The sequence below is a fragment of the Leucobacter rhizosphaerae genome (genome assembly GCF_022919175.1).
Classification (GTDB): domain Bacteria; phylum Actinomycetota; class Actinomycetes; order Actinomycetales; family Microbacteriaceae; genus Leucobacter; species Leucobacter rhizosphaerae.
Genome location: NZ_CP095043.1, coordinates 1,369,217 through 1,426,887, shown reverse-complemented (window position 1 = coordinate 1,426,887; position 57,671 = coordinate 1,369,217). Strand labels below are relative to the sequence as shown.

Genomic DNA, 57,671 nt, shown 5'->3' with positions numbered 1-57,671 from the left:
CGGCGCGATGAGATGAGCCGAGCCCGCGACATCATCGGGTTCGAGCACCGCTGGCTGGGCTACCAGGACTCGGGGCTGCCCGACGAGGGCGATCCGGTGCCGGAGGGATCCTTCGCCGCGATCCCGGCCGAGGTCTCCGCGGAGCCGCTCGTGCGGCTCATCCGCGAGTTCCGCCCGCACGTCATGATCACCTACAACGAGCAGGGCGGCTACCCGCACCCCGATCACATCCGCTGCCACGAGATCAGCCGCATCGCGTGGGAGCGCTCGGGCGATGCCGAGAGCTATCCCGATGCGGGGCAGCCGTGGGCCATGAAGAAGATGTACTACGAGGAGATCTTCAACGCCGAGCGCGTGGGCACGGTCTACCAGTGGCTGCTCGACCACGAGCCGAACTCGCCGCTGATCGAGCAGTTCGCCGAGATGCGCGAGTGGATGTCGCGGCGGGCGTACCGGGGCACGGCGAAGATCGACGTCGGCCGGTTCTTCGACCAGCGCGACGAGGCGCTGCGGGCGCACGCGAGCCAGGTGCCGCCCGACAGCCCGTTCTTCTTCTGGCCGAACGAGCTGCAGCGCGAGGCGTGGCCGTTCGAGGACTACCGGCTCGCGGCGTCGCGGGTGGCGACGAGCGAGTTCGAGGCCGACCTGTTCCAGGGCATCACTGAGGAGGAAACCGCGTGAATCTGTTGGGTGTTGTGGGTCGGTTCGCCGAGGAGCAGGCGGAGTTCGACCCGAATCAGGTCACACCGGGCTGGGAGGGCTTCGTCTTCACCGGTCTGATCGCGGTCGCGATCATCGTGCTGGGCTTCAACCTCGTCTCGCGCCTTCGCCGCAACGCGTACCGCGCGGAGGTGCAGGAGGAGATCGCGCGCGAACTCTCCGAGGGCGATGCGACCGGTGCGGCGGGCGATCCGGGGTCCGATCCCGAACCGCGCAACTGAGCCGCATGACCGGTCGCGCGTGGGACGAGGATCCGGGCTTCGACGGCCCCGACGACGCTGAGCGCTGGCCGGGCGAGGCCTGGGGCGCGCCGCCGCCGGAGAGGTTCGGCGGGGCTGGTGGCGACGCCAATGGCGGCGCTGGAGGTGCCTGGGCTGGCGGTGCCGGTGCGGGATCTGCGGCCGGTCCGGTGCCGCTGCCTACGGACGCGGGATCGGCGCCCAGCGCGTCCGCGCACGCCGGTCGCGATCCGCTCGAGGTGCTCGCGGAGGTCTTCGGCTACGACGCGTTCCGCGGGGAGCAGGAGGCCGCGATCCGGCACGTCATCGACGGCGGCGACGCGGTGGTGCTCATGCCGACCGGCGGCGGGAAGTCGATGTGCTTCCAGATCCCGTCGCTCGTGCGCGAGGGCACGGGAATCGTCTTGTCTCCGCTCGTCGCGCTCATGCACGACCAGGTCGCTGCGCTGCGCCTCGCCGGGGTGAGCGCGGCGGCGCTGAACTCGTCGATGAGCATCGACGATCGCCGCGAGGTCGAGCGGGCGTACCGCGCGGGAGAGCTGGAGATGCTCTACCTCGCTCCGGAGCGGCTCTCGGCCCCCGGCACCGTGGAGTTGCTGAATCAGGGGCGCATCGCCCTGTTCGCGATCGACGAGGCCCACTGCGTGTCGCAGTGGGGGCACGACTTCCGCCCCGACTACCTCCGGCTCGGTGCCCTCGCGGAGCACTGGCCCGACGTGCCGCGCGTCGCCCTGACCGCGACCGCGACTCCCGAGACCCACCGCGAGATCACCGAGCGGCTGCACCTCGAGCGCGCCCGGCACTTCGTGGCGAGCTTCGACCGGCCGAACATCCGCTACCGCATCGAACCGAAGCAGAACGCGCGGGCGCAGCTCATCGACTTCATCCGGAACGAGCACGCGGGAGACGCCGGGATCGTGTACGCCCTGAGCCGCAAGCGGGTCGAGCAGACGGCGGCCGCGCTGCGCGACGCCGGCGTCGACGCCGTGGCCTACCACGCGGGTCTGCCGCCCGAGGTGCGGCTCGATGCGCAGACGCGTTTCCTCCGCGAGGACGGCGTCGTCGTCGTGGCGACGATCGCGTTCGGCATGGGCATCGACAAGCCCGACGTGCGGTTCGTGGGGCACATCGATCTGCCGAAGTCGGTCGAGGGGTACTACCAGGAGACCGGCCGCGCGGGCCGGGACGGGCTGCCGTCGCAGGTGTGGCTCGCGTACGGCCTCGCCGACGTGGTGCAGCAGCGCCAGCTCATCGAGTCGGGCGACGGCGACGCGGCGACGCGGGCCAACCAGACCCGGCACCTGAACCAGATGCTCGCGCTCTGCGAGGGCGTCGAGTGCCGACGCGTCTTTCTTCTGCGCTACTTCGGTGAGGAGGGGGCTCAGCCGTGCGGCAACTGCGACGTCTGCCTCAACCCGCCGAAGCTCTGGGACGCGACGATCCCGACCCAGATGCTGCTCTCGACCGTGATCCGCACCCAGCGCGAGCGCGGGCGCAGCTACGCGGCCGGGCAGCACATCGACGTGCTGCGCGGGGTCGGTTCTGAGCGCGTCACGCAGATGCGCCTCGACGAGCTCTCGACCTGGGGCATCGGCACCGAGTGGTCGGTCGCCCAGTGGCGCGGGATCGTGCGGCACCTCCTCGCGGTGGGCCTGCTCGAGGCGCAGGGGGAGTGGGGCACGCTCGCGCCCACCGAGGCGGCGAAGCCCGTGCTCCGCGGCGAGGCCGAGGTGCACATGCGCGAGGAGGTCTTCGTGCGCGCGAGCCGGAGCGGGCGCGCGGTGCGGGGCGCGAGCGGCGGAACGAAACGGTCAGCGGCCGCCGCCGAGCTGGACGCGGAGCAGGGCGAGGTGTTCGAGCGGTTGCGCGCCTGGCGTGCGGAGGAGGCGAAGCGGCAGGGTGTGCCCGGGTACGTCGTCTTCGGCGACGCGACCCTCGCGGCGCTGGCGGTCCACCGGCCGACCTCTGATGAGGATCTCCTGAAGATCTCGGGGATCGGCGAGGTGAAACTCGAGCGCTACGGTGCGGCGGTGCTCGCCGCGCTGGCGGGCTGATCCTGCCCGAGAGATGGGATGGGGCGTGCGCGGCGCGGGCCTCAGCGTGCAGAACGGTACGCGAATGGATGATCTTGCGTGCGGAACTGCACTCTGAGCACCCCGAGTATCCTGAGCACCCCGAGTACCCTGAGCACTCCGAGGTCTACCGCAGGTAGACCGGATCCAGCGCGACGAGCAGCGCCGCCGTCCAGTGGCACAGGAACGCGAGCACCGTGAGCGCGTGGAAGATCTCGTGGAACCCGAACACGCCGGGCACCGGGTTCGGCCGCTTCAACGCGTAGACCACCGAGCCCACCGTGTAGAGCAGCCCGCCCACGACCACAAGCACCATCGTCGCGGGGTTCGCGCGGTACATCTCGCCGAGGTACATGACCGCGGCCCACCCGAGCAGCAGGTACAGCGGCACGTAGAGCCAGCGCGGCGCCCCGATCCAGAACACCCGGAACCCGATCCCGAGCAGCGCTCCCGCCCACACGACGATGAGCAGCGGGATCCCGGCGGAGAGCGGCAGCGCGAGGAGAGCCAGCGGCGTGTACGTGCCCGCGATCAGCAGGAAGATGTTGGCGTGGTCGAGCCGTCGGAACACCTGCTTGACCTGCGGGCGCCAGTTGAAACGGTGGTAGAGCGCTGAGACGCCGAAGAGCAGCATGCTCGAGAGGGTGTAGACGACCGCGGCCCACTTCGCGACCGGCCCGTCGCCCAGCGCGATGAGCACGATCCCGGCAGCGGTCGCGAGCGGGAAGGTGCCCGCGTGGATCCAGCCGCGCCACCGGGGTTTGGGATCGACGGCCGGGGCCGCGTCGGCGGCGCCGCCTGAGACGCCGCCGCCGACCGTGCCCGTGCCCGTGCCCGCCGTGCCGGCCGTTCCTTCGGCGGCGCGCCCGTGCGGGTGGTCGAGCGCGTCCTCGAGGAGCGGCAGGGAGAGGCTGTCGGGCTCCGGGAACGAGCGTTCGGTGGACTCGGGGTCACCGTGCGGGGTCATGCCTCGAGTGTACGGTCCCCACAGTTCTGGCACCGCATATGTGTAGCTCCCGCCCAGTCCGCGCGGCCAGCTTCGCCGCGAGCCCGGGCGCTAGACTTTCAGCGTGAGTCACCCGACGTCGACGCCGAAAACCGGTCTGCTGTACCGGCTCTACCAGCGTCGCCTGCGGCGGGAGATCGACCTCGATCGGGTCCCGCACCACATCGCGGTGATCGTCGACGGCAACCGTCGCTGGGCCAAGCAGCGCCTGCAGGAGCGCGCCGCGTTCGGCCATCGCGCGGGTGCGCGCAAGATCCCCGAGTTCCTCGGCTGGTGCGAGGAGGCGGGCGTCGAGGTCGTCACGCTCTATTTGCTCTCGGCCGACAACCTGAACGCCCGGGATCGGGTGGAGCTCGACGACCTCTTCGGGATCATCGCCGAGCTCGCTACCCTGCTGTCGCAGAACCCGCGCTGGCGCGTGAAGCACGTGGGCGCCTGCGAGGGACTGTCGCCCGAGCTCACCGAGGCGCTGCAGACGGCGGAGGCCGAGACCGCGGACCACACCGGGCTGCATATCAACCTCGCGGTCGGATACGGCGGGCGCAGCGAGATCACCGCCGCCGTGCGCAGTGTCATCGCCGAGCACCAGGCCGCCGGCGGCACCATCGACACCCTCGCGGACAAGCTGACCCCCGAGACCATCGGCGAGAACCTGTGGACCCGCGGGCAGGCCGATCCCGACCTCATGATCCGCACCTCCGGAGAGCAGCGGCTGTCCGACTTCATGATCTGGCAGTCCGCGCACTCCGAGTTCTACTTCGTCGAGGCGCTGTACCCGGATCTGCGCGAGGTCGACTTCCTGCGCGCACTCCGCGACTACTCCACCCGACAGCGCCGGCTGGGAGGCTGACCATGACCCGACGTGACCACAGCCTTCCGGATCTCGCCGGGCAGCGCGTCCTCGTGACCGGTGCCTCCGGCGGCATCGGGGGCGGGATCGCGCGGCGCTTCGCCGCCGCCGGCGCCCGACTGGCCCTGCACTACCGGGGCGCCAGCACGAGCTCGACCGACGCCGCGTTCGCGCTCGTCGAGGAGCTGCGCGAGCTCGGTGCCGAGGCGGTCGCGGTGCGCGCGGATCTGGCCGATGCGGGGTCGGCCGAGCGGCTCGTGGACGACGCGGTGCGCGCGCTCGGCGGGCTCGACGGGGTCGTGAACAACGCCGGGATCCAGCCGCTCCAGATGCTCGCGGAGACGTCCCGTGAGGCCTGGGACGAGGTGCTCGCGACGAACCTGGGCGCGGTGTTTGAGGTGTCGCGCGCCGCGGCGGCCGCGATGGGCGTCGATGCGGAGTCGGGGCACGCCGGCCCCGACGTCGGTCCCCGCGGGAGCGCGCCGCGAAATCGCTGGATCACGCACATCGCCTCGATCGAGGCGAGTCGCCCGGCCCCGGCCCACGCGCACTACGCGGTCGCGAAGGCGGGCCTCGTGATGCACGCCCGCGCCGCGGCACTCGAACTCGGCCCGCTCGGGATCCGCGTCAACACCGTGTCGCCGGGTCTCGTCGCGCGCCCGGGCCTCGCCGAGGCCTGGCCCGAGGGGGTCGCGAGCTGGGAGTCGACGGCGCCACTCGGCCGCCTCGCGACGACCAGCGACATCGGCAACGCGTGCGTGCTGCTGGCGTCGGACGCGGCCGCCTTCATCACCGGCCAGGATCTGGCCGTCGACGGCGGCATGCTCGCGACCCCGGGCTGGTGAGCACGATGCGCGTGTCTGTGGTTTCCTGTGCCGTTGCCGTTGCCGTTGCCGTTGCGGTTGCGGGGTCAGTTTGGGGGAGTGTTCGGGCCGCCACACCCCGCACAAGTGACCCCGGAACCGGTGAAGCACGAGCTTGGCGCCCGAGACCGATCAAGAACCTGAGCAGAAGAGGGACCGCATGACTGAACAGGACCAGCGCACCGAAACCGCGCCGAGCTCCGAAACCGCGCCGAACGCCGAGACGGTGCTCCGCGCCGAAGCGATGCTGACGCCGGACGGGGTCGTGACCGACGCCGAGCTGGCCTTCGACGCCGACGGCCGCATCACCTACGCCGGTCCCGCGCGGCCCGCATCGGTCGTCACCCACGAACTCGCCGGTCGCGTGCTCATGCCGGGCCTCGTGAACGGCCACACGCACTCCGCCATGACCCTCCTCCGCGGCGTCTCCGACGACGAGGGGTTCATGCCCTGGCTCGCGGCGGTCCAGTCGCTCGAGCAGCACCTGACCCACGAGGACGTGGCCGTCGGACTCCAGCTCGCGATGGTCGAGATGATCGAGACCGGCACGACCGCCTTCGCCGACATGTACCACTGGGACGCGGAGCTCATCGAGCTCGTGCGCTCCGCGGGCATGCGGGTGCTCGCGGCGCCCGCCTCCTTCTCTCCGGAGATCGTCGGGTTCCCGAGCGTCTCGCCCTGGAACGGGGCCGACGCGACCGACGAGACCGAGGCGCTCGCGGAGCGCTACGCGAACGACCCGCAGATCCGGATCGCCTACGGCCCCCACGCGCCCTACACCTGCCCGCCCGAGTTCCTGAGCGACATCGCGCGGCGCGCGGTCGAGCGCGGGATCCCGATCCACACCCACATCTCGGAGTCCGCCGCGGAGGTCGAACAGATCCTCGAGCGCTACGGCGCCACACCCGGCGACCACCTCGAGTCGGTCGGCCTGTTCGAGGCGAGTGTGCTCGCGGCCCACTGCGTCCACATCACGGATCGTGAGATCGAGCTCTTCGCGCGCACCGGCACCGCCGTGAGCCACAACCCCGTCTCGAACCTGAAGCTCGGCAACGGCATCGCGCGGCTGCCCGAGCTCATGGACGCCGGGATCCGACTCACCCTCGGCACGGACTCCGTCGCGAGCAACAACAGCCTCGACCTCTTCGAGGAGATCAAGACCGGCACGATCCTGCACCGCGGAGCGCGGCAGGACGCGGCCATCGTGCGCGCCGCCGACGTCATCGACATCGCCACCAGCCGAGGCGCCGAGGCGATCGGTTTCCCCGAGACCGGCGCCCTCGAGCCCGGCCGCCTCGCCGACGTCATCGCGCTCGACGTCACCGGATCGGCCGCCACCCCGTTCGATCCGGCCTCGCTCGTCTCGCACCTCGGCTTCGGCGCGACCGGCGCCGATGTGCGCGAGGTCTTCATCGGCGGGCGCCACGTCTACGCCGATGGGGCGCACACCACCCTCGACGCCGCGGCGATCCGGGATCGCGCGACGGCCGCCCGGCACCGGCTGAGTGAAGCCGCGGCTGCCGCCACCGACTGACCGATCCACCGAGTCACCCGATCACCGACTGACCGGCCGGCTCACCCGCCCGCCCACTCCCCACCCACGACCGAAAGGTGCCGCACATGGCCCCCGTCCGACTCCCCGCCGACGCCGAACTCCCGCTGCTGCGCGCCCGCGTCTCCGACCTCACGGAGCGTGCGCTCGTGGTCGGGGATCCCGGCCGCGCCGCCCGCGTCGCCGAACTGCTCGACGACGTGACGCAGCTCACCGCGAACCGGGAGTACCACGTCTACCGCGGCACCTACCGGGGCGTCCCGGTGACGGTCGCCTCGCACGGCGTCGGCGCCGCGGGTGCGGCGGTGTGCTTCGAGGAGCTCGCGCGCGGCGGGGTGAGCCGCATCATCCGATCGGGAACGGCGGGCGGGATCCAGCCCGAGGTCGTCGACGGCGCCATCGTGGTCGCGACGGGCGCCGTGCGCGCCGAGGGCGTGAGCCACCAGCTGGTGCCGACCGAGTTCCCTGCGATCGCCACCCCCGAACTCACCATCGCGCTCACCGCCGCGGCGGCCGAGACCGGGCTGCGCGTGCACCGCGGCATCGTGCTCACGGGCGACATGTTCTACCCGAGCGAGGTCATCACCGGCATCGACCACCGGCTGTGGCAGCGCGCCGGCATCGTGGCGGTCGAGATGGAGGCCGCCGCGCTCTTCGTGATCGCGTCGCTGCACGGGATCGAGTCCGGTGCCGTCTTCGCGATCGATGGCAACCCGCTCGCCGCGAAGGACGACGCGATGGACGGATACGATCCGTACCGCGAGATCGTGACGCAGGCGGTCGATGGCGCGCTCACCGCCGCACTCGACGTGCTGGTGGCGTAGCGGAGCGCCGCGGGCGCTCGCCGGCCTGGCGCCCGCCGGAGGGGCGCCCAGCCCGCGAGGCGCTACGCGATCCGGGAGCGGTCGAACGCGTCGAGGCTGATGCCCTGCTCGAGCACCTGCTTCGACCACTCCTTCGCGGAGTGCAGGCTGTGGTCGCGGTAGTTGCCGCAGCTGAAGGCGTCCGTGCCGGGCACATCGTCCCAGGTGATCCGCTCGACCAGATCCTCGAGCGAGCTCTTGATCGCCGAGGCGACCTCCTCGGGGGAGGGCTCGCCCCACGCGATGAGGTGGAACCCGGTGCGGCAGCCGAACGGGGAGATGTCGATCAGCCCGTCGAAGCGCGTGCGGATGAGGCCGGCGATCGTGTGCTCGATCGTGTGCAGACCCGCGGTCGGGATCTCACCGGCGTTCGGCTGCACGAGACGGATGTCGTAGTTCGAGATCGCGTCGCCCCTCGGGCCGCGCTCGACGCCGATACGGCGCACGTACGGGGCCAGTACACGGGTGTGATCGAGGGCGAAACTCTCGACCTCTGCCAGTTCTACTTCGCTCATGCGGCCAGTGTATCGAGGTGATCTCGGCCGCGCTCCCGAGTGAAGCCGGGTTACGCGGGGTGGTGTCGCGGGGATACGCCAAACGGGCACCGAGCCTCCGGAGGGAAGCTCGACGCCCGTCAGGGGTGGTCGACTACGCGGCGCGCGCGAGGTCCTTGCGCGTCAGCGCGATGCGCGAGAGGGATCCCTCGGGATCCTCCTCCACGTGCACGCTCCAGCCGGCGCGACCCAGTCGCTTCAGATCGAGCTGAGCGTCCGAGAGACGGTCGGTCTCGACGAGGTACAGCGTGCGACCCGACGAGCGGTACACCGAGCGGTGCTGAGCCCAGTCGGGGATGTGCATGCCGGCGCCGTCGCCGAGCGAGTGGTAGGGCGTGCGCAGCGGCTGCGGCGCGACGTGGGTGATGTTCGTGATGGTCATTCTGGTCCTTCCTGGTGCACGCGTGTGCACGTGGCGGCCTCCGTATTCCGTACGGAGCACTGCCGTGTGCCCGAGTTCGGGCGTCATGATGCGGGTGCACGCGGATTGCGCGCACCGAATTGCCTGCCGGGCGACTGTCGGATGAACAGACCGTGGAATCAAGCCCGTGGCGCTGAGTTTCTGTTGCGATCGTGCGGAGTAAGAGTGGTCCGGCCCATCCATGGGCGGAGTCACGCACCTCACCAGTGAACTCAACTGATCAGCATACGTGAGATTCCGTCGGAGCGCTAGGCTTGAATCGAATTTCTTTTCCCGCCCTCCGAACATTGGAGCTGCCGCATGCCGTCGAACCCGACCGCGTTCGTCCCGAATCTGCCGGCCCCGACCCTCCTGGTGTTCGCGCACCGCGACGAGGCCACGGCGTTCGCCGATGTGCCGCACCTCGTGACCGGGGTCGGCAAGGTGAATGCGGCGTCGTCGCTCGCCGGTGCGCTCGCCGCCGGGGACGTGGCGCGGGTCGTGGTGCTCGGGACCGCCGGGGTGGTCGGCGACGGCGAGGATCGGCTCGATCTCGACACGGTGTACCAGGTCACGGGAGTGGTGCAGCACGACTTCTCACTGCCCTCACCCGAGCTGCGCCCCGCGGGTGACGTGGTGCTGCCGGATCGCACCGCCACCCTCGCCACCGGCGACGTGTTCGTGAAGGACGACGCGCAGCGTACCCACATCCAGGGCCTCGGAGCCGGGCTCGTAGATATGGAGGCCTACGCGTACGCCGCGATCTGCGAGCGCTTCGACGTGCCGCTGCAGCTCTTCAAGATCCCCTCCGACTTCGCGGACAGCTCGACGACGGACGAGGAGTGGGACACCATCGTGTTCCGCAAGAGTGAGCAGCTCCGCGAGTTCTGGGAGAAGCGGCTCGCCTGACGGCCCGCGTCGGGCGTGAGCCGAGGCACGTGGGCCGAGGCGCGCGCGTGAGCCGACCACGCGCGCGGTAGGGCAAGATGTTCGTATGCCCCAGGTCGTCGAACTCATCCGCTATCCCGTCAAGGGCTTCACCGCCGAGCCCCGCGAGTCGCTCGAGGTCCAGGCGGACGGCAGGATCGCCGGAGACCGTGTGCTCGCCTTCCGCTTCGCGCGGGCGGCGACCCCGGAGATCCGCGACGGCCTCGAGTACTGGCCCAAGTCGAAGGGCCTGTCGCTCCAGGACTTCCCGGCGCTCGCGGCTCTGCGGCTCGCGTATGACGACGCGCGTCTGCGGGTCCGGATCACTCACCAGGGTGCGGAACTGGTGGAGGCGGGGCTGGACGACGCGGGGCGAGCCGAGCTCGTCGGCGCCGTCACCGAGTTCGTGCTCGCATCTCCGGAGGGCCGGCGGCTCGGCGGGCCGGGCCGGCTGCCGCTCGTGCTCGTCGGCGACGGGGTGACCTCCCGCTTCCAAGACCGCGCCCGCGGGTTCGTGTCCGTGCACAGCCGCGCGAGTGTCGCAGCGCTCGAGGCGGCGATGGGCGCCGAGGTCGACGGTCGGCGGTTCCGGTCCAACGTCGTCGTCGACGGGATCGACGCCTGGCAGGAGCTCGCGTGGGAGGGCGCCGTGGGGTTCGGCAACGTCGAATTCCGCACGGAGGGGCCGATCGTGCGGTGCCTCGCGACGCACGCGAACCCCGATACCGGCGTGCGCGACGTCCCCGTGCTCACCGGACTGAAGAGTGAGGTCGGGCAGGCGCAACCCACGCTCGGCCGGTTGCTGCTCCCCGGTGGCACTGGTGGCCCCGATGGTGGCGATGGTGGCGACGGCACCGGGGGCACGATCCGGCTCGGCGACGAGGTCAGGATCGGCGCGCCCGCAGCCCATGCCTAGGCCGATGCGGCGCCCGGCGTCGATCCCGCGAGCAAGGCGCGGCTCGTGACTGCAGCGGAGCCTCCGTTCGCGCAGGTGCGCTGGTGCGTGCTGGGGCGTACTGCCGGGGGCGCAGTCGAAGCCCTCGACCTCGCGGACGGTGCGGGGTCGGTGACCCTCTCCAAGGAGGAGTTCCCCGGCTGGATCGCCGAGCGGGAGGCCGGCGGGGCGCCGCGCTGGGTGTGGAGCGACACCGCCTCCTGGCTGCCGCCGCTGCTCACGGCCGGGGTGCGGGTCGAGCGCTGCCACGATCTGCGGCTGAGTCACGCGATCCTGCAGCGCTCAGAGCTGGTGCGGGATCCCGCGCCGCTGCGCGCGGCCGTCGAGTGGGAGGCGGGCGCGACGGCACCGGCCGAGCCGACGTCCGCGCCGATGCTCTTCGAGCTCGAGGATCCGGCGGAGTCGACGCGCTCCGTGCCGCACGGGGTGGACGCGGCGCTGGCCGAGTTCGCACGCCAGCGGGCCGCACTGGCCGCGGCGCACGCACCGGCGCGTCTGCAGCTGCTGCTCGCCGCGGAATCGGCCGGCGCGATCGTCGCCGCCGAATTGGAGGCGGCCGGGGTACCCTGGGATGCCGCGGAGCACGATCGTCTCCTGCGGGAGACGCTCGGCCCGCGCCCCGCGACGGGGGAGAAGCCAGCCCGCATGGTCGAGGTCGGTGCCGAGGTGCGCGCGGCGCTCGGCGATCCTCGAGCGAGCCTGGACTCGCCGCCGAAGCTGCTGCGCGCGCTGCGCGCCGCCGGGGTCGACGTCGGGTCGACGTCGCGCTGGGAGCTGGCGGAGCACGAGCACCCCGTGATCGCCCCGCTCCTGCACTACAAGAAGCTCGCGCGCCTCTTCACCGCGAACGGTTGGGCCTGGATCGACGAGTGGGTGCGCGACGGCCGCTACCGTCCCGTGTATGTGCCCGGAGGAGTGGTCACCGGACGCTGGGCATCGAGCGGGGGCGGGGCGCTGCAGTTGCCCCGTCAGCTGCGGACGGCGCTCCGCGCGGATCCCGGCTGGACCCTCATCACCGCCGACGTCGCGCAGCTCGAACCGCGGGTGCTCGCGGCGATGGCGGGGGACCGCGCGATGGCCGCGGCCGGATCCGGCACCGACCTCTACGCCGGGGTCGTCGCGAGCGGTGCGGTCGCCACCCGGGACGAGGCCAAGATCGCGGTGCTCGGCGCGATGTACGGCTCGACCACGGGAGACAGCGGGCGGCTCGTGCCCCGGTTGCGCCGCAGCTTCCCCGCGGCGATGCGGCTCGTCGACCACGCCGCCGAGGTGGGAGAGCAGGGCGGGGTGGTGTCGACGTGGCTCGGCCGCTCGTCGCCCGAGCCCGGCCCCGAGTGGCGTGAACTGCAGGCGCGCGCGAGCCTGCCCTCGGCCACGTCGCGGGACGAGGAGCGCGCCCGCCGAGCTGCCCGCGAGTACGGCAGATTCACGCGGAACTTCGTGGTGCAGGGCACCGCCGCCGAGTGGGCGCTCGCGTGGCTGGCGGAGCTGCGGCTGCGGCTCGCGGAGATCGATCCCGGCCCGGTCGCGGCGCCCGCCTCCGGGCCGGTGTTCGAGCGGCGGCCGCACCTCGTCTTCTTTCTGCACGACGAGATCATCGTGCACGCACCGGTCGAGCGCGCCGAGGCCGCGGCGGAGGCGGTGCGGGCGGCCGCGATCACCGCCGGGCGGCGATTGTTCGGCGAGATCCCCGTCGATTTTCCCCTCGACCTGCGCATCTCGGAGCGCTCGGGGAAGGGGTGAGGCGCGGCTGTCAGACCACCGGGGGAAGCGGCGCCGTGCGGGGAGAGGCCTCCGCACCGACCAGCACTATTCGATCACCGTGCTCCAGTGCCGTGCGGATCCGGAAGCCGTGCTCGGCAACCTCGACCGCGCACGCCAGCAGAGCCTCCGGGGTGGCGGCCTGCCCCGCGTCGACGATGAGGCCGAGGAGATCGTGCGGGCTCACCGCGGTGAAATCCGGGCCGACCTCTTCCGGGACGTGCACGTCGAAGCCGAGTGCGCGGCAGGCCGGGAAGGCGAACGCGACGGGCTCGAGCCGATCGCCGCGGATGAGGGCCAGATCGAGGCCGCGATCCTGCCACCAGAGGGCGTTGAGCACGACCGGGTTGGCCCACGTGAGCAGGTCGGAGGCCGCGCGGCCGGAGGTGATGCCGGCGCGGCGCAGCCGGTCCGCGGCGCGTTGCACGGCTGCCGGATCGATCACCGGTGACGCCGTCGCGACGGCGGTCTCGGCCGATCGCGCCGCAGCGGGACTTCGCGGCGCGATGATCAGATCCTGATAGTCCATCGGACCGCAGTCCGGGCGTCCGCTCCAGTGTCCATGGGCGACCTCGGGCTCCGCGAACCCGGCGTCGCGGAGCGCTCGGAGCACGAGTGCACGGGGGTGCGCGATGGCGAGCTCGGGGGAGCTCGCGTCCTCGACCCGGCTCGGGCCGTGCGGCCAGCGCATGGTGTACTCCGAGCGCCCCTCGGCGAGCAGCCGATCCACCTCGTCGTCGAGGAGGAAGAACGTCGCAACGAGTCGGCCCGTCGGCGCGAGGGTGCGCGCGGCTTCTCGAACATAGGCGGTGACGGTCCCGAAATCGACGTGCGTCATCACCGAGATCAGGGTCACGAGGTCGAGACTGGCGTCTGCGAACGGGAATCGGTACTGCGCGCCGTCGATCGTCCCCTCCGCGTTGTAGACCTGGCTCTCGATGTCGACGCGGGCGAACGTGAGATTGGGATGCGCCGGGGTGATGTTCGCCGAGGCCCACGCAACGGCGTCGGCGTGCGGATCCAGGCCGATGTACTGCTGCTCCGGAGTGAGCCGCGTCGCGAGCTCGAGCGCGATCCGCCCGTAGCCGCAGCCCAGGTCGAGGATGCGCGCGTGGTCCGGGAGTGCCTGTCGGGTCAGGATCCCCGCGTAGTAGCGTGCGATGCCGGGATCCGAGCCTCCATTCAGTCGGTGCGCGAGGGAGATCGGGGGTGGCTCGTACCCCGATCGACCGTTGGCCGAATCGGTGTGCAGTCGTGTGGTGAGATCACTCAGGAATCGGGGGAGGTCGTCGTCCTCGGGGAGCTGATCCACTGCGGTCGGGATCGCGGCGGCGGGGCTCGTCGGCTGCTCGACACCCCCGAAGAGTCGTTTCACAGATTCCCACACGGGCTGAAGTGTAGCGAGCCTGCGCGTCGAGGGAAAGGGGGCGGGCGGTCGTTTGACGGGTCTCCGGGTCGCCTGGTTGTGTGGAAGACACCATCCGTACATCAGATGAAGGAGTTGCCACGATGTTCAAGACTCGTCGGAAGGCCGCGGCCGTGACGGCCGCCTGCGCACTCGCTCTGGGCGGTCTCAGCGTCGCCGCGGCGCCCCCGGCCCCCGCTGAAGCGGCCGGATACACCTATCTCTACGAGACCGACTTCGAGACCTTCTCGGCGTGCAACACGAAGCGCCTGACCATGAACTCGTCGTGGACCCGATCCAGCCAGTGCTTCATTTTCTACGACACGGACGCGAACGGCAACCGCGTGGGCCCGAACGTCTGGAAGTTCACGGTCTCGGTGCGGGGCTAGCCGGCACGCCGCCGGGCGGAGGGGTGTCGGCTGGAGGCGCCGTGGCTACACGGCCACACCCTCCAGGCGGTACCCCATTCCCGGCTCCGTGAGCAGATGCACCGGGTTCGCGGGATCCGCCTCGAGCTTGCGCCGCAGCTGCGAGACGTACAGTCTCAGGTAGCCGGTGTCTTCGGCGTGCTCGGTGCCCCAGATGCTGGTCAGGATCGTCTGCCGGGTGACGAGCTTGCCGGCGTTGCGGATGAGGATCTCGATGAACTGCCACTCCGTGGGGGTGAGGCGGATCTGCTTGATGCCGTCGGGCGTCTCCCGGGTCACACTGTGCGCCGCGAGATCGATCGTGACCCCGCCCAATCGAACAACCGGTGAGGGGTCCTCCTGGGCGACGCGCCGCGTCAGCGCGCGGATCCGCGCCAGCAGCTCCTCGATCGCGAAGGGTTTGGTGATGTAGTCGTCGGCCCCCGCGTCGAGGGCCTCGACCTTGTCGGCGGCCCCCGCGCGGCCCGAGACGACGAGGATCGGGGCCTGCGACCAGCCGCGGATGCTGTGGATCACGTCGATCCCGTCGAGTTTCGGCATGCCGAGGTCGATGAGGAAGAGATCGGGATGCTCCTCGATGGCGGCCGAGATCGCCTGCACGCCGTCCGCCGCCGTCAGGATCTCGTACCCCTTGGCCGTGAGCGTGATGCGGAGCGCGCGAAGGATCTGCGGATCGTCATCGGCGATGAGGATTCTCATGGTGTCTCCTGGCTCGAGTGGGTGGTGGGAAGCGAGATGACCATGGTGAGGCCGCCGCCCGGGGTGTCCTCCGGCGTGAGCGTGCCGTGCATGGCCTCCACGAATCCGCGCGACAGCGCGAGCCCGAGCCCGAGCCCGGTGGTGTTGTCGGTGTCGCCCAACCGCTGGAACGGCAGGAACATGTCGTCGCGCTTCTCCGTCGGAATCCCCGGCCCGCGATCGACGATGCGGATCTCGAGACGATCGCCGAAGGTGCTCGTGCTCACGTGAATCGGCACCCCCGCCGGTGAGAACCGGGCGGCGTTGGTGAGGAGGTTCACGAGCACGCGCTGGAGCAGGACGGGGTCCGCCCGGACGAGCGTGCTGTCGTGATGGAGGGCCAGAGTCACGTCGGTGGGACCCAACTGCAGTTCATCGAGGGCGGGCGCGATGGTCTCCCCGGGGTCCGTGGGAATGTCGGCGATCGTGAGCACCTCGGCCTGCAACCGGCTGACGTCGAGGAGATCGGTCACGAGTGTGGCGAGCGAGGTGAGGCTCTCATCCGCGGTTTCGAGGAGCTCTGCTCGATCCGCCGGTGCGAGGCGCGGGCCCGCGGTCTTGAGCCCGCCCACGGCCGCGGCCGCCGCAGCGATGGGGCGGCGCAGGTCGTGGCTCAGTGCGGACAGGAGCGCGCCTCGCACCCGATCCGACGCGGCGAGGGGCTCGATCTGCCGGGCGGTCTGCGTGAGGTGCTCGTGTTCGATGGCGGCGGTCAGCTGCGCGGCGACGACGGCGAGCAGTCGCTGTTCAGAAGCGGCGAGGTCGGGGCCGTGGAGCTCGAGTGCGGTGTCGTCCGTCACCCGAATGCTGGCGTGACGGCCGTCCGGCAGCGGCTCCCCCGCGGACGCGAGCACCTCGCCGTCTCTGACGAGGAGCACACCGGGCAGCTGAAACGCCTCCCGGGTGCGATCGATCAGCGCCTGGATGGCGTTGTCGCCCCGGAGCACACTTCCGGCGATCGTCTGGATGAGCTCGGATTCGGCCGCCGAACGTCGTGCGGCACGGGTGGTGCGCGCGGCCCGATCGACGATCACGCTGACGAGGCTCGCGATGATGACGTACAGCACGAGCGACAGCAAGTGGTGGGTCTGGTGGATATGGATCGTGTACAGCGGCTCGATGAACAGGAAGTCGAGGGTGACACCGGAGAGGACCGCGGCGAAGAGCGCCGGCCAGATGCCGCCGACGAGCGCGACGATGACGACGAGCAGCTGATACGCGAGGACGTCGGTGGTGATGGAGTCCTCGCTCCGGAACGCGCTGAGCAGGCCCGTCAGCACCGGACCGCCGATCAGGGCCACCGCAAGGCCCAGGAGGCGGCGCTTTCGAGTCAGGGCACCGGTGAGGGGTGGCAGGGTGAACCGTCTTCCTGCGGCCGCATGATTGACCATGTGCACATCGATGTCGCCGGACTCGCGAACCACGGTGGCGCCGATCCCGGCACCCGTGAGTGCTCCGGCGAGTCGGCCTCGCCGGCTCGCCCCCAAGACCAGCTGCGTGGCATTCACCGAGCGGGCGAACTCGACGAGCGACGTCGGAACGTCGTCCCCGATCACCTGATGGAAGGTGCCGTTGAGCTGTTCCACGAGTGCGCGCTGTTGGGCGAGCGCGGCGGGATTCCCCGTCCGGAGACCGTCCTGACTGGTGATGTGGACTGCGACGAGCTCGCCGCCCGCGGAGCGCGCGGCGATGCGGGCGCCTCGCCGGAGGAGCGTCTCTCCTTCCGCACCTCCGGTGAGCGCGACGACCACACGCTCGCGCGCCTCCCAGGTGCGATCGATCCCGTGGTCCTTCCGGTAACCCTTGAGAGCCTGGTCGACCTCATCGGCCAACCAGATCAGCGCGAGTTCACGCAGCGCGGTGAGATTCCCCAACCGGAAGTAATTCGACAGGGCAGCGTCGATGCGTTCCGCGGGGTAGACGAATCCGCCGTCGAGCCGGTCCCGCAACGCCTGCGGAGCGAGATCGACGAGTTCGATCTGCTCGGCACCGCGGAGGAAGCTGTCGGGCACGGTCTCCCGCTGGGGCACTCCCGTGATCTGCTCCACCACATCATTCAGGGATTCGATGTGCTGGATGTTCAGCGTCGAGATGACGTCGATCCCCGCGGCGAGCAGTTCGTCGACGTCCTGCCAACGCTTCTCGTTCCGCGAACCGGGGGCGTTGGTGTGCGCGAGCTCGTCCACCAGGGCAATGGAGGGACGGCGCTCGAGCACCGCGTCGAGATCCATCTCTTCGAGCGTGACTCCTCGATGCTCGACTCGGAGACGGGGAACCTCGGGGATCCCGTCGGCCAGTGCCGCAGTGACCTTCCGTCCGTGGGTCTCAACGATCCCGACGACGACGTCCTTCCCCTCGCCGAGCAACCGACGGCCGTCTTCGAGCATGGTGTAGGTCTTGCCGACGCCGGGGGCAGCCCCGAGCAGCACTCGCAGCTGTCCCCGTTTGGGCATCGCTAGTCTCCCCACTCGTCCAGTGCGAGGTTCAGTTCGAGAACGTTCACACGGGTCTCCCCCAAGTATCCCAAGTCCGGGGCATTCGTGTGCGCAGCGACCAGCTCGCGAAGCTCGCGCTCCGTGATCCCGCGAGCACTCGCGACTCGCGCGATCTGGATCTCCGCGTACGCGGGACTGATGTGCGGGTCGAGTCCGGAGGCGGAGGCGGTTACGGCGTCGGCCGGAACGTCGTCTTCCGGGACACCGTTGAACGTCGCGATCTGAGCTTTGCGCTCACTGATCGCAGCGATCAGATCCTCGTTCTCCGGGCCGTAGTTGGACCCTGAAGATGCGCCGCCGTCGTACCCGTCGCCGGCTGCGGAGGGCCGCGACTGGAAGTACTCGGGAATCGGGTTGCCGTCCGCGTCGGTGAAGGTCTGGCCGATCAGTGATGACCCGACCGGGTCCCCGTCCTGGCTGGTGATGATCGACCCGCTGGCTTGGCCGGGGAGAGCGACGTGCCCGATACCGGTGATGAGGAGGGTGTAGCCGACGCCGAGGGCGGCGGTGAGCAGCGCCATGGTTCGGGTGGCGACCCAGATGGTGCGCCCGATTCCGCGAGCTTGTGTGTTCATGATGTTCTCTGCTTTCCGAAGGGGTGTCAGAAGCCGGGGATGAAGCGGACGAGCAAGTCGATCAGCCAGATCCCGATGAAGGGGGCGATCACGCCGCCCAGCCCGTACACGGCGAGGTTGCGGCCGAGGATGCGGGACGCGTTCCCGGGCCGGTACTTCACTCCGCGCAAGGCGAGCGGGATGAGGAACACGATCACGATGGCGTTGAAGATGATCGCCGACAGCACCGCCGAGGCCGGCGAGTGCAGCCCCATGATGTTCAGCGCGGCGAGCTGCGGGAACACTCCCATGAACATGGCGGGGATGATCGCGAAGTACTTCGCGAGGTCGTTCGCGATCGAGAACGTGGTCAACGCTCCCCGGGTGATCAGCAGCTGCTTCCCGATCCGTACCACGTCGATGAGCTTGGAGGGGTCGCTGTCGAGATCGACCATGTTGCCGGCCTCTTTCGCCGCCGAGGTTCCGGAGTTCATGGCGACCCCGACATCGGCCTGCGCGAGCGCGGGTGCGTCGTTCGTGCCGTCGCCGGTCATCGCGACCAGGTTCCCGCCTTCCTGCTCCTTACGGATGTAGGCGAGTTTGTCCTCCGGGGTGGCTTCGGCGAGGAAGTCGTCGACGCCGGCTTCCTTCGCGATCGCGGCAGCGGTGAGAGGGTTGTCGCCGGTGATCATCACCGTGCGGATGCCCATCGCGCGCATCTCGGCGAACTTCGCCGGCAGCCCCTCCTTGACAACATCCTTGAGATGCACCACACCGAGCAGACGCCCCGCACCGGTCGCGTCCTTGGTGGCGACGACGAGCGGGGTGCCGCCGGACTGGGAGATGCGCTCGACATATTCGTTGAGCTCCGCGACCAGCGACGACGGCAACCGTTCACCACCGTCTTCCAACCACGCCATGATTGCAGAGCCTGCGCCCTTGCGAATCTGGGTGCCATCGGACAGGTCCAGGCCCGACATGCGGGTCTGCGCCGTGAACGGGACGATCTCCCCGGTCGTGTTCCGATCGACCTCTCCGTGCTCACGCTCGGCGAGGTCCACGATCGACACGCCCTCCGGGGTCGGGTCGGCCAGCGACGACAGCGCGGCGGCCCGGACCAGCTCCTGCTCCTGCACCCCGCCGACGCGGACGAACGCGCTGGCGCGCCGGTTGCCGTAGGTAATGGTGCCGGTCTTGTCCAGCAGCAGCGTCGTCACATCGCCTGCGGCTTCGACCGCACGCCCGGACATCGCCAGGACGTTGCGTTGCACGAGCCGATCCATCCCGGCAATGCCGATGGCCGAGAGCAGCGCCCCGATGGTGGTGGGGATGAGGCACACGAGGAGCGCGACCAGCACGGTGACGCTCACGGGGGCGGCCGCGTAGGACGCGATCGGGTTCAGGGTGAGCGCGACGACGACGAAAATGATCGACAGTGACGCGAGCAGGATGTTCAGCGCGATCTCGTTCGGCGTCTTCTGCCGTGCCGCGCCCTCGACGAGGGAGATCATCCGATCCACGAACGTCTCACCGGGCTTGGAGGTGATGCGCACCACGATCCGGTCCGAGAGGACGCGCGTGCCGCCCGTCACCGCCGATCGGTCGCCGCCGGACTCGCGCACCACGGGGGCGGACTCTCCGGTGATGGCGGACTCGTCAACGGACGCGATGCCCCAGACGATGTCGCCGTCACCGGGTATGAGTTCGCCGGCGGTGACGACCACGAGGTCGCCCAGCGTGAGGTCGGAGGACGAGACCTGGGTGATGCCGACGGACTCCGCGGAGGGATCCGGCGCCGGATAATAGTCGTCCAGTCGGTTGGCCAGGGTGCTCGTGCGTGTCTTCCGGAGCGTCTCGGCCTGCGCTTTGCCGCGGCCCTCCGCCACCGACTCGGCGAGGTTCGCGAAGAGCACGGTCAGCCACAGCCAGACCGCGATGGCCCAGGTGAAAGAGAGTGGTACGCGCGTTCCGCCCGAGTCGGCGGGTCCGCCGATCACGGGTTCCGCGAGGGCGAGGATCGTCGTGAAGGCCGCACCGATCCACACCAGGAACATGACGGGGTTGCGCCACTGCTCCCGGGGATCGAGTTTTCGGAATGCTCCGGGAATGGCCGCCCGGATCTGATTCCAGGAGAACCCGGTCGTGCGGGTGTGAGTGGACGTCGGCGACGAGTGCGTCGCAGTGAGTGTGGACATGGGTTACATCAGCCCTTCCGCTAGCGGACCTAGCGCGAGAACGGGGAAGAAGGTGAGTGCGGTCACCAGAACGGTGACCACGGTCAGCAGCCCGATGAACATCGGACGGTGCGTGGGGAGGGTGCCGGACGTGGACGGGACCTTGTCCTGAGCGGCGAGAGAGCCCGCCAGGGCGAGGACGAACACGATCGGTACGAACCTGCCCAGCAGCATCGCGACGCCCAGCGCGGTGTTCAACCACGGAGTGTTCGCGGTGAGACCCGCGAATGCGGAACCGTTGTTGTTCGCCGCGGAGGTGAACGCGTACAGCACCTCGGACATGCCGTGGATACCGGGGTTCCAAATCGACGTGCTCTCCACTTCTTCCCGGATTCCGGGAATCGCGAAGCTCAGCGCCGTTCCGACGAGCACCAGAGTGGGCATCACGAGGATGTAGAGCGCGGCGAGCTTGATCTCGCGCGGACCGATCTTCTTGCCCAGATACTCCGGGGTGCGGCCGATCAGCAGGCCGGAGATGAACACGGCGATCACAGCGAGGATGAGGATGGCGTAGATGCCGGAACCGACGCCACCAGGGGTGACTTCGCCGAGCATCATGTTGAGCATCGGCATCATCCCGCCCAGGGCGGTGAAGGAGTCGTGCATCGAGTTCACTGCGCCGGTGGAGGTGCCGGTGCTCGTGGTGGCAAACAGGGTGGAGCCGATGATCCCGAACCGCTGTTCCTTGCCCTCCATCGCCCCGCCCGCAAGGCCCGGGGCGGTGCCCGTTCCCGCGGATTCGAGCGCGGTGAGGATGCTGAACGACGCCACATACAGGATCGCCATCACCGAGAGGATTGCGTATCCCTGACGGTTGTCACCCACGATCCGCCCAAACGTGCGGGGCAGGGAGAACGGGATGGCGAGCATCAGCAGGACCTCGAACACACTCGTCCACGCCGCGGGGTTCTCGAATGGGTGGGACGAGTTCGCGTTGAAGAACCCGCCGCCGTTGGTGCCGAGGAGCTTGATCGCCTCCTGCGAAGCCGTCGGACCGCCGGGGATCGTCTGCGTGGCCCCGGTGATCGTCGTGACGGTGGTGAAGCCAGTGAAATTCTGGATCACCCCGCCGATCATCAACACGATCGCACCGACCACGGCGATGGGCAGCAGGATGCGCAGCGTGCCGCGGATCAGGTCGACCCAGAAGTTTCCGACCGTGCCCGAACGCCGATAGGCGAAACCACGCACCAGCGCAATCGCGACCGCGATGCCCACCGCGGCCGACACGAAGTTCTGCACTGCGAGGCCCGCGAACTGCACGGTGTAGCCAAGCGTCGACTCCGGTGAATAGGACTGCCAGTTCGTGTTCGTCACGAACGACACGGCCGTGTTGAACGACAGATGCTCCGACGGAGCCGTCAGGCCCAGAGAGTACGGCAGCCACTGCTGGAGGCGCTGCAGGCCGTACACGATCAGGACCCCGATCGCGGAGAACGCGAGCACGCTGCGCAGGTACGCCTGCCAACTCTGCTCGGACCTCGCGTCGACGCCGATGATCTTGTAGATCCCGCGTTCGACCTTCCAGTCCCTGCGGGAGGTATAGACCCACGCCATATAGTCACCGAAGGGGCGATACAGCACGCCCATGATGATGGCGACGGTGGCGAAGGCGAGGAGCGCGTACACCCCGGTCATCAGAAGCGCTCCGGTTTCACGAGCGCGAACACGAGATAGCCGATCGCCGCGATCCCGAGGCCGACGGCGAGCAGCTCGAATACGATCACAGCTTCTCCACCGCCTTGGCCAGCAGGCCCAAGAGGGCGAACAATGCGATCACGCCGACCGCGTACACGATGTCAAGCACACCAAACTCCATTCGGAGAACCGCGGCAGCAGGATCGCTCACCGCACGACCCGATGTCGGTCGCAGTTCCTGATCAAACACCACCGCGGCGCGGCATGTCGGGGTCCTCACGGAACCCATACGGGGATCGCCCGGACCCTCACGGTTTGCTTACGAGAGGTGCCTGGATTCGCGCCCTGGGTGCGGTGCGGTGTCACCGAACCGCAACGAAGAAACCCCCGCGATCCCAATGCTGGAGAGGGATCTGCGGGGGTTTCTGGTGGCGGTGACGGTGGGATTTGAACCCACGGTAGGGGGTTACCCTACACAACTTTTCGAGAGTTGCACCTTCGGCCGCTCGGACACGTCACCGCGGAAAAGCCTAGAGGATTCGGTCGCGGATTGCGAATTGGAGCCCGCGAAACCCGCGTGTCGGTGGTCGCCGCTAGGCTCACCCCATGGCAAAAACGAGTGGCGGATACACCTGCGCCGAGTGCGGCTGGCAGACCTCGAAGTGGGTCGGCCGGTGCGGAGAGTGCCAGCAGTGGGGCACCGTGCAGGAGGTCGGCGCCGCGAAGGCCACACTCGCGCGCACGACTCGAGCGGCTGCGCCGACGGCGGGCCGCGAGGCGCGTCCCATCACCGATCTCCAGGTCGACGCGGTGCGGCACCAGCCCACCGGCATCGGCGAGCTCGACCGGGTGCTGGGCGGGGGTGTGGTGCCGGGCGCCGCGATCCTGTTCTCGGGGGAGCCGGGGGTCGGCAAGTCCACCCTGCTGCTCGATGCTGCCGCGCGGGGCGCCGCGTCCGGTGCCCGCGTGCTCTACGTGAGCGGTGAGGAGTCGACCGGGCAGATCCGCATGCGCGCGGAGCGCACCGGGTCGCTGCGCGATTCCCTCTACCTGGCGAGTGAGACGGACCTCGCCACGGTGCTCGGACACATCGAGGCGGTCGATCCCGCGCTCGTGATCGTCGATTCCGTGCAGACCCTGGCGAGCGACCAGGTCGACGGCGGCGCGGGCGGCCCCGCCCAGGTGCGCGAGGTCGCGGCGGCGCTGATCCGGGTCGCGAAGGAGCGCGGCACCCCCGTGATCCTGGTCGGCCACGTCACGAAAGACGGCTCAGTGGCCGGCCCGCGACTGCTCGAGCACCTCGTCGACGTCGTCTGCCACTTCGAGGGGGACCGGCAGTCGGCCCTTCGATTCCTCCGCACCCTGAAGAACCGCTACGGTCCGACGGACGAGATCGGCTGCTTCGAAATGACGGGCGCGGGCATCAGTGAGGTCGCGGATCCGAGCGGGCTGTTCCTGAGTCGCACGACGGCCCCGGTGAGCGGCACCTGCGCCACCGTGGCGATGGAGGGTCGCCGGGCGCTGCCGGTCGAGGTGCAGGCGCTCGTGGCGAAGAGCGCCACTCCGAACCCGCGGCGCGTGACGAGCGGGGTGGACCCGTCTCGCGTCGCCATGATCCTCGCGGTGCTCGAGCGCCGCGTGGGGGCACGCCTCCACGATCAAGACGTGTACGTCTCCACGGTCGGCGGCGTCAAGCTCTCGGAGCCGGCGGCCGATCTGGCGATCGCCCTCGCGGTTCTCTCGGCGATCTCCGACCGGCCGCTCCCGCACGACCTTGCTGCGTTCGGGGAGATCAGCCTGGCCGGTGAGATCCGCCCGGTCGTCGGCGGTGCGCAGCGTTCGAGCGAGGCGACGCGGCTGGGGTACACCGCGCTCATCGACGCGCGCGCCGAGACGCTCCACCAGGCGCGAGGCGCAGCTGGATTGGCACGCAACGAATGAGAGGTAGACTTGCGGATCGTGAGTAAAAACACGGTAGATGTCGTCCTCATCGGTGGCGGCGTGATGAGCGCAACCCTCGGCACCCTGATCAAGCAGGTGCAGCCGGACTGGTCGATCGAGGTCTTCGAATCCCGCACCGCGGTGGCGACCGAGAGCACCAACGCCTGGAACAACGCGGGCACCGGCCACGCGGCACTCTGCGAGCTGAACTACATGCCCGAGGCCGCGGACGGCAGCCTGTCCCCTGCAAAGGCGATCGACATCAACGAGCAGTTCCAGCTCTCCCGCCAGTGGTGGTCGACGCTCGTGCAGAAGGGGATCCTCGGAGACCCCTCGACCTTCATCAACCCGACCCCGCACATGACGTTCGTGCGGGGCGAGGCGAACGTTGACTACCTGCGTCGCCGCTTCGAGATCCTGAAGGACGAGCCGCTCTTCGCCGACATGGAGTTCAGCGACGATCCCGCGCAGATCGCCGAGTGGGCCCCGCTCCTCGTCGATCGTCGCTCCAAGGACGAGGTCTTCGCCGCGACCCGCTCCGAGAGCGGCACCGACGTCGACTTCGGCGCCGTCACGCACCAGCTCTTCGACTACCTCGTCTCCCAGGGAGCGAAGCTCCACCTCGGCCACCAGGTGCGCAAGCTCAAGCGCCGGGCCGATGGCACGTGGGACGTGTTCGTGCGCAACCTCGCCGGCTACGGCAAGCAGGTCGTGAACGCGAAGTTCGTGTTCGTCGGCGCGGGCGGCGGCGCGCTGTCGCTGCTGCAGTCGTCCAAGATCCCCGAGATCAGCGGGTTCGGCGGGTTCCCGATCAGCGGCAAGTTCCTGAAGACCGACAACCCCGAGATCGTGGCGCAGCACAAGGCCAAGGTCTACGGCAAGGCCGCCGTGGGTGCGCCGCCGATGTCGGTGCCGCACCTCGACACCCGGGTCGTCGACGGTAAGGAGAGCATCCTCTTCGGCCCGTACGCCGGGTTCAGCCCGAACTTCCTGAAGAAGGGCTCCTGGTGGGATCTGCCGGGCTCGATCCGCGCCCACAACATCGGCCCGATGCTCAAGGTCGGCCTGACGCAGTGGTCGCTGGAGAAGTACCTCGCGGGTGAGCTCATGGCGAGCCGCGAGACGCAGATGAACACGCTCCGCGAGTACATGCCCACGGCGCGCACCGCGGACTGGGAGATGATCACCGCGGGCCAGCGCGTCCAGGTCATGAAGAAGGACCCCGAGAAGGGTGGCATCCTGCAGTTCGGCACGGAGGTCATCACCGGAGCCGAGGGCTCGATCGCCGGGCTCCTCGGCGCCTCGCCGGGTGCGTCCACCGCGGTGTACGCCATGCTCGGAGTCCTCGAGAAGTGCTTCCCCGAGCAGTACGCCGGCGAGTGGAGCAAGACCTTCACCGCGCAGGTGCCGTCGCTCGGCACCGGCCTCAACGGCGACCCCGAGGCGGCACGCGCCTCGCTGGCGGCGACGTCCGAGGTGCTCGGGCTGAGCCGACGCGCGGTCGAGTCGGCCTGACCCGGTTTCGGGAGCGACGGCGCGGCTCCTCGGAGCGGTGCCGTCGAGCCGGCGCGGCACGCGCGATCCCGCGCGGTCGCGCAGTGCCCGTCCTACCGCGCGGAGCCGTCCGCGAGGAGCTGTTCTAGGAACTCCGCCGTGTCCTCCCAGCCGGTGACGGCGTGGCAGGCGACCCCGAGCGCTTTCACCGGGTAGTCGTTGCCGTCCGGGTCGAGCCGGTCTCCGACGAACAGCATGTCGTCGAGCGGGATCCCCGTGTGCTCTTCGAGCTTGCGCATGCCGTAGGCCTTGTCGATCCCGCGCCGCGTGATGTCGACCGAGGTGGATCCGCCGCTGCGCACCTCCAGCTCGGGCAGTCGTGCAGCGACCGCGGCGCGCAAGGCGTTCTTCTTGCGGCCATCCGGATCCCACGCGTGCTTCGGGGCGACCGGGGCACGCTGCCCGAGCGCGGAGAACGTGACCTGCGAGCCGCGATCCTCGAGGATCTCACCCCACGGCGACGTCTCCCAGAGCCCGAGTCGTTCAGCCTCCTCGCGGAGTGCCGCGAGGGCGGCCGAACGCTGCTCGGGATCGAGGTGCTCGCGGTAGACCGTGCGCCACGCGCCCTGCTCCCGGCGCTCGTAGCGGGTGCCGCACGTCGGCAGCAGGTGCAGGCGTTCGAGCGACGCCTCGTCGATGCCGTCGAGTCGAGAGACGAGCTGCGTCTCGAACTGCTCGAAGTTGCCGCCGGAGATCACGGCGACGGTGGTGCGGTCGAGCAGTGCGGCGAAGGCGCGGAGCATTCGCGGGTCGACCGCGGACTTCGAGGGGGCCAGGGTGTCGTCGAGGTCGAACGCGACGAGGCGCGGCAGAGCAGTCATTCGACCAGTCTCTCACGGGGTGCCGCTCGCGCCCCGGTCACCACCCGAGCGCACGCGCCCCGATCACTCGTCGAAGTCGGGCAGGGAGGTCGCATTCGCGTAGAAGCGCACGTCGACCCGCGCGAGCCCGGTGCCCTCGAAGATGATCCGGTAGCTGCCGGGCATCGGCACCTGCGCGTCGGCGAGGGCGAACACCATCGGGATGTACCCGAAGCTGTCATTGCCCCCGCCGAGGCTGAACGTGCCCTCGAGGCTGAAGACCTCGGCGCCGCCGACGGAGGGCTCGCAGCGGGCGCGGAAGGTGCGCTCGGGATCGCCCCGCCGCGCCTCGTTCTCGTCGTACTCCACGACGACCACGAGCGTGGCGCCGAGCGGGGCGGGGTAGGTGTCACGATTGATCGTATTGATGAAGCCCGAGAGCACCCCGAGGGTGCCCTCGCGGACGTTCGCGGCGTCGGCCAGGAATGCTGCGGCGATCTTCACGTGGTCCTCCGGTTCGGTCCGTGGGTCCACTCTGCCATGTTCGGCTGGGCGGTGGACGTGGATGCGGGGTCGGTGATGCCGGGGTGCTGCGGTCCTGCACCAGCAGGCCGGGATCAGCGGAGGAAGATCTGCGACAGGATGACCGCCGCGACCCCGCCGATCACGAGCAGCACCGTGGCGAAGGTGCCCACCACAACCCAGACGATCCGCGGCACCCGCTTGCGCAGGCGCTGCCCGCCCGCCGCGACCTCGCCCGGGCCGGCGGCGTCGAACCCCAGCCGGGGCGGCTGCGCTCGATCGTCGACGTAGCGATCGGTCTGGTTCCAGGCCAGCCGACCCACGGTCTCGCGGATGTGCGCGAAGCGCTGCCAGGTGGCGAGGGCGTGCAGATCGAATCCGCCGGGTTTCGTCACGATGAGCTGGTCGTCCCGGATCTCGATATCGAGGTCGCCAGTCTCGTCGATGCACAGGGCCATGAGGTCGGGGGTGAAGACGTACAGCGCGTCGCGCTCGTAGCCGGTCGGTACGTAGAGGCGGAAGTGACGGTCGAAGTCACCCTCGAGCGAGAGCACCTGATCGCCCCGGGGTCGGTGCAGGAGACTCGAGAACGGCCCGCGGTCGTTGGACCGTGCGTCGAGGATCATCTGGGGGAGCCGCCGCGGCAGGGTGATCGCCAGGTAGCCGAGCTCGATGCTGCGCTCCGGCGTGGAGACGCTCACCGAGGTGGTGACGGTCCATCCGCCGCGCTGCTCCGTGCGCGAGGCGGATCGGTTGCCGCCGGTGATCCGCCCGGCTTCCCACCCGGGCCCGCTCACCCGATCACGCACGGTGCCGTTCGACGCCTGCTCCCACAGTCCCGCGCCGAGCGCCGGGGGAGCCGCTGTCGGGGTGTACACGAGGCCGTTCGCCTGCGCGAAGGCGGGCAGGCCGTCAGGGGCAGCCAGATACTCGACGCCGGCGATGGGTTCGGGCATGCGGTCCTCCAGTGCTGCGTGCGTCGGGTCGGGCGCGGCACGGGGGTGGGATCGAGCGCGCCGGATCACGTCCAGCCTGTCACGAGCCGCAGACCGGAGCGCGCTCATCCGCTCGCGTGCCGGAACTCAGACCCCGTCGTCGTCGGAGCGGGCGACGACGCGGAAGCGGGACACCGCCGCGTCGAGTGCTCCGCGCACGTAACCGATCGGCGAGGCCGCCACGGCCTGCAGGAACCCGACGGTGGCCGCCGTGATCTCCTCGCCGGGAATGACGTTCGGGATCCCCGGAGGATACGCCGCCAGGGAGTCCGCCGAGATGCGGCCGATGGCCTCGGCCGCATCGACGGTCTCGTGGCGCGCGAAGTAGGCACTGCGCGGGCGCATGGACAGTGGCCCGGGCGACGGCAGCTCGGGAATGGCGAGGGGTGCCCCGTGCTCCGCTGCCGCCGCCGCTGTCGCGTCGGACGCGGCCGCAGCGCGGTCTGCGATGGCGCCGAGCGCCCGCTCGAGCCGCGTGAGGTCGGGGAGTTTGCCGGGCCCGACGAAGACCACGATCGCGTGCACGGTCGAGATCTCGAGGAAGATGCCGAACTCGGAGCCGAGGAGGTCGCGCACCCGGTGGCCGGTGAGCCCGGTGCTCGCGACGTCGATGGAGACACGCAGGGGATCGTGCGCGACGATGTCCGGGAAGGCGCCGAAGCCGTCCGAGATGATCGGGAACCGGCCGTCCGCGCGGAGGCGCTCCCGGAACGCCGAGAGGTGCGCGATCGTGGCGCCGATAGCGTCGGTGCCCTGCGTCAGGGCGTGCCGCGCCACGTCCAGGGAGCCGAGCAGAAGCGCGCTCGCGCTCGTCGACTGGGTGAGCATGTAGGCGCGCTCGAGCAGCGGTTCGAGAGCGTCGGCGTAGGGACCGTCGGAGAGGTGCAGCATGGCCGACTGCGTCAGACTCCCGCCGAGTTTGTGCGTGCTGGAGACGGTGAGGTCGGCCCCCAGTCGCGTGGGCGACTCGGGCAGCTCCGGGTGAAAGCCGAAGTGCGATCCCCAGGCCCCGTCGACGATCAAGGGGACGCCGTGCTCGTGCGCGACTCGGGCGAGCGCTGGGATGTCTGCGACGGCCCCGAAGTAGCTGGGAGAGATGATGTAGACCGCGGCGACCTCCGCACGATCGGCCCGAGCGGCACGGAGCTCGGCGTCGAGCGCCTCAGCGGTGACGCCGTGGTTGATCCCGCGGTCCTGATCGATGCTCGGCAGCACGAACCGGGGCGTGAGATCTCCGATGAGCACGCCGTCGATGAAGCTCGAATGCGCGCTCCGCTGCGCGACGACGGTGCCGCCCATGCCGAGGCTGGCCACCGCGAGCGTCGCCATGCGATTCGCCTGGGATGCGCCGTTCGCGAGGAACCAGGTGCGCCGTGCGCCCCACGCATGTGCGGCGAGGCGCGTCGCCTGCACCAGGGGGGACGCCGGGCCGACGTCGATGCCGTCGATCAGTGGCGGGATGTCCATGGCGAGCGCGCGCTCGCCGCAGAACTCGGCGAGTTCGGCCGCGAGCCCGTCGGTCGTGGCGCCGTGACCCGGGACCATGAGGTTGAGGGTGTCCCGGCGCGCATGGGCGTCGAGGGCGGTGGCGTAGGGGGTCTCGTCCTGGGCAGGGGTGGGGCGGCGGAATTCTGTGGGCGGCATTTCCAACTCCATCGTTGCGATCGGATGCGCCGGTGCGCTCCGAGGTTTATCGATCGTTACATTTCAGATACATTTACTCTAAATGTTCGTCTTGAAATATTCTAACTAATCGTAGATAGTGGTCAATGTACCCCCGAAATCTAACGTGGATTAGATCCGGATCCGAGACGCGGCAGGGTAGCAGGATTCCGGTCCGGCAGTGCCGGGGGAGACCACCAGATCAATGGAGATGGAGCGACATGAAGACTCGAGTCCCGTTCAAGAACCTCGCGGAAGCGGAGCGGATGGCGCAGCGCCGGCTGCCGAAGCCGGTCTGGCTGGCGATCAAAGCGGGGAACGAGCAGGGACTGACGCCTGCCGACAACGAGCAGGCGTTCCGCGAACTCGGGTTCTCACCGACGATCTTCGATCGCCCCACGACCTTCGACATGCGCACCCGGATCCTCGGCGCGGACCTCGACTTCCCGGTCATCGTCTCGCCGGTGGGTGCGCAGGCCGTGCACCCCGGCGGAGAGGTCGCCGCGGCCCGCGCCGCCGAGCGGCACGGCACCGCGATGGGCCTGAGCTCCTGGGCGACCGATCCGCTCGCCGATCTGCTCGAGGTGAACTCGAACGTCTTCTTCCAGCTCTACTGGGTGGGGACGAAGGAGCAGATCGAGAAGCGGGTGCTCGACGCGAAGGAGCAGGGGGCGAAGGCCCTCATCGTGACGCTCGACTGGTCGCACACCCCGCGCCGTGACTGGGGAGTGCCCCCGGCGCCGCCGTCGAAGATCGACCTCAAGACGATGATGCAGTTCGGGCCGTCGATGCTCGCCCGCCCGCGCTACCTCTCGAACTTCCTCCGCAACGGCCGGATCCCGGACGTGAAGGTACCGAACCTGTGGGGTCGCGACAAGACGGACATCCCCACGTTCGGGGTGGGCTGGGCGGAGTTCGAACGGACGCCCGCCCCGACCTGGGACGACATCAAGTGGATCCGTGATCTCTGGGGCGGACAGTTCATGGTGAAGGGGATCAACACGATTCGCGACGCCAAACTGGCGGTCGACCTCGGTGCCGACGCCATCTCCGTCTCGAACCACGGCGGAAACAACATTGACGGCAGCCCGTCGCCGCTGCGCTATCTCCCCTACATCGTGGACGCCGTGGGCGACCAGATCGACGTGATGGCCGACGGCGGTGTGCGCCGCGGATCCGATGTCGTGAAGACCCTCGCCCTCGGTGCCAAGGCGGTGTTCGTCGGTCGGGCGTACCTGTACGGCCTCGCGGTGTCGGGCGAGGAGGGCGTGTACCAGGTGCTCGATATTCTCCGGAACGGCATCCGCGAGACGATGTTCGGCATCGGCAAGAGCTCGATCCACGACCTCAGTCGCGACGACTTGATGGTGATGAACAGCGACTTCTTCGTCCCGCCGACGCAGTAGACGACCGACGAACCGAGTGAGGGAGTGAATATGGGAGAGACGGTCATCATCGTCGGCGCCGGGACCGCCGGGTGCACCGCCGCGGCGCGCCTGTCGGAGGACGCCGACCGGCGGGTGATCCTGCTGGAGGCCGGCCCGGACAACGGGCACGATCCTGCGCTCCAGTCGGTGAACTGGATCGACGCGCTGGGGCATCGCGACGCCTTCTACCCCGATCTGCTCGCCTCGAAGACGGTGGGCGGGGTGGCGAAGCTGTACCAGCGCGGCCGCGGGGTGGGCGGATCGGCCTCGACGAACGCGATGCTGGCGCTCCCGGGGCTGCCGCTCGACTACGACAACTACGCCGAGCGGTACGGCCTGCGCTGGTGGTCGTGGGATCAGGTGCAGCCCTGGTTCGCCCAGCTGAAGCCGACGCTCACCCGCTCCACGGAGTCGGAGCAGACCCCGGTGGACCGCGCTCTGCTGCGCTCGGGAGCCGAACTCGGCCTGCCGGACGCGGTGGACGCCTACACCCCTGAGGACGGCAGCGCGCTGCTCTACCGCACCGCGGATCGGACCGGTCGGAAGTCCTCTCTCGAACTGTGGCTGAATCCCGCGCGGGATCGCCCGAACCTGGAGATCCGCCCCGACAGCCAGGTCGACCGGCTGCTCCTCGACGGCCGGCGCGTCCGCGGCGTGCGGCTCGTGGACGGCACCGAGATCCGGGGCGACAAGGTGATCCTGTGCGCGGGCACCTTCGAGACCCCGTGCATTCTGCTCCGCAGCGGGATCGACCTCCCGGGGATCGGGCAGGGGCTGCAGGATCACCCGGCGGCGTCCATCTACTTCTCCATGAAACCGGAGTTCCGGGATCCCGATCCCGCGCGGCCGTGCATCGGCGCTGTCATGCGGCTCTCCTCGTCGGTCGGCGAGGGTGATCTCCACCTGCTGCCGCTTCACGGCGAGCTCCTCCAGAGCACCCCGCCCGCGCACGGGCTCCTGATGGCGGCCGTGATGCGCACCCGCTCCGCGGGCTCGCTCCGGCTGAACCCCGAGCACCCGTTCGCCCCGCCGCTGGTGGAGGAGCGCATGCTCGACGACGCACAGGACCGCATCGCGATGCGGGAGGCCGTGCAGGCGACCGCGCGGGTGCTCGCCGGGGCGGCGTTCCAGGAGATCATCGAGACCGCGTTCATCGACGAGGTGGGGACCCCGCTGGAAGCGCTCGAGGACGACGCGGTCTACGAGGACTGGCTGTCCAGGTACGTCGGGGACTACTTCCACGCGGTCGGGACGGCACGGATGGGGCGTGAGGACGATCCGATGGCGGTCGTCGACCAGCTCGGTCACGTGCACGGCCTCGAGGACGTGGCGGTGTGGGACGCCTCGATCCTCCCCGAGGTGCCGAGTGCGAATACGCAGCTCCCGGTGGCGATGCTCGCCGAGCGGCTCAGCGCGGCGTACCGCAGCGGCGAACTGGTCTGACTTTTTACGGTGTGAACGAAAGGACTCTCAATGACGAACTCTGTGACTTCGGCCCAGCTCTGGGACGACGCGAAGCGGGTCATCCCGCGCGGTGCCTCCTCCGGGCATCGGATCGGCTGGAACCAGGTCTTCGTGCAGGCCCGGGGCGCCCACCTCTGGGATGAGGAGGGCACCCAGTACCTCGACTTCCTGAACGCGTGGGGGCCGATCATTCTCGGTCACTCCGACGTCCGGGTGAACGAGGCCGTGCTCCGCGCGGTCAACACGTGCGACCTCACGGGCGTCGGCCCGCAGCTCGGGGAGATCGAGCTCGGGCAGACCGTGTGCGAGCTCATGCCGTCCGCCGAGAAGGTCGCGTTCTGCACCTCCGGCACCGACGCCACCATGCACGCCGCACACATCGCGCGGGCCGCAACGGGTCGCCGGAAGCTCCTGAAGTTCCATGGCAGCTACCACGGCTGGAGCGATCACGTCGCGGTCGGCGGAGCGCGCTCGGACCTGACGCGGGAGTCACCGCTCAACACTCCGAACGGCGCCGGGCTCCACCCCGCCGTCGTGGCCGACGTGATCGTCGTCGAGTGGAACGACGCGGCCGGGCTCCGCGCCGCCTTCGACGAGCACGGCTCCGACATCGCGGCAGCGTTCGCCGAGGGGTTCATCCACAGCTACGGCTGCGTCGCACCGGCTCCGGGATTCCTCGAGCTCCTGCGCGAGCTGTGCACCGCGAACGGCACCGTGTTTGTGCTCGACGAGGTGAAGACCGGATTCCGGGCTGCCCTCGGTGGTATCCAGTCGATCAACGGCGTCGTGCCGGATCTGACCGCGTTCGGCAAGGCGATCGCGAACGGCTACTCGCTCGCGGGCCTCGCCGGTAAGGACGAGTTCATGGGGCACCTGGGCGCGTACACGCACGAGGACGTGACGATCGACGGCACCTACAACGCCTCCCCGTACGCGCTCGCCGCGGCGAACGCGACACTCGCGATCATGCGGGAGGAGGACACGATCGCCCGGATCTATGCGCTCGGAGAACGGCTGCGCGACGGGTACCGCCGTGCCATCGCCGACACCGGCGCCGAGGCGGTGGTCACCGGACTCGGCTCCGAGTGGGCCGTCTACTTCCGATCAGAAGCTCCGACCAACTTCCGCGACACGATGGACGTCCACACGGCGCGCTACGCCGCGTACCAGGCACACCTGCTCTCGCAGGGGGTCCTGGAGACGACCTCGCCCACCGGTGATCGCCGACTGAACGCCGCGACCACCGAGGCTGACATCGATCGTGCGATCGAGGCCGCGCACGGCGCGTTCGCCGCGACCACGCAGATCGCGTAGTCCAGGCACCACCCACACCAGGCACCACCACGACAAGAAATGGGAAACCCGTGAATACACAGAAATTCAGGTCGGTCGGGGCCCGCAGCGCAGTTGCTGCCGGCGCCGCCGTCGCCCTCCTGTTCGCCGCCGGCTGCTCCGCCTCGGGCGGAGACGCAGGAGGCGGCGACTCGGACGAGCTCGTCATCGGCTTCGCACTCTCGCAGAGCGGCAACATGGCGGGCTTCGACGCCGAACCCGGTGCCGCGGCCATGCTGGCCGTGGACCAGATCAACGCCGACGGCGGCGTCAACGGCAAGCAGATCCGCGTGATCCAGAAGGACGTGGCCTCGAGCGCCGAAACCGTGGGTGTCGTCGCGCAGGAGTTCCTGCAGGAGGGGGTCGACCTGATCGTCACCCCGTGCGACTTCGATCTCAGCTCGCCCGCGCTGATCGCCGCGCAGACGGCCGAGGTGCCCGCGATCTCGATCTGCGCGGGCGACCCGAAGACCTCCGACCTCACCACCGTCGGCGATTTCAGCTTCACCGCGAATGCCGGCTCGGACGTCGAGGGTTCGACCGCCGCCTCCTGGGCGACCGAGCAGGGCTGGGGCAGTGCGTACGTGCTGCAGGACGAGAGCATCGAGTACACGAAGTCCGCCGGCGCCTACTTCACCGGTGCGTTCGAGGAGCTGGGTGGATCCATCGTCGGCACCGACAGCTTCCCGGGCGGTGACAACGTCGACGTGAGCGCGCAGATCTCGAGCATCAAGTCGCTCGCAGAGGCACCCGACTTCATCTACGTGGCGAGCTGGAACCCCGCCGGCGCGACGGCGATGAAGCAGATCCGCGAGGCCGGGATCGACGTGCCGCTCGTCGGGCCGAACGCTCTCGACGGGCAGACGCTGCTCGACATCCTCGGCGACGCCGGCGACGTCTACTACACCGCCTTTGCATGCTACGAGTACTGCACCGGCGCCGACACGCAGGCCGATCTCGACACCTTCGTCGCGGACTTCACCGAGGCCACCGGGGCGGGCCCGTCGAGCTCGTACTCCCTGCTGGGCTACAACATGATGCTCGCGATCGAGAACGCCCTGGGCGACGCCGACCTCAGCTCGGGCACGTCGATCCGCGACGCCCTGCAGAGCGCCGGCCCCGTCGCCACCCCGATCGGGGAGATGACCTACTTCTCCGACACCTGCCACAAGATCATCGACTTCCCGATGTCGATCGTGAAGGTGGACGGCGGTGCAGCGACGTTCGTCGAGCAGTTCACCGCGACGCTGGTGCCGGATCTCGGCGACGGCAACCCCTGCGCCGCGTCCTCCTGACCGAGGTGCTCGAAGGGGCCCGGGCCGATCGCAGGATCGGTCCGGGCCCCCTCGTCACGCCGCTCAGAGCTGATAGACGCGGCGAGCGTTCTCCGAACTCGTGAGTTCCGCGACGCGGAGCGCTTCGGACTCGCTCCACTCGCCGCGCTCGACGAACTCCCAGAGCGCCCGCGCCAGTCCGTCGCGCCAGAGCTGCGCCCCCAGGAGGTGCAGTTCCGGCAGCCCCCAGGCATCGCTCGAGTACAGGAGCTTTCCGAAGGGTGCGAGCTCCAACCCCTCGCGGATCACCGCGGTCGAGGCCGCGCCCGTGTAGTTGATCGCGAGCCCGAGGTCGAAGTAGACGTTCGGGAAGACCTGCGCCAGGTACCCGGCCTCGCGGTGATAGGGGTAGCAGTGCAGCAGCATGATCGGCGACGCGTCGTCCGGGAGTCGGCGGAGCCACGGCATGAGCAGGGCGGGGTTGCAGCGCGCGAGGTCGAGATCCGCGTCGCCGTACCCCACATGCAGTTGCAGGGGCAGGCCCGTGTCCGCGCCACTCCACAGCAGGAAGCGGAGCAGGTCGGGGTGCGACACCCGGGCCGGTGCGTCGGCGTTCGTGCGCCGCTCGTCGGCGACCGCCGCGATCGCCTCGGCGTCACTCGGCCGCTCGGGATCGACGTCGAATCCGGCGCGGTAGGCGATGACGCTCTTGAATCCGGCGGCGCCGGTGGCCGCAGCCTCGCCGAGCGCTCGACGGAGGGCATCGGGAAAGTCGTGCGCCGCGACGCCGGCATCGATGAGGCGTTCCGCCACCGACTCCAGGCGCACGATCTCGCGGACCTCCTGCGCGCTCAGCGCGGCGAAGTCCGGATTCGAGAGCAGCGATGTCCCGGCGTGCCCGGTATCGATCAGCGAGGTCGACACTCCGCTCGCGTGCAGGAGTCGCGCCGTCGCCTCTCGCCAACCGAGCTCCGCGCGCCGAGCGAGGTACGCGTCGGCCGCGCTGTGGGCGGGCAGGTCGAGCAGCGGTGCGCAGTGGCGCCGCGCCGCGAAGCCGGCCTGCGAGTCGAGGTGGGTCGTGCCGGCCGGTGCCGCGACCGCGCTCTCCGACAGATGCACCTCGAACTCGACGCGTTCGAGATCGCGGGGGAGCACGCTGTGCACGTGGTGGTCGATGAGCGGCAGCGCGTGCACCGCACGCGAGAAGTGTTCGGCATCCATGTGGCCTCCAAGGGGTACGGCAGCGTTGCGCGTGCGTGAGTGAAGCGATAGAAAAATTCAGGTTGTATCAAAAATGTAACGTACGGTACTCTGGTCGAGAAATGTAGTTGTTGTTACATTTACGAACGAATACAGAACTAATGTTACTGCTGATAAGCGGATTACGCCTGCCGGACTCACCCGGCGCGCAGACGGAATGGAGTTCGCATGATGACGTGCGAGGAACGTGGGCATACCCGCCCGCTCCGGCGTGGGGGTGACTGGTGAGCGAGCGCGCGCTGGTTCTCGAACACGGCGGAATGAACTTCGACGGCGTGCACGCGGTCGAGGACGTGAGCCTCCGGCTGGAACCGGGCGAGGTGCTCGGTCTCATCGGGCCGAACGGGTCGGGCAAGACGACCACCCTCAACATGCTGAGCGGCGTGCTCCGGCCGACGGCGGGGCGGATCAGCCTCGATGGCGTCGACGTGACGCGCCGACCGCTCCGGAGCCGGGCTCGGGCGGGCCTCGTCCGGACCTTCCAGAGCGTGAAGGTCTTCGGTCGCCTCACCGTCGCCGAGAACATCGAGGCCGCGGCCCTCGGCGCCGGGATGCGCCGATCCGAGGCCCGCCGTATCACCCTCGAGATCCTCGAGGAGCTGGGGCTCTCGGAGCTCGCCGAGCAGCGGGCCGACGCCGTGCCGGCCGGGCAAGTCCGCAGCGTCGGCATCGCGCGAGCGCTCGCGCTCCGCCCCACCTATCTGCTGCTCGACGAGCCGGCGGCCGGGCAGAACGAGACCGAGGCGATCGAGCTCATCAGGATCATCGCCTCGTTCGCGAAGACCCGCGGCCTCGGAGTCCTGCTCGTCGAGCACGACATGACCGTGGTCATGGGCACCTGCGACCGCCTCCACGTGCTCGACAGCGGCCGCACGGTGGTGACCGGAGAGCCCGAGGCGATCCGGCGCGACCCGAAGGTCATCGAGATCTACTTTGGGAGGGGCTGAGATGACGACGCTCACGGTGCACGACCTGTTCGTGCGATACGGCAAGTCGATCGTCGCGGTGCAGGGTGCCTCGATCGAGGTGCGCGAGGGTGAGATCGTGTCGCTGCTCGGCCAGAACGGCGCCGGCAAGTCGACGATCCTGAAGGTCATCGCCGGACTGCAGCCGCCGCTCTCGGGCGAGGTGTCCTTCGGCGACATCGACCTGCTCCACAAGGGCGCCAACCGGATCGCTGCCGGCATCGCCTACGTGCCCGAGGATCGCGGGGTGTTCGCGTCGCTCAGCGTGGGGGAGAACCTGCGGCTCGGTGCGGTCACGCGCCGGGATCGCGCCGGGGTCGACGCCGACATCGAGATGCAGCTCGAGCGGTTCCCGATCCTCCGCAAGTACTGGAGCCGGGGTGCGAGCCTCCTGTCGGGCGGGGAGCAGCAGCAGCTGTCGATCGCCCGCGCGCTCATGATCCGTCCGAAGCTCCTGCTGCTCGATGAGCCGACCCTGGGGCTCGCGCCCATCATCGTGGATCTCATCTTCGACGTGATCCAGCAGCTGAACGACGAGGGGGTGACGATCCTGCTGGTCGAGCAGAACGCCGTGCGATCGATCGCGATCTCGGACCGCTCCTACGTGGTGCAGGCACCCGGTCGCATCATCGGAAGCGGCACCGCGCAGGAACTGGCGGACAACGCCGCCGTCGTCGACTACCTCGGATTCTCGCCGCTCGGCGCCGATCCCGCGAAGGGGGACTGACCCATGTGGATCCAACTCTTGATCGACATGCTCGGACTCGGAACGTTCTACGCCCTCCTGACCCTCGGGATCGCGCTCCTGTTCGGCATCCTCGGCCTGATGAACTTCGCCTACGGCGAGACCATCATGGCGGCCGCCGTGGTGCTGCTGATGCTGAAGGACTCACCCTGGTGGGTCAGCTGGCCGCTCGCCATCATCGTCGGCATCGTGGTGTCCGTGCTGACCGAGCGGGTCGCCTTCCGATCGCTCCGCGGGGCCGATCCGGTCACCCTGATGATCGCGTCCTTCGCGGTGAGCTCCGCGCTCCAGGCCATCGCGCGTATGACGGCGCTCCCCAAGGTGCAGGGGGTGCCCCCGCAGCCCTTCCTGCAGCAGTCGTTCACCGTGCTCGGTGCCCGCATCAGCATGCTGCAGGTGCTCACTCTGGTGCTCTCGGCGGCGGTGATCGCCCTGCTCGCGATCGTCATGCAGAAGACGAGCCTCGGCATGCAGTTGCGAGCCGCGGCCGAGGACTTCGAGATGGCCAAGGTGCTGGGCGTTCGAGGCTCGTTCGTCATCATGAGCGCGTTTGCGATCACGGGGGCGATCGCCGCCATCTCGGCGATCGTGATCGTGGCCAAGCAGGGCGCCGTCGGTGCCGAGATGGGGCTGCAGCCCCTGCTCATCGGTGTGGTCGGAGCCGTGATCGGCGGCATGCGGAGCCTCAAGGGCGCCGCCCTGGGCGGCCTGCTCCTCGGCATGGCCAGCGTGCTGCTCGAGACGTTCCTGCCGACGGACCTCATCGCCTTCCGCGACGCGTTCCTCTACACCGCCGTCATCGGGGTGCTTGTCATTCGGCCGCAAGGCCTCCTCGCCGGAGTAAAGGTGCGTGTCTCATGACCATGTTTCGTCGTCAACGCAATCGGACGCTCGTCACCGGGGCGATGCTCATCGCCATCGTCGGGCTGATCGCCCTGCTCGGGGCCTTCACGGACCCGATCATCGAGCGGGTCGCGGTCGGGGCGCTCGTCTCCACCGTGGTGGTGCTCGGCATCTCCATCTACTCCGGCAACTCCGGGATCATGTCCTTCGGGCACGTGGCGTTCATGGCCATCGGGGCCTACACCGCGGCCTACTTCACGATCCCGGTCGCGCTGAAGCAGAGCATGTTCGCGGATCTGCCGGAGCCCCTCGCCTTCCTCAGGGACGTCGAGGCGCCCTTCCCCGTGGTCCTCGTCATCGCGGCCGCGGCCGCGGCTGTATTCGCACTGCTGACGGCACCGGCGATGGCGCGACTGAGCGGCCTGCAGTCGGGGATCGCGACGCTCGCTCTACTCGTGATCACGTTCACGGTCATCAACTCCTGGACCGAGGTCACCCGTGGCTCCTCCGCGATGATCGGGATCCCGCGACTCACCACGCCGCTCATCGTGTTCGTGTGCGTGACCGTCGCCATCGTGGTGGCGCTCTGGTACAAGAACAGCCGCAGCGGTCTGCAGCTCCGCGCCTCGCGCGAGGATCCCGAGGCGGCACTCGCCAGCGGGATCGCCGTCGGCCGGCAGCGCGCGATCGCCTGGGTGCTGAGCGCCGCGGTGAGCGGAATGGGCGGGGCGCTGTACGCGGCGTTCCTCACCACGTACTCGTCGCGGACCTTCTTCCTCTCGCTCACGTTCGGCTTCATCGTCATGATCGTGCTGGGCGGCTATCTGTCGACGAGCGGTGCGGTCGTTGGGGCGGTCGCGGTGAGCCTGCTGCAGGAGCTGCTGCGGCGGCTGCAGGACGGTCAGTTCACCGGCGGATTTGCGCTGCCCGGTGGCGTCACGGACCTCGTACTGTCGGCGATCCTTATTCTGGCTTTGATCAAGGCACCGACCGGGCTCATGGGAATTCGTGAGCTCGGACTGCCGACACCCAGAAGAAAGCAGGACCTGGCTCATGAGTGACTCGCCGACCCTCGCGGAATTGCTGAAGAAATCCTACGAGCAGCTGAGCCCCGCGGAGAAGCGCATCTCGCGTGCGCTCCTCGCCGACTATCCCGTCGCGGGCCTCGAGCCCGTGAACCGCCTTGCCGAGCGCGCGAACGTGAGCGCGCCGACGGTGCTGCGGTTGCTGCTGAAGCTCGAGATCGGGTCGTACCCCGACATGCAGAAGCTGCTGCACGGCGAGATCGCCGCGCGGACCTCCTCCCCGGCCGCCATGTACGCCACCTCGAGCACCACCGGGCCCGGCAACGGCGTCATCGAGCAGTCACGCCACGGGATCGAGGCGGGAATCGCCGCGACCTTCGACGGGCTGGCGTTCGAGGACCTCGACGCCATCGTCGAACTGCTCACCAACACCAAGCGGCGGGTGTGGACCACGGGCGGGCGCTTCAGCGGCCTCCTGGCCGAGTACCTGTCGATGCACCTCCGGCACCTGCGCCCGAACGTGACCCACGTGCCGATCGGCGAGCAGGCGCGCACCTTCGCGCTCCTCGACATCACGAGCAAGGACATCGTGGTGGCGTTCGACTACCGGCGCTACCAGGAGCCGACCGTCGCGTTCCTGAAGCAGGCGAAGGCGCAGAAGGCCACCACGATCCTCTTCACCGACCCGTGGTTGTCGCCGGCGTCGAAGCACGCCGACTACCTGCTCTCCAACGCCGTGGCCGCCGCCTCGCCGTTCGACTCGATCACCCCGGGCTTCGCGCTCGTGGAGACGCTCATCGCGTCGCTGGTCGAGGCGATCGGCGGTGACCCCGTGCAGCGACTGCGTCGCTACGACGAGGTCGAGGATCTCCTCTCCCACCCACTCCACCGCGGCTCCGACTCCGCGACCTAACCCTTTCTGAACAGGACGAACCCCATGACCTTGCCGATTGCCGCCATTCTCACCGCCGACCTCGTCGGGCACGTTCGCGGCCGGGCCTTCCCGGCGGACGAGATCGCATCGTACGAGCGCTCCGGTTCGGGGTGGGTGCCCGCGAACCTGGCGCTCGACGCCTTCGGCCGGATCATCACCCCCAACCCGTTCGGGGCGGTCGGCGACACTCGGCTCATGCCCGATCCCGCGACGACGACTGCGATCGTGCACGCGGAGAGCGAGCACCCGGTCACCGTGATGCTGGGCGACCTCGTGAATCCCGACGGCACCCCCTGGGACTGCTGCCCGCGCACGTTCCTGCGCGACGCGATCCGGGATCTCGAGGCGGAGACCGGGCTCCGGGTGATCTCGGCGTTCGAGCACGAGTTCATGCTCCGCGACGAGGATCGGGTGCCCGGGCGGAAGCCGTTCTCGCTGGAGTCGCTGCTCACGTACGAGCCGCTCGGCTCACGGGTGCTCGACGCGCTGCGAACGGCCGGGCTCGAACCCGAGATGTGGCTGCCGGAGTTCGGGGATCGCCAGTGGGAGGTCACGATCGCCCCGGCCGAGGCGCTGATCGCGGCCGACCGGGCGATCCTGCTGAAGGAGATCGTCCGAAACGTCGTCCGGGAGGCCGGCCTCGACGCGACGTTCAGTCCGATCGTCGCCGAGAACGGCGGCGGCAACGGGGTGCACATCCACCTGAGCCTCATCGACGCCGACGGCACGCCCGTGACCCATGACCCCGCGCGTCCCGGCGGACTCTCGGAGATCGCGGGCTCGTTCGCGGCGGGGATCCTGACGCACGCCGCGGCCATCCAGGCGCTCACCGCTGGTACCGACGTCTCCTACGAGCGTCTGGCCCCGGGGCGCTGGAGCGTCGGCGGTCTCTACCTCGGTGAGAACAATCGCGAAGCGCTCCTGCGCATCTGCCCGCTCTTCAACACCCCGGGGGCCAATCACGCGCGCCAGTTCAACCTCGAGTACCGCGGTGCCGACGCGACGTCGAACCCGTGGATCGCGCTCGGGGTGCTGATCCGCGCCGGTCTCGAGGGGATCCGCCGCGGGCTGCCGGCGCCGACCGTGATCTCGGGTGATCCCGGGCTCCTGCCCGAGGCTGAGGTGGAGGCCGCCTCGTTCGGGGCGATGCCGAGCACCCTTGAACAAGCCCTCGCCAACCTGGAGCGGGACACCGCGGTGACGGGGTGGCTCTCGCCGCGATTGCTCGAGACCTTCCTGCTCGTGAAACGGGCGGAGAGCGCGGAGTGGTCCGCCTTGAGCACCGACGATCGCTACCGCGTGTACGCCGAGGCGTACTAGACCGCGAACGCTCCAGATCAGAGTGGGAAACACAGACATGGGTGACGGAACGTGGTCGCGATTCTTCGCGGCGGTCGATGAAGAACTGGCCGGCGCGGTCGATCTCCGGCGTCGGTTGCACCGCGCGCCGGCGGTGTCCGGCGCCGAGGGCCCGACGCTCGACGCGGTGATCGAGGCGCTCGGCGTGGCAGATTGGCAGCCGATCGCCGAGACCGGTGCGCTCGTGCGTATCGGCCCGGCCACGGGCCCCGCGATCGGGATCCGCGCCGAGCTCGACGCCCTGCCGATCGTCGAGCGGACCGGCTCGCCGTACGCCTCCGAGAACGGGGCGATGCACGCGTGCGGGCACGACATCCACATCTCCGCTGCGGTGGCGATCGGCCGCGCGGCGTTGCGGGTGCCGCTGCCGGTGGCGCTGCTGCTGATCCTGCAGCCGCGCGAGGAGGCGTATCCGTCGGGGGCGCGCGACATCTGCGAGAGCGAGCTCTTCCACACGCACGAACTCGGGCAGGTATTCGGCGCGCACGTCCATCCGAGGATCCCCGCGGGCGGCATCGCGATCGGTGCGGGCGCCGTCAACGCGGCGGCGGACGAATTCAACATCGAGATCGACGGCCACGGTGGCCACGCGGCGTACCCGCACCACGCTCGCGATCCGATCGTGGCGCTGGGCGCGGTGATCGGCGCACTGCAGACACTGGTCAGCCGGCGGTTGGATCCGATGCATCCGGCGGTGCTGACCTTCGGCACGGTGACCGCCGGATCCGCGGCGAACGTGATCCCGGATCGCGCGTACGCCTCGGGGTCGCTCCGCACGATGGACACGGACGACCGCGTCCGGCTGCACGATGAGGTGGGGGCGATGGTCTCGGCGATCGCGCACGCGCACGGGTGCACCGGCACCGTGCGGATCACGAAGGGTGAGCCGATCCTCTTCAACGATCCGGACCTCTCGCACGCGGTGCAGACGGCGTTCGACCGCGCCGGCGTGGTGACCGTCGACCCCATGCGCTCCTGCGGTGCCGACGACTTCTCCTTTTACAGCGAGCAGTTCCCGGGCGTCATGATGTTCGTGGGGGTCGGTGACGGGCCGGATACTCCGGCGCTGCACAGCGCGACCTTCATGCCACCCGACTCGGCGATCGCCGACATCGCTCGGGCGTACGCGCTCGCCATCCAGGCGGTCGTGCAGCTCGAGTCCGAGGGGTAGGGTCGGCCGCTGCGGAGCGGCGGGGCACGGGAAGCTAGACTGGCCCGGTGACTAGGCACTTTCTACGCGACGACGACCTGAGCCCCGCCGAGCAACTGGAGATCCTCGATCTGGCGATCGACCTCAAGCGCGACCGCTTCGCCCGACGTCCGCTCGAGGGCCAGCAGACCGTTGCCGTCATCTTCGACAAGACCTCCACTCGGACCCAGGTCAGCTTCTCCGTGGGCGTCGCCGATCTGGGCGGCAACCCCCTCATCATGGATTCGAAGGCCTCGCAGCTGGGTGCGAAGGAGTCGATCGCCGACACGGCGAAGGTGCTCTCCCGCATGGTGGAGCTCATCGTGTGGCGCACGTACGCCCACTCCGGGCTCGAGGAGATGGCCGCGCACTCCAGCGTGCCCGTGATCAACTCGCTCTCCGACGACTTCCACCCCTGCCAGATCCTCGCCGATCTGCAGACGATCCGCGAGCGCAAGGGCAACCTGCGCGGGCTGACGGCGACCTACGTCGGGGATGCGGCGAACAACATGGGCCACTCCTACCTGCTCGGCTTCGCGACCGCCGGCATGCACATCCGCGTCGCGGGCCCCGAGGGCTTCCACCCGCGGGCCGACATCATCGCCGACGCCGAGCGCATCGCCGCCCAGACCGGAGGCAGCGTCTCCGTGATGACGGATCCCGTCGCCGCGGTCACGGGCGCCGACGCCGTGATCACCGACACCTGGGTGTCGATGGGGCAGGAGGCCGAGAAAGCCGAGCGGATTGCCACGTTCGGCGCCTACCGCGTGACGCCGGAGCTGATGGCGCACGCGAAGCCCGAGGCCATCTTCCTGCACTGCCTCCCCGCCTACCGCGAGTACGAGGTGGCCGCATCAGTCATCGACGGCCCGCAGAGTGTGGTGTGGGACGAGGCCGAGAACCGCGTGCACGCCCAGAAAGCCCTCATGACCTGGCTGCTCGCGCGGTCCGAAGACGGAGAATAGACACCGATGAGCAACGACCTCCCGAACACTGCGCCCTCGGCATCCGACGCCTCGCACGACGGCAACCGGGCCGCCGAAGCCGGCGCCCTGTGGGGCGGCCGCTTCGCGAGCGGTCCCTCGGCCGCGCTCGCCGCGCTCAGCAAGTCCACTCAGTTCGACTGGGTGCTCGCCGAGTACGACATCCGCGGCTCGAAGGCGCACGCCTCGGCGCTCGCCGCGGCCGGTTATCTGAGCGACACCGAACTGGCCGACATGCGCGCGGCACTCGATGAGCTCGCGGCGCGCGTGGCTGACGGGCGCTTCGTCGCGGCCGAGGCCGATGAAGACGTGCACTCCGCACTGGAGCGCGGCCTCATCGAGATCACCGGGGTGCAGCTCGGCGGCAAGCTCCGCGCGGGCCGCAGCCGCAACGATCAGATCGCCACACTCGTGCGGCTGTACCTGCTCGATCACGCCGACACGATTCGGGGCCTGCTTCTCGACCTCGTCGAGGCGATCCTGAACCAGTCGCTCGCGCACCCCACCGCGATCCTGCCCGGCCGCACGCACCTGCAGCACGCGCAGCCGGTGCTGCTCGCGCACCAGCTCGCCGCGCACGCCTGGCCCGTGATCCGGGATCTCGAGCGGCTCCGCGACTGGGCTCAGCGCGCGAGCCACTCGCCGTACGGCGGGGGAGCGCTCGCGGGCAGTTCGCTCGGGCTCGACCCGCGCCTCGTGGCCTCCGAGCTCGGTCTCGGCGATCCGCTCGAGAACTCCATCGACGGCACGGCCGCCCGCGACGTGGTCGCCGAGTTCGCGTTCATCTGCGCGCAGATCGGGATCGACCTGTCTCGGCTCAGCGAGGAGATCATCCTCTGGAACACGAAGGAGTTCGGCTTCGTGCGCCTGCACGACGCGTTCTCGACCGGCTCGTCGATCATGCCGCAGAAGAAGAATCCCGACATCGCGGAGCTGGCACGCGGCAAGTCCGGACGCCTGATCGGCAACCTGACCGGCCTGCTCGCCACGCTCAAGGGCCTGCCGCTCGCCTACAACCGCGACCTGCAGGAGGACAAGGAGCCCGTCTTCGACTCCGTGGCTCAGCTCGAGGTGCTGCTGCCCGCCTTCACCGGCATGGTCGCGACCATGACCTTCGACACCGACCGCATGGCCGAGCTCGCACCTCAGGGCTTCTCGCTCGCGACCGACGTCGCCGAGTGGCTCGTGAAGCAGGGCGTGATCTTCCGCGACGCTCACGAGATCTCGGGTGAGCTCGTGCGCGTGTGCGAGGAGCGCGGGATCGAGCTGCACGAGCCGAGCGACGAGGAACTCGCCTCGGTGTCGCCGCACCTCACGCCGGAGGTGCGCGAGGTGCTCACCATTACGGGCTCCGTGAACTCGCGTGTGGGCGTGGGCGGCACGGCACGAGTACGGGTCGACGAGCAGCTCGCGCGGCTGGCCGAGCGGATCGCCGAGTTCCAGACCACGGGCCTCAGCTCTGCCGCAGGGTCCAGCGCGCTCTAGAAGGGAGACGGCGGGTTCTGGTCGGCGCCGCCGGGCTCTGCGCCCGGATCGCGGCGCCGACCGCGCGGCGATCGCGGTACGATGGCAGGCGTGTCAACAGTGAACGATCGCACCGAGATCCTGTCAGCCCAGCAGAACGACGACAGCTTCCCCACCCTGTGGGACGAGCTGCAGTGGCGCGGGCTGATCCATGTGTCGACCGACGCCGAAGCGCTGTCGGAGCTGCTCGAGGGCGATCCGTTCACCTATTACTGCGGCTTCGATCCGACCGCACCGAGCCTGCACCTCGGCAACCTCGTGCAGCTCCTGCTCCTGCGTCGGCTGCAGCTCAAGGGGCACAAGCCGCTCGGGCTCGTCGGTGGATCCACCGGCCTCATCGGCGACCCGCGCCCGACGGCCGAGCGCACGCTCAACAGCGCGGACACGGTCGCGGAGTGGGTGTCGCGGCTGCAGGCGCAGGTCTCCCGGTTCCTGTCGCGCGACGGCGACAATGCCATGCGTCTCGTGAACAACCTTGACTGGACCGCGCCGCTCTCGGCGATCGATTTCCTGCGCGAGATCGGCAAGCACTTCCGGGTGGGCACGATGCTGAAGAAGGACGCGGTCGCGGCGCGACTCAACTCCGACGAGGGCATCAGCTACACCGAGTTCAGCTACCAGATCCTGCAGGGCTTCGACTTCCTGGAGCTGCACCGCCAGTACGACTGCGTGCTGCAGTCGGGCGGCAGCGACCAGTGGGGCAACCTCACGAGTGGCACCGACCTGATCCGCAAGGTCGAGGGCACCTCCGCCCACGCGATCGGCACTCCGCTGATCACCAACGCGGACGGCACGAAGTTCGGCAAGAGCGAGGGGAACGCCATCTGGCTCGACCCCGAGATGTGCTCGCCGTACGCGTTCTACCAATTCTGGTTGAACCAGGCCGACGCCGACGTGATCGCGCGCCTGAAGGTGTTCACGTTCCTGTCCCGCGAGGAGATCGAGGAATACGAGCGCCAGGTGGCGGAGGAGCCGTTCCGGCGGGCCGCCCAGAAGAAGCTCGCGCTCGAGGTGACGACGCTCGTGCACGGCCCGGCCGCCGCGCAGGGGGCGATCGACGCCTCCGAGGCGCTGTTCGGGCGCGGGGATCTCGGTGCGCTTGACGCCGCATCGCTCGGTGCCGCGGTGCGCGAGCTGGCAACGGCCACGGGAGGCGCGGGGTCGCTCATCGCGCAGCTCATGGTCGACGCGTCGCTCGTGAAGAGCCTCGGCGAGGCGCGGCGTGCGATCGCTCAGGGCGGGGTCTACGTGAACAACGTCGCGGTTGAGGCCGAGGATCAGGAGCTCGCGGTCGACGACCTGCTGCACGGGGCATTCGCCGTGCTGCGCCGCGGCAAGAAGACCCTCGCCGGGGTCGTCGCGGCGTAGCCGGCGCGGGCGCCTCTGGGTGCGGCACCGGCGCCGCGCTCACTCGCCGATCAGCTCAGTCGAGCGGGCGGCTGCGCCTGAGCGCCGTAATACTCCCGAACGATCCGGAGGTGGGACCAGCTCTCCACGTCGGCGACCTCGGGACACGCTCTGATGGCCTCGAGGATGTCGAGCAGCGCGTCATTGGACGTGCCCGAGAACGTGCCGATGATCTCGAAGTTCCCACGGGTCGCGGCGAGAAACTCGGGCCCCAGCGCGCTGAGGGCCTCCAACGCGCTCGACACCGATCCCGTGACCCGGATCCCGACCCCGACCGGTGCCGCTCCGGCGTGGTGATCGCGCACCGGCAGCCCCACGACTTTGATGGCGCCCAGGGAGATCAAACGCCTGAGTCGATTGCGAGCGCTGGCCGCCGACACCCCCGCGTGGGACCCGAGCGTGCGGAAGGAGGCCCTGCCGTCGAACTCGAGGTACTGCGCAATCGCGAGGTCGGCTTCGTCGACTGCGTACAGTCCGTCTGCGGTCGCGATCGGGGAGTCGATGTTGACCGCGATCCGCTCGTACACATTCACGAGGAGGCGGCGGACGCCGGGGATCTGACGGATGCGGTCGAGTCGCTCCTCCAGTTCCTGATTGTCGCCGACCCGGATCTCGGCGTCGACGCCGAACGGCCCCGTGATCGCCGAGATGAAGCAGAGCTCCTGGATGCGCTCGAGCTCCGCGATCACCGAGGTCGCCTGATCCACTGCGAGCAAGAGGTACGCGAACTGTCGTTTGCCGAGCAGATCGGGGCTGATCGTGGCGGTCACGCGCACGAGATTGTGCGCGAGCGCGTGCTCGACGATCTCGGTGACCTGTCGCCGGGTCGTGCCGACGGTGTCGGCGATGCGCGAGTAGCTCGCACGCCCGTCGTCGCGGAGCTCGCGCAGCACCTGCGCGGTCAGCGTGTGTCGTTCCGCCATGATGGTTGCGGTCTCCATGTCTGAAATGAACCGGGAACTCGAGGTGTCGGGTTGTGCAGAAGTGATCTGAAGGGTTCGATTATTCCATGATTTGGGATCCATATTTGCGGAAATACGTACGGAAATGATGCCGAGTATGAATTCGCTGTAATTATTGCTTTTCAGCTCGACGGGTCGGCACTAACGTCGGTGTGCAGGCCGAGATCCCGACGCCGTGCACTCGACGAGGAGCCATCGTGAACATCGCACTCACCGACCCAGCCACGCCGGTTCCACCGGTCGGAGCGCCCGCCGCACTCGCGGTCGAGACGCACGGCATCAACCCGATTCCGCTGAGCGAACGATGGGCGCGTCCGCGAGACGTCTTCGGGCTGGTCTTCGGCGGAGCGAACAGCATCTCGACCGCGGTGCTGGGCACCTTTCCGGTGGTCTTCGGGCTGACCTTCTGGGACGGCGTGATCGCCATTCTCGTCGGAGTCGTCGTGGGTTCGCTGATCCTCGCCCCGATGGTGCTCTTCGGGCCGCGGAACGGCACGAACAATGCCGTCTCTTCCTCCGCGCACTTCGGGGTGCACGGCCGGCTCGTCGGCTCGATGCTGGCGCTGCTCGGCGCCTTCACCTTCCTCGCGCTCGCCGTCTGGGCCTCGGGTGACGCGCTCCTCGCGTCCTTCGCGCGACTCTTCGGGTTCGTCCCGACCGACGCGATGTCTGCGGGGGTCTACACGATCCTGGTGATCCTGCTCATCGTCATCTGCGTCTACGGCTATAGGCTCCTGGTCGTGCTGAACCGCTACGTCCCGCCGCTCGTGGGAATCCTCTTCGTCGTCGGGATCGTCGCCTACGCCTCGAGCAGCGAGTTCACGACGGCGCTGGCCTACGCCCCCGAGGGCCGCTGGTCCGATCCCGTGTACGTCGGAGGGTTCTTCGGCTGCGTGCTCATCGCGATGTCCTGCCCGATCTCCTACGGTACGTTCCTCGGCGACTACTCCCGATACGTCTCGGACCAGACGAGCAAGGTTCGACTCATGGCCTCGGTCGTGTGGGCGCAGCTTGCCTGCCTGGTGGCGTTCTACTTCGGCCACGTCACTGCGAGCGTCGTGTCGGTCGCGAGCCCGGAGCGGATGGCGAGCGGGGACTACGTCGGGGGTCTGCTCGAATCGGCCGCATCCTGGTTCTTCATCCCCCTCGCACTCATCAGCGTCGCGGGCGGGCTGTCGACCGGCACCAGTTTGCTGTACGGCACCGGCCTCGACTTCTCGAGTATCGTCGCGCGCCTCAGTCGAGTGGCCTCCACGCTGCTCATCGGGGTGTTCACGCTCGTGTTCGTGATGGTCGGGAAGTTCGTCTTCGATGTCGTGCAGGCCGTGACAGCGCTCTCGACGATCCTTGTGAACTGCACCGTGCCCTGGATCGTCATCATGCTCATCGGCTACTTCATCCGACGCGGGTGGTACGACGTCGATGCGCTGCAGGTGTTCAACCGTCGCCAGACCGGCGGTCGCTACTGGTACACCCACGGCTGGAGCATTGCCGCCGTGCTCGCGTGGGCCGTGGGCGTCGTCGCCGCGCTGCTGTTCGTGAATCTCCCCGGACAATTCGTGGGGCCGCTCGGGAACAGCGTCGGCGGCGTCGACATCAGTCTCCTCGTCGGGTTGTTCCTGACTGCCGCGCTCTACTGGGTGCTGCTCCGGATCATTCCCGAGCCCGACTACCTCTTCGGCCCCCGGGGTGCGCGGGGGATCCCGACCCGATCGGGGGCGGCTATTCCGCCCATTGTGCCGCTCTCGAACACCGCGGAGGTGAGTGCGCGATGACGCTCCGCAGCAGTCGTGCCGCTGTCCACACCGGGTCCGGATCAGACGTGGAGATCACCGACATCACGGTGGCGCCCCCGAAGCGGGGAGAGGTGCTCGTGCGCATGCGGGCCTCGGGAGTGTGCGGATCGGATCGGCACGTGCTCGATGGTGAGTGGAGCGTGCCTCACCCCACGGTGATGGGCCACGAGGGTGCCGGCGTGATCGAGCAGGTCGGCGACGGCGTCGAGGGTGTGCAGGTGGGAGACCACGTCGTGCTCGTCTGGAACCAGGAGTGCCGTCGCTGCGTCAACTGCCTGTCGGGTAAGCCGTGGGCGTGCACGGAGCTGCGATCGAACGAGTGCGTGATGCCCGACGGCACCACGCGGCTCGCGATCGACGGCGACGCCGCCTACCCGTACATCGCCGTCGGATCGATGAGCGAGGTTGCGGTCGTGCCCGCCAGCGCCGCGATCGTCGTGCCGCCGGAACTGCCGTTCGACGTCGCCGCGCTGCTCGGGTGCTCCGTGCACACCGGCTTGGGTGCCGTGGTCAACAGCGCGCGTGTGACCGCCGGTGAGTCCGCGGTCGTCGTGGGCTGCGGTGGGGTCGGCCTCTCGATCGTGATGGGACTCAGGCTTGCCGGAGCCAGTCCGATCATCGCGATCGACCGCAATCCGGAGAAGCTCGAGCTGGCGCTCGCTGCCGGCGCGACGCACGCCGTGCTGGCCGACGACTCGACGCCGCAGCGAGTGGAGGACCTGACCGGCGGAGGCGCCGACGTCGCCTTCGAAGCGATCGGCAACCCGCACACGATTGCGGCACTGCCGTCGCAGGTGCGCCCGGGGGGTCGCATCGTGTTCGTGGGAATGCCCCCGGAGGACACCCCGATTCCCTTCGACGTGCTCGACCTGTGCTACCGCGGCATCACGGCGATCGCGTGCAACTACGGGAACGGTGTCCCCGCGCGCGACTTCCCGCGGTACGCGCAGCTCTACCTCGCCGGGCGGCTCCCCGTGGACACGCTCATCTCCCGCCACATCACCCTCGACCAGGTGAACGAGGCCTTCGCCGCGATGCGCGCCGGGAGTGATGCGCGAAACGTCATCCTGTTCTGACGCTCGGTGTGCAGTTGTGCACCTGTTTCTCGGCACACGCGTGCGCAACTGCACACTGAAGCGCGATCTTGGGGCGCGGGATCCCGATCCCGCGGGATCGAGATGCGACGGGCCCCGGACTCCGAAACCTACGCCGACCCGCTCCATGCCGCGGGCACCAGGGTCCACAGCACCTCGGCACCCTCATCGCCCGTCCGCCAGGTGTGGGGTGTGTGCCCGGGGAACGTGAGGGTGTCGCCGCCCTGCAGCTCCTCCACCTGCCCGACGAGCACGAGGGTGAGGCGCCCCGAGATGACGTGCAGCACTTCGAGGGCGCAGTTGATCGTGTAGAGCGCCTCGCCGCCGCTGGCGTGCGGCTCCACGGATGACCGGATCACCTGCACCTCATCGACCGAGCGAGGGGTGACCAGGCGCTCGTCGACCCGCTCGCCTCCCATGTTGATGCGAGGTGCGTCGCCGAGCGCGATGCGCTGGATCTGGGGTTCCTCGAAGAGGCTGCCGATCGGGAGCGACAGCGCCTGGCACAGCTGCACGAGGGTCGGCACGCTCGGCGTGGTGTCGTCGCGCTCGACGCGGCTGATGAATCCCTTGGTGAGCCCGGTGGCCACGGCGAGCTGCTCGAGGGTGAGGCGCTGCGACAGCCGGGAGGCGCGGAGTTTCGCTCCGATCTGCACGGACCCTTCGCCCGCGGTGGGATGCACCGGTCGCACGAACACTCTCCTTCGTCGTGATTCCCGCGCGTGTCAGAAGCCCCGCCTCGCACGCTCGCGCGGTCTGCGCCTCCACGTGCGCCGCTACGCGCTCGCGCGGTGCGGCATTGACCGTGCCGCGCGTCCAGCCTATAGTGTGAAGAAGTTCACTAGGAGACTTCACAAGTTTACCTACAGGCAACTCGAAAGGAAAGTGAATCTTGACCGAGCACACCCCACAGGGACCCGTGGACGCCAGCGCGACGCCGCGCTACGCCGGGATCGCGACGTTCGCCAAGCTGCCGCGCATCGAGGATGTTCCCGCTGCGGACATCGCCGTCGTCGGCGTGCCCTTCGACAGCGGGGTGAGCTTCCGCCCGGGCGCGCGCTTCGGTCCGACGCACGTGCGCGAGGCCTCGCGCCTCCTGCGCCCCTACAACCCGGCCCAGGACGTGTCGCCGTTCGCGGCGAAGCAGGTCGTCGACGCGGGCGACATCGTCGCGAATCCGTTCAGCCTCGATGAGGCCGTGCGACAGGTCGAGGAGGCGGCGACCGAGCTCGGTGAGCGCGTCGACAAGATCGTCACGATCGGCGGCGACCACACCATCGCGCTGCCGCTGCTGCGCGCGATCAACAAGAAGCACGGCCCGGTCGCGGTGCTGCACTTCGATGCGCACCTCGACACCTGGGATACGTACTTCGGCGCACCCACGACGCACGGCACCCCGTTCCGCCGCGCCTCGGAGGAGGGGCTGATCGACCTCACCGCCAGCATGCACGGCGGGATCCGCGGGCCGCTCTACGGCAAGGGTGATCTCGAGGACGATGCCGCGCTGGGCTTCCAGATCGTTACGACCGAGTTCGTCGAAGAGCACGGCGTGCCCGCGACGCTCGAGCGCATCCGCGAGCGCGTCGGAGACAAGCCGCTCTACATCTCGATCGACATCGACGTGCTGGATCCCGCGCACGCGCCCGGCACGGGAACGCCCGAGGCCGGTGGACTCACCAGCCGCGAGATGCTCCGCATCCTTCGCGGGCTCGCCGATCTCCACATCGTGGGGGCCGACGTCGTCGAGGTCGCACCCGCCTACGACCACGCGCAGATCACGGCTGTGGCCGCGAGCCACGTCGTCTACGAGCTGGTGAGCGCCATGGCGGCGCGCGACTAGTCCGTCCCGGGTGAGCGGCGGCGCGAGCCGGCACGGCCGCACCGCCGCCCACCCCGCAGGATCCCGGAACCCACGCACCACGAATCGCAGGTAGCCCTCATGCACACCCCCACCGAAGCGCAAGTCCTCACCGCCGCGGACGCCATCGTCGCGGCCTTCTCCGCCACCGACACCGACGCCTACTTCGCCGGGTTCTCGCCTGACGCGAGCTTCATCTTCCACCCCGAGCCCGCCCGTCTGAACTCCCGCGCGGAGTACGAGGAGCTCTGGGCATCCTGGCTCGCGTCCGGATGGCGCGTCGTGTCGTGCGCCTCCAGCGACCGCCTGGTGCAGCCATTCCCGGGCGGCGCGGTGTTCAGCCACACCGTCGCCACAAGCATCGACTCCGCTGACGGCCCCGACTCCTATGTGGAGCGGGAGAGCATCATCTTCCGGCTCGAGGGTGACGACCGGCTGATCGCGGTGCACGAGCACCTCTCGACGATCCCCGACACCGACGGAGGCGCATCATGACCAGCCCCGAAACCATGGCCGTCAGCCTCGACGGGCAAGACGACTCCGCAGGCCCCGTCCGCGGCACCCAGTCGCTGCTCCGCATCGGCATGATCTGGTTGGCGGCGAACCTCGTCGTCACGACGCTTCTCACCGGCACCCTCTTCACCCCTGCAGTCTCGTTCGGCACCGCGACCGCGATGATCGTGGTCGGCACCCTGCTCGGGGTGCTCGTGCTGGTGCTCGTCGGCAACATGGGCACCCGCACGGGGCTCCCGACCATGGCGCTCACGCGCGGCTCGTTCGGGATCCGGGGGAGCATCCTCCCTGCAGCCGCGAACCTCATCGTGCTGATGGGCTGGAGCTGGGTGCAGGCGATGCTCGCCGGCGTCACGGTCAACTATCTGATCTTCCAGGCGACCGGTTTCTCGAACCCGATGCTCTTCTCGGCACTGTGCCAGGCGATCGTCGTGGTGCTCGCGATCTTCGGGCACACCGGCATCTCGCGGGTCGAGCCGTGGCTCGCACTCGCGATCCTCATCGTGATGGGTTTCGTGTTCGCGGCAGCCTTCGGCGCCTTCAGTCCGGCGGAGTTCGCGGCGATCCCGGTCGACGAGACGCTCGGCGGTACCCCGTTCATCACGCTCGACATGGTGATCGCGACCGCGATCTCCTGGACCGTGCTCGCAGCGGACATGAACCGTCACGCGAAGAGCAGCACCGCGGGCATCGTCGGATCCGGCATCGGCTACACCCTCTCCACCTCGATCGCGATGTTCCTCGGGCTTGTCGCCTTCTCGGCGGTCCTGCTGAGCGGGAACGAGGCGGTCGCCTTCGACCCGACCACCATCGTCGCGCAGTTCGGTTGGCCGCTCGGCATCGCGATCTTCCTCTCGGTGATGGCGACGAACACCATGGTGGTGTTCGGCATGGTGACCTCGGTCGTGCACGCCCAGGCCAAGTGGCACCTGAAGTTCCTGCCGACCGCACTCGTGCTCGGTGCGATCTCGGTCATCGGGTCCACCTTCCTCGGGCTGCTCAACCAGTTCACCGACTTCCTGTTCATCATCAGCGCGTTCTTCGTGCCGGTGTTCGCGATCATGATCGCGGACTACTACCTGTTGAAGCGCCGCGGCTACTCGCGCCAGATCCTGCACGAACGGCCGGAGAGCCGGTACTGGTACCGGGGCGGGGTGAACTGGATCGCCGTCATCGTCTGGGTGGTGGGTGCCGTGCTCTCGTACGTGCTCGCCTACGTGGCGCCGAGCCCGATCGGCGCCAACATCCCTGCGTTCGCGGTGAGCTTCCTGCTCTACCTCGGATTGATGGTGGTCATCGGCCGCAACGGTGCGCTCGGGCTGCGGGATCCCCGCGATGCGGAGCCGACCGGTCACCTGCTCGACGGCGCGGAGGAGACCTCCGCGCTCCGCGTCGGCGGCTGATTCGCGGCTGGGGCGCTGCGGCACGGCGCAGGGGCAGCTTGGCCCCGCGCCGCGCCGATCCGGGTTGCCAGCCGCAGCCCGGGTCCGCGAAGATCGGAGGAACAGGTGAGGAGTTCCAATGACACTCGACGACGCGCAGAACGCACCCCACACCCGCATGCACTCGGTCTCGGAGGAGACCCGGCGGATCGTGGACCAGGTCCTCGACTACTCCCGCCGCAGGATGCTGGCGGATGACACCCCGCTCGATCACGCGGCGACCGCGGCGGATCTGAAGCGGATCGCCGGCACGACCATCAACGAGGATGGCATCGGCGCCTCCCGCACGCTCGCCGTGTTCGAGCACGTCCTGGCGCCGGCCTGCATCACCACCGATCACCCTCAGTTCCTCTCGTTCATCCCGAGCGCACCCTCGAAGGCCGCGGTCGCATTCGACCTCGTCGTCTCCGCGAGCGCCCTCTACGGCGGATCCTGGCTCGAGGGCGCCGGCGTCGTGCACGCCGAGAACGAGGTGCTCGCCTGGCTCGCCGCCGAGTTCGGGCTCCCGCTCGGCGCGGGCGGCGTGTTCGTGCAGGGCGGCACGATCGGCAACCTGTCCGCGCTTGTGGCAGCTCGAGAGCACGCGCGGGTCCGACTCGCGGAGCGCGACGCCCCGGACGGGCGCTGGATCGTCGTCTGCAGTGCGGAGGCGCACTCGTCGATCGCGTCGGCAGCGCGGGTCATGGACATCGATCTCGCGCTCGTTCCCGTCGGCGACGACGGGGTGCTGCGAGCCCCGGGGGTGCGCACCGCCCTGGAGGAGCACGGCGATCGGGTGATCGCGGTCGTGGCGACGACCGGATCGACGAACTTCGGCGTGGTCGACGACGTCGCCGGGATCGCCGAGCTCAAGGACGAGCACGACTTCTGGCTCCACATCGACGGCGCCTACGGGCTCACGGCGATGCTGTCGCCGCTCACGCGCGGGCTCTACGCCGGCGTCGAGCGGGCGGACTCGCTGATCGTGGACCCGCACAAGTGGATGTTCGCGCCCTACGACGCGTGCGCGCTCATCTACCGGGATCCCGAGACCGGTCGTCGTGCGCACACGCAGCACGCGGAATACCTCGACACCCTCACCGAGGCGGACGATTGGTCGCCCTCCGACTACGCGGTCCAGCTGACCCGCCGGCCACGAGGTCTGCCGCTGTGGTTCTCACTCGCGACGTACGGTGCGGGTGTCTATCGGGAGGCCATCGGTCACTCGATCACACTGGCCCGGGAGATCGCGGACGAGATCGATCGTCGCCCCGGGCTCACCCTGGTGCGGGATCCGCAGCTCTCGGTGGTGGTGTTCGAGCGCGACGGCTGGGAGCGGGCGGACTACAACCGGTGGTCGGATCGCCTTCTGGCGGATCAGCAGGCGTTCGTCGTGCCGAGCTCCCACCGGGGGAGGCCCAATGCGCGCTTCGCCATCATCAGTCCCCTCACCACGTTCGAGCAGCTGACCGCGATTCTCGACACCATGGCGTGACTCCGTGTGCAGCGCCACGGCCGCGACACGCACGGGATTCACGTGCTTCGCGGCAATCCGGCGGATTCGGGGCCCCGGAAAGCGGGATCGCGGCAGGGGGCGCGACAGCGGCGATTTCCGCTGATCCGCGGAATCATGCGGAGACACGCCCGGGATCCTGCTGCAGCTTGCGGGGGTTCCGGGATCCGCGTAATGTAATCCCTTGTCAGCGCGACGGAGCGGGAAGCGAAAGCGGCCCGCTGATACGAATGCGCGAAAGACTTACCGCCACAGCTCGTGGAACTCGGTCTTCGGAACGAGGTGCTTTGCAGTGTGACCGAATCCGATTCGGATCGCGAGTTGCAGAGAGAACATGAGTGTGGTAAGTTAGACAGGTTGTCTCTCGGAAGCCCGGTTGGGTGTGTACGGGGGGTGTCTGGTCCTTGAGAACTCAATAGTGTGCACTTGATTGTCAAATGCCAATTTTATAATCCCGTCCATCCACGTTTGTGGGTGAATGGCGATTCCTTTTGGACAAATTATATGAACGTCAGGTTTGATGTTTGTTTTTGTCAGGTTGAACTCGTTCGGGGGTGGCTTATTCCGCTGCTTTTGGACATGTAATTTTTTACGGAGAGTTTGATCCTGGCTCAGGACGAACGCTGGCGGCGTGCTTAACACATGCAAGTCGAACGATGAAGCCCAGCTTGCTGGGTGGAAGAGTGGCGAACGGGTGAGTAACACGTGAGTAACCTGCCTATCACTCTGGGATAAGCGCTGGAAACGGCGTCTAATACTGGATATGTCCCATCACCGCATGGTGTGTGGGTGGAAAGATTTATCGGTGGTAGATGGACTCGCGGCCTATCAGCTTGTTGGTGAGGTAATGGCTCACCAAGGCGACGACGGGTAGCCGGCCTGAGAGGGTGACCGGCCACACTGGGACTGAGACACGGCCCAGACTCCTACGGGAGGCAGCAGTGGGGAATATTGCACAATGGGCGCAAGCCTGATGCAGCAACGCCGCGTGAGGGATGACGGCCTTCGGGTTGTAAACCTCTTTTAGTAGGGAAGAAGCGAAAGTGACGGTACCT

The 57,671-nt window shown here is 69.1% G+C and carries 51 protein-coding genes, 1 tRNA gene and 1 rRNA gene (2 of these 53 running past the window's edge); 34 read left to right on the top strand and 19 right to left on the bottom strand.

Translation table 11 applies throughout. The features are described 5' to 3' along the window. The 3 genes in view from mca to recQ are tightly spaced (at most 5 nt apart) and all read left to right on the top strand, a layout consistent with a single transcriptional unit that may run on beyond the window. Positions 1-681, top strand: the 3' portion of a protein-coding gene (gene mca, locus MUN76_RS06550) for a mycothiol conjugate amidase Mca (protein ID WP_244688217.1). It extends 192 nt beyond the left edge of the window; only the last 681 of its 873 coding nucleotides appear in the window; the start codon falls outside the window, past its left edge; the stop codon is at positions 679-681. Further along, entirely contained in the window at positions 678-941 is a 264-nt protein-coding gene (locus MUN76_RS06545) for a hypothetical protein (RefSeq protein WP_244688216.1), read from the top strand. Before mca ends, MUN76_RS06545 begins: the two co-directional genes overlap by 4 nt. A 5-nt stretch (positions 942-946) precedes the next feature. Beyond that, positions 947-3,013, top strand: a complete 2,067-nt coding sequence (gene recQ, locus MUN76_RS06540; protein ID WP_244688214.1) for a DNA helicase RecQ — start codon at positions 947-949, stop codon at positions 3,011-3,013. Between the two features lie 145 nt (positions 3,014-3,158). Here recQ and trhA read toward each other — a convergent pair whose 3' ends face one another. Next, positions 3,159-3,998, bottom strand: a complete 840-nt coding sequence (gene trhA, locus MUN76_RS06535) for a PAQR family membrane homeostasis protein TrhA (protein WP_244688212.1) — start codon at positions 3,996-3,998, stop codon at positions 3,159-3,161. 103 nt (positions 3,999-4,101) lie between these two features. Between trhA and MUN76_RS06530 the strand changes: the two genes are divergently transcribed. The 4 genes from MUN76_RS06530 to MUN76_RS06515 all read left to right on the top strand — a co-directional run bounded on the left by MUN76_RS06530 (position 4,102) and on the right by MUN76_RS06515 (position 8,126). Then, positions 4,102-4,887: an isoprenyl transferase gene (locus tag MUN76_RS06530; protein WP_244688211.1), complete on the top strand. Its 786-nt coding sequence runs from the start codon at positions 4,102-4,104 to the stop codon at positions 4,885-4,887. 2 nt (positions 4,888-4,889) lie between these two features. Beyond that, positions 4,890-5,732 carry an SDR family NAD(P)-dependent oxidoreductase gene (locus MUN76_RS06525; RefSeq protein ID WP_244688209.1) on the top strand — a complete coding sequence of 281 codons (843 nt, stop codon included), beginning with the start codon at positions 4,890-4,892 and terminating at the stop codon, positions 5,730-5,732. Between the two features lie 178 nt (positions 5,733-5,910). Then, on the top strand, positions 5,911-7,284 hold the full coding sequence (locus MUN76_RS06520) for an amidohydrolase (RefSeq protein WP_244688207.1): 1,374 nt from the start codon (positions 5,911-5,913) through the stop codon (positions 7,282-7,284). Between the two features lie 86 nt (positions 7,285-7,370). Beyond that, positions 7,371-8,126 carry a nucleoside phosphorylase gene (locus MUN76_RS06515; RefSeq protein WP_244688205.1) on the top strand — a complete coding sequence of 252 codons (756 nt, stop codon included), beginning with the start codon at positions 7,371-7,373 and terminating at the stop codon, positions 8,124-8,126. A 62-nt stretch (positions 8,127-8,188) separates the two neighbouring features. On the opposite strand, the gene MUN76_RS06510 is transcribed toward MUN76_RS06515, so the two are convergent. Both MUN76_RS06510 and MUN76_RS06505 read right to left on the bottom strand, forming a co-directional pair. Beyond that, positions 8,189-8,680: an S-ribosylhomocysteine lyase gene (locus MUN76_RS06510; RefSeq protein WP_244688203.1), complete on the bottom strand. Its 492-nt coding sequence runs from the start codon at positions 8,678-8,680 to the stop codon at positions 8,189-8,191. Positions 8,681-8,813: 133 nt separating this feature from the next. Beyond that, positions 8,814-9,101 carry a hypothetical protein gene (locus tag MUN76_RS06505; protein WP_244688201.1) on the bottom strand — a complete coding sequence of 96 codons (288 nt, stop codon included), beginning with the start codon at positions 9,099-9,101 and terminating at the stop codon, positions 8,814-8,816. Positions 9,102-9,440: 339 nt separating this feature from the next. On the opposite strand from MUN76_RS06505, the gene MUN76_RS06500 reads away from it, so the two are divergent. The 3 genes from MUN76_RS06500 (at position 9,441) to MUN76_RS06490 (ending at position 12,744) form a co-directional block, all read left to right on the top strand. Then, positions 9,441-10,028 (top strand): phosphorylase family protein, encoded by a 588-nt coding sequence (locus MUN76_RS06500; protein ID WP_244688199.1) that lies wholly within the window; start codon positions 9,441-9,443, stop codon positions 10,026-10,028. A gap of 85 nt (positions 10,029-10,113) precedes the next feature. Then, positions 10,114-10,962 (top strand): MOSC domain-containing protein, encoded by an 849-nt coding sequence (locus MUN76_RS06495; protein ID WP_244688198.1) that lies wholly within the window; start codon positions 10,114-10,116, stop codon positions 10,960-10,962. 45 nt (positions 10,963-11,007) lie between these two features. Next, positions 11,008-12,744 carry a bifunctional 3'-5' exonuclease/DNA polymerase gene (locus MUN76_RS06490; protein WP_244688196.1) on the top strand — a complete coding sequence of 579 codons (1,737 nt, stop codon included), beginning with the start codon at positions 11,008-11,010 and terminating at the stop codon, positions 12,742-12,744. Positions 12,745-12,754: 10 nt separating this feature from the next. Here the strand turns inward: MUN76_RS06490 and MUN76_RS06485 are convergent, their stop codons facing one another. Next, a complete protein-coding gene (locus MUN76_RS06485) occupies positions 12,755-14,149 on the bottom strand; it encodes a class I SAM-dependent methyltransferase (protein ID WP_244688194.1) in 1,395 nt (464 codons plus the stop codon). A gap of 122 nt (positions 14,150-14,271) precedes the next feature. Here MUN76_RS06485 and MUN76_RS06480 point away from each other — a divergent pair, with 122 nt between their 5' ends. Further along, entirely contained in the window at positions 14,272-14,556 is a 285-nt protein-coding gene (locus tag MUN76_RS06480) for a hypothetical protein (protein ID WP_244688192.1), read from the top strand. Positions 14,557-14,601: 45 nt separating this feature from the next. Here the strand turns inward: MUN76_RS06480 and MUN76_RS06475 are convergent, their stop codons facing one another. From MUN76_RS06475 to MUN76_RS06445, 8 genes are all read right to left on the bottom strand, one after another. Beyond that, entirely contained in the window at positions 14,602-15,294 is a 693-nt protein-coding gene (locus tag MUN76_RS06475) for a response regulator (protein ID WP_244688190.1), read from the bottom strand. Further along, positions 15,291-17,786: a DUF4118 domain-containing protein gene (locus tag MUN76_RS06470; RefSeq protein WP_244688189.1), complete on the bottom strand. Its 2,496-nt coding sequence runs from the start codon at positions 17,784-17,786 to the stop codon at positions 15,291-15,293. The genes MUN76_RS06475 and MUN76_RS06470 overlap by 4 nt, the downstream gene beginning before the upstream one ends. A 2-nt stretch (positions 17,787-17,788) precedes the next feature. Continuing rightward, on the bottom strand, positions 17,789-18,403 hold the full coding sequence (gene kdpC / locus MUN76_RS06465) for a potassium-transporting ATPase subunit KdpC (RefSeq protein WP_244688187.1): 615 nt from the start codon (positions 18,401-18,403) through the stop codon (positions 17,789-17,791). A gap of 26 nt (positions 18,404-18,429) precedes the next feature. After that, positions 18,430-20,577, bottom strand: a complete 2,148-nt coding sequence (gene kdpB, locus MUN76_RS06460) for a potassium-transporting ATPase subunit KdpB (RefSeq protein ID WP_244688185.1) — start codon at positions 20,575-20,577, stop codon at positions 18,430-18,432. 3 nt (positions 20,578-20,580) lie between these two features. Beyond that, positions 20,581-22,206 (bottom strand): potassium-transporting ATPase subunit KdpA, encoded by a 1,626-nt coding sequence (kdpA, locus tag MUN76_RS06455; RefSeq protein WP_429953352.1) that lies wholly within the window; start codon positions 22,204-22,206, stop codon positions 20,581-20,583. A gap of 47 nt (positions 22,207-22,253) precedes the next feature. Then, complete coding sequence (locus MUN76_RS06450; RefSeq protein WP_244688181.1) at positions 22,254-22,343, bottom strand: potassium-transporting ATPase subunit F; 90 nt, start codon at positions 22,341-22,343, stop codon at positions 22,254-22,256. Further along, on the bottom strand, positions 22,340-22,465 hold the full coding sequence (locus MUN76_RS15500) for a hypothetical protein (protein WP_256451812.1): 126 nt from the start codon (positions 22,463-22,465) through the stop codon (positions 22,340-22,342). Before MUN76_RS15500 ends, MUN76_RS06450 begins: the two co-directional genes overlap by 4 nt. Before the next feature lie 218 nt (positions 22,466-22,683). Continuing rightward, a tRNA-Ser gene (locus MUN76_RS06445) sits at positions 22,684-22,774 on the bottom strand. A gap of 86 nt (positions 22,775-22,860) precedes the next feature. Between MUN76_RS06445 and radA the strand changes: the two genes are divergently transcribed. Next, positions 22,861-24,195 carry a DNA repair protein RadA gene (gene radA, locus MUN76_RS06440; RefSeq protein WP_244688179.1) on the top strand — a complete coding sequence of 445 codons (1,335 nt, stop codon included), beginning with the start codon at positions 22,861-22,863 and terminating at the stop codon, positions 24,193-24,195. Positions 24,196-24,213: 18 nt separating this feature from the next. Next, positions 24,214-25,710, top strand: a complete 1,497-nt coding sequence (locus tag MUN76_RS06435) for a malate:quinone oxidoreductase (RefSeq protein ID WP_256451811.1) — start codon at positions 24,214-24,216, stop codon at positions 25,708-25,710. Between the two features lie 92 nt (positions 25,711-25,802). Here MUN76_RS06435 and MUN76_RS06430 read toward each other — a convergent pair whose 3' ends face one another. The 4 genes from MUN76_RS06430 to MUN76_RS06415 form a co-directional block, all read right to left on the bottom strand. Further along, the gene (locus tag MUN76_RS06430; protein ID WP_244688178.1) at positions 25,803-26,570 is read right to left on the bottom strand and encodes an HAD-IIB family hydrolase; all 768 of its coding nucleotides are present in this window, start codon (positions 26,568-26,570) and stop codon (positions 25,803-25,805) included. Between the two features lie 63 nt (positions 26,571-26,633). Then, the gene (locus tag MUN76_RS06425; RefSeq protein WP_244688176.1) at positions 26,634-27,053 is read right to left on the bottom strand and encodes a DUF6941 family protein; all 420 of its coding nucleotides are present in this window, start codon (positions 27,051-27,053) and stop codon (positions 26,634-26,636) included. 113 nt (positions 27,054-27,166) lie between these two features. Beyond that, entirely contained in the window at positions 27,167-28,027 is an 861-nt protein-coding gene (locus MUN76_RS06420) for a hypothetical protein (protein WP_244688174.1), read from the bottom strand. Positions 28,028-28,153: 126 nt separating this feature from the next. Continuing rightward, positions 28,154-29,710 carry an aminotransferase class I/II-fold pyridoxal phosphate-dependent enzyme gene (locus tag MUN76_RS06415; protein ID WP_244688173.1) on the bottom strand — a complete coding sequence of 519 codons (1,557 nt, stop codon included), beginning with the start codon at positions 29,708-29,710 and terminating at the stop codon, positions 28,154-28,156. A gap of 239 nt (positions 29,711-29,949) precedes the next feature. Here MUN76_RS06415 and mftD point away from each other — a divergent pair, with 239 nt between their 5' ends. From mftD to MUN76_RS06395, 4 genes are read left to right on the top strand one after another with little or no spacing between them, the layout of a single operon-like run. Beyond that, a complete protein-coding gene (gene mftD / locus MUN76_RS06410; RefSeq protein WP_244688171.1) occupies positions 29,950-31,134 on the top strand; it encodes a pre-mycofactocin synthase MftD in 1,185 nt (394 codons plus the stop codon). 30 nt (positions 31,135-31,164) lie between these two features. Further along, entirely contained in the window at positions 31,165-32,598 is a 1,434-nt protein-coding gene (locus MUN76_RS06405; protein WP_244688169.1) for a GMC family oxidoreductase, read from the top strand. A gap of 30 nt (positions 32,599-32,628) precedes the next feature. Then, the gene (locus tag MUN76_RS06400; RefSeq protein WP_244688168.1) at positions 32,629-33,933 is read left to right on the top strand and encodes an aspartate aminotransferase family protein; all 1,305 of its coding nucleotides are present in this window, start codon (positions 32,629-32,631) and stop codon (positions 33,931-33,933) included. A 50-nt stretch (positions 33,934-33,983) separates the two neighbouring features. Next, entirely contained in the window at positions 33,984-35,246 is a 1,263-nt protein-coding gene (locus MUN76_RS06395) for an ABC transporter substrate-binding protein (protein ID WP_244688166.1), read from the top strand. Positions 35,247-35,309: 63 nt separating this feature from the next. On the opposite strand, the gene MUN76_RS06390 is transcribed toward MUN76_RS06395, so the two are convergent. After that, positions 35,310-36,446, bottom strand: a complete 1,137-nt coding sequence (locus tag MUN76_RS06390) for an amidohydrolase family protein (protein ID WP_244688164.1) — start codon at positions 36,444-36,446, stop codon at positions 35,310-35,312. 263 nt (positions 36,447-36,709) lie between these two features. On the opposite strand from MUN76_RS06390, the gene MUN76_RS06385 reads away from it, so the two are divergent. The 10 genes from MUN76_RS06385 to tyrS all read left to right on the top strand — a co-directional run bounded on the left by MUN76_RS06385 (position 36,710) and on the right by tyrS (position 47,420). Further along, positions 36,710-37,432 (top strand): ABC transporter ATP-binding protein, encoded by a 723-nt coding sequence (locus tag MUN76_RS06385; protein WP_244688162.1) that lies wholly within the window; start codon positions 36,710-36,712, stop codon positions 37,430-37,432. 1 nt (position 37,433) lies between these two features. Beyond that, on the top strand, positions 37,434-38,177 hold the full coding sequence (locus tag MUN76_RS06380; protein ID WP_244688160.1) for an ABC transporter ATP-binding protein: 744 nt from the start codon (positions 37,434-37,436) through the stop codon (positions 38,175-38,177). Positions 38,178-38,180: 3 nt separating this feature from the next. Then, the gene (locus MUN76_RS06375; protein ID WP_244688158.1) at positions 38,181-39,056 is read left to right on the top strand and encodes a branched-chain amino acid ABC transporter permease; all 876 of its coding nucleotides are present in this window, start codon (positions 38,181-38,183) and stop codon (positions 39,054-39,056) included. After that, a complete protein-coding gene (locus MUN76_RS06370; RefSeq protein ID WP_244688156.1) occupies positions 39,053-40,099 on the top strand; it encodes a branched-chain amino acid ABC transporter permease in 1,047 nt (348 codons plus the stop codon). Before MUN76_RS06375 ends, MUN76_RS06370 begins: the two co-directional genes overlap by 4 nt. Continuing rightward, positions 40,092-40,976: a MurR/RpiR family transcriptional regulator gene (locus MUN76_RS06365; RefSeq protein WP_244688154.1), complete on the top strand. Its 885-nt coding sequence runs from the start codon at positions 40,092-40,094 to the stop codon at positions 40,974-40,976. The genes MUN76_RS06370 and MUN76_RS06365 overlap by 8 nt, the downstream gene beginning before the upstream one ends. A gap of 24 nt (positions 40,977-41,000) precedes the next feature. Beyond that, on the top strand, positions 41,001-42,317 hold the full coding sequence (locus MUN76_RS06360; protein ID WP_244688152.1) for a type I glutamate--ammonia ligase: 1,317 nt from the start codon (positions 41,001-41,003) through the stop codon (positions 42,315-42,317). Positions 42,318-42,354: 37 nt separating this feature from the next. Next, the gene (locus MUN76_RS06355; protein WP_244688150.1) at positions 42,355-43,527 is read left to right on the top strand and encodes a M20 metallopeptidase family protein; all 1,173 of its coding nucleotides are present in this window, start codon (positions 42,355-42,357) and stop codon (positions 43,525-43,527) included. A gap of 47 nt (positions 43,528-43,574) precedes the next feature. Further along, positions 43,575-44,510 carry an ornithine carbamoyltransferase gene (gene argF / locus MUN76_RS06350; protein ID WP_244688148.1) on the top strand — a complete coding sequence of 312 codons (936 nt, stop codon included), beginning with the start codon at positions 43,575-43,577 and terminating at the stop codon, positions 44,508-44,510. A 6-nt stretch (positions 44,511-44,516) separates the two neighbouring features. Continuing rightward, on the top strand, positions 44,517-46,013 hold the full coding sequence (argH, locus tag MUN76_RS06345) for an argininosuccinate lyase (protein WP_244688146.1): 1,497 nt from the start codon (positions 44,517-44,519) through the stop codon (positions 46,011-46,013). A 90-nt stretch (positions 46,014-46,103) separates the two neighbouring features. Continuing rightward, entirely contained in the window at positions 46,104-47,420 is a 1,317-nt protein-coding gene (gene tyrS, locus MUN76_RS06340) for a tyrosine--tRNA ligase (protein WP_429953259.1), read from the top strand. 50 nt (positions 47,421-47,470) lie between these two features. Here tyrS and MUN76_RS06335 read toward each other — a convergent pair whose 3' ends face one another. Next, positions 47,471-48,400: an Lrp/AsnC family transcriptional regulator gene (locus MUN76_RS06335; protein ID WP_244688142.1), complete on the bottom strand. Its 930-nt coding sequence runs from the start codon at positions 48,398-48,400 to the stop codon at positions 47,471-47,473. Positions 48,401-48,618: 218 nt separating this feature from the next. Between MUN76_RS06335 and MUN76_RS06330 the strand changes: the two genes are divergently transcribed. Continuing rightward, positions 48,619-50,196, top strand: coding sequence for a purine-cytosine permease family protein (locus MUN76_RS06330; RefSeq protein ID WP_244688140.1), 1,578 nt, complete (start codon positions 48,619-48,621; stop codon positions 50,194-50,196). A 47-nt stretch (positions 50,197-50,243) separates the two neighbouring features. Beyond that, positions 50,244-51,293, top strand: coding sequence for a zinc-binding dehydrogenase (locus MUN76_RS06325; protein ID WP_244688138.1), 1,050 nt, complete (start codon positions 50,244-50,246; stop codon positions 51,291-51,293). 128 nt (positions 51,294-51,421) lie between these two features. On the opposite strand, the gene MUN76_RS06320 is transcribed toward MUN76_RS06325, so the two are convergent. Then, positions 51,422-52,003 (bottom strand): helix-turn-helix domain-containing protein, encoded by a 582-nt coding sequence (locus MUN76_RS06320; protein WP_244688137.1) that lies wholly within the window; start codon positions 52,001-52,003, stop codon positions 51,422-51,424. Between the two features lie 200 nt (positions 52,004-52,203). On the opposite strand from MUN76_RS06320, the gene speB reads away from it, so the two are divergent. From speB to MUN76_RS06295, 5 genes are all read left to right on the top strand, one after another. Beyond that, on the top strand, positions 52,204-53,151 hold the full coding sequence (speB, locus tag MUN76_RS06315) for an agmatinase (RefSeq protein ID WP_244688135.1): 948 nt from the start codon (positions 52,204-52,206) through the stop codon (positions 53,149-53,151). 99 nt (positions 53,152-53,250) lie between these two features. After that, entirely contained in the window at positions 53,251-53,664 is a 414-nt protein-coding gene (locus MUN76_RS06310) for a YybH family protein (RefSeq protein ID WP_244688133.1), read from the top strand. Then, positions 53,661-55,085, top strand: coding sequence for a purine-cytosine permease family protein (locus tag MUN76_RS06305; RefSeq protein WP_244688132.1), 1,425 nt, complete (start codon positions 53,661-53,663; stop codon positions 55,083-55,085). Before MUN76_RS06310 ends, MUN76_RS06305 begins: the two co-directional genes overlap by 4 nt. A gap of 118 nt (positions 55,086-55,203) precedes the next feature. Continuing rightward, positions 55,204-56,598 (top strand): pyridoxal phosphate-dependent decarboxylase family protein, encoded by a 1,395-nt coding sequence (locus MUN76_RS06300; RefSeq protein WP_244688130.1) that lies wholly within the window; start codon positions 55,204-55,206, stop codon positions 56,596-56,598. 606 nt (positions 56,599-57,204) lie between these two features. Next, a 16S ribosomal RNA gene (locus tag MUN76_RS06295) occupies positions 57,205-57,671 on the top strand; it runs 1,056 nt beyond the window's last position.

What these genes read in the sequence shown, in the direction of transcription:
- recQ (WP_244688214.1), top strand. Translation starts at nt 947, where the DNA reads ATGACCGGTCGCGCGTGGGACGAGGATCCGGGCTTCGACGGCCCCGAC.
- trhA (WP_244688212.1), bottom strand. Translation starts at nt 3,998, where the DNA reads ATGACCCCGCACGGTGACCCCGAGTCCACCGAACGCTCGTTCCCGGAG.
- MUN76_RS06525 (WP_244688209.1), top strand. Translation starts at nt 4,890, where the DNA reads ATGACCCGACGTGACCACAGCCTTCCGGATCTCGCCGGGCAGCGCGTC.
- MUN76_RS06520 (WP_244688207.1), top strand. Translation starts at nt 5,911, where the DNA reads ATGACTGAACAGGACCAGCGCACCGAAACCGCGCCGAGCTCCGAAACC.
- MUN76_RS06515 (WP_244688205.1), top strand. Translation starts at nt 7,371, where the DNA reads ATGGCCCCCGTCCGACTCCCCGCCGACGCCGAACTCCCGCTGCTGCGC.
- MUN76_RS06510 (WP_244688203.1), bottom strand. Translation starts at nt 8,680, where the DNA reads ATGAGCGAAGTAGAACTGGCAGAGGTCGAGAGTTTCGCCCTCGATCAC.
- MUN76_RS06505 (WP_244688201.1), bottom strand. Translation starts at nt 9,101, where the DNA reads ATGACCATCACGAACATCACCCACGTCGCGCCGCAGCCGCTGCGCACG.
- MUN76_RS06500 (WP_244688199.1), top strand. Translation starts at nt 9,441, where the DNA reads ATGCCGTCGAACCCGACCGCGTTCGTCCCGAATCTGCCGGCCCCGACC.
- MUN76_RS06495 (WP_244688198.1), top strand. Translation starts at nt 10,114, where the DNA reads ATGCCCCAGGTCGTCGAACTCATCCGCTATCCCGTCAAGGGCTTCACC.
- MUN76_RS06480 (WP_244688192.1), top strand. Translation starts at nt 14,272, where the DNA reads ATGTTCAAGACTCGTCGGAAGGCCGCGGCCGTGACGGCCGCCTGCGCA.
- MUN76_RS06475 (WP_244688190.1), bottom strand. Translation starts at nt 15,294, where the DNA reads ATGAGAATCCTCATCGCCGATGACGATCCGCAGATCCTTCGCGCGCTC.
- MUN76_RS06470 (WP_244688189.1), bottom strand. Translation starts at nt 17,786, where the DNA reads ATGCCCAAACGGGGACAGCTGCGAGTGCTGCTCGGGGCTGCCCCCGGC.
- kdpC (WP_244688187.1), bottom strand. Translation starts at nt 18,403, where the DNA reads ATGAACACACAAGCTCGCGGAATCGGGCGCACCATCTGGGTCGCCACC.
- kdpB (WP_244688185.1), bottom strand. Translation starts at nt 20,577, where the DNA reads ATGTCCACACTCACTGCGACGCACTCGTCGCCGACGTCCACTCACACC.
- kdpA (WP_429953352.1), bottom strand. Translation starts at nt 22,206, where the DNA reads ATGGGCGTGCTGTATCGCCCCTTCGGTGACTATATGGCGTGGGTCTAT.
- radA (WP_244688179.1), top strand. Translation starts at nt 22,861, where the DNA reads ATGGCAAAAACGAGTGGCGGATACACCTGCGCCGAGTGCGGCTGGCAG.
- MUN76_RS06430 (WP_244688178.1), bottom strand. Translation starts at nt 26,570, where the DNA reads ATGACTGCTCTGCCGCGCCTCGTCGCGTTCGACCTCGACGACACCCTG.
- MUN76_RS06420 (WP_244688174.1), bottom strand. Translation starts at nt 28,027, where the DNA reads ATGCCCGAACCCATCGCCGGCGTCGAGTATCTGGCTGCCCCTGACGGC.
- MUN76_RS06415 (WP_244688173.1), bottom strand. Translation starts at nt 29,710, where the DNA reads ATGCCGCCCACAGAATTCCGCCGCCCCACCCCTGCCCAGGACGAGACC.
- mftD (WP_244688171.1), top strand. Translation starts at nt 29,950, where the DNA reads ATGAAGACTCGAGTCCCGTTCAAGAACCTCGCGGAAGCGGAGCGGATG.
- MUN76_RS06405 (WP_244688169.1), top strand. Translation starts at nt 31,165, where the DNA reads ATGGGAGAGACGGTCATCATCGTCGGCGCCGGGACCGCCGGGTGCACC.
- MUN76_RS06400 (WP_244688168.1), top strand. Translation starts at nt 32,629, where the DNA reads ATGACGAACTCTGTGACTTCGGCCCAGCTCTGGGACGACGCGAAGCGG.
- MUN76_RS06390 (WP_244688164.1), bottom strand. Translation starts at nt 36,446, where the DNA reads ATGGATGCCGAACACTTCTCGCGTGCGGTGCACGCGCTGCCGCTCATC.
- MUN76_RS06380 (WP_244688160.1), top strand. Translation starts at nt 37,434, where the DNA reads ATGACGACGCTCACGGTGCACGACCTGTTCGTGCGATACGGCAAGTCG.
- MUN76_RS06375 (WP_244688158.1), top strand. Translation starts at nt 38,181, where the DNA reads ATGTGGATCCAACTCTTGATCGACATGCTCGGACTCGGAACGTTCTAC.
- MUN76_RS06370 (WP_244688156.1), top strand. Translation starts at nt 39,053, where the DNA reads ATGACCATGTTTCGTCGTCAACGCAATCGGACGCTCGTCACCGGGGCG.
- MUN76_RS06365 (WP_244688154.1), top strand. Translation starts at nt 40,092, where the DNA reads ATGAGTGACTCGCCGACCCTCGCGGAATTGCTGAAGAAATCCTACGAG.
- MUN76_RS06360 (WP_244688152.1), top strand. Translation starts at nt 41,001, where the DNA reads ATGACCTTGCCGATTGCCGCCATTCTCACCGCCGACCTCGTCGGGCAC.
- MUN76_RS06355 (WP_244688150.1), top strand. Translation starts at nt 42,355, where the DNA reads ATGGGTGACGGAACGTGGTCGCGATTCTTCGCGGCGGTCGATGAAGAA.
- argH (WP_244688146.1), top strand. Translation starts at nt 44,517, where the DNA reads ATGAGCAACGACCTCCCGAACACTGCGCCCTCGGCATCCGACGCCTCG.
- MUN76_RS06335 (WP_244688142.1), bottom strand. Translation starts at nt 48,400, where the DNA reads ATGGAGACCGCAACCATCATGGCGGAACGACACACGCTGACCGCGCAG.
- MUN76_RS06310 (WP_244688133.1), top strand. Translation starts at nt 53,251, where the DNA reads ATGCACACCCCCACCGAAGCGCAAGTCCTCACCGCCGCGGACGCCATC.
- MUN76_RS06305 (WP_244688132.1), top strand. Translation starts at nt 53,661, where the DNA reads ATGACCAGCCCCGAAACCATGGCCGTCAGCCTCGACGGGCAAGACGAC.
- MUN76_RS06300 (WP_244688130.1), top strand. Translation starts at nt 55,204, where the DNA reads ATGACACTCGACGACGCGCAGAACGCACCCCACACCCGCATGCACTCG.